Source organism: Rathayibacter sp. AY1G1, assembly GCF_002932095.1.
Lineage (GTDB): Bacteria > Actinomycetota > Actinomycetes > Actinomycetales > Microbacteriaceae > Rathayibacter.
This window is the reverse complement of sequence record NZ_PSUZ01000015.1, coordinates 1-55,607: the sequence shown is the minus strand read 5'-3', so window position 1 is coordinate 55,607 and position 55,607 is coordinate 1. Positions and strand designations below refer to the sequence as shown.

Genomic DNA, 55,607 nt, shown 5'->3' with positions numbered 1-55,607 from the left:
GTGCCGGCCAGGACCGGGGCGTCCTGCTCGACGTAGCCGATCTGCGCGCGGAGCGCGTCGCGGTCGATGGCCGTGATGTCGACACCGCCGAGTCGGACGACGCCGGCCTCCGGGTCGTAGAACCGCTCGATGAGGGCGAGGATCGTGCTCTTGCCCGCTCCCGACGGCCCGACCAGGGCGGTGCGCTTGCCGCGCGGCACGGTGAAGGAGACGCCGCGCAGGACGGTGCGGTCGCGCTCGTCCGCCACGGCCGCCGCGTCAGGCACGGCGCCCTCCTCGTAGGAGAACACCACGTCCTCGAAGGAGATGGCCTCCTCCGCCACGCCGGCGCCGAGGCCGCCCGCGGAGGCGTCGCCGTCGCCCTCGATCGGCAGGTCGATGATCTCCTGGATGCGGCCGAGGGCGCCCAGCGCCGAGTTCACCGAGGTGATGGCGCCGATGAAGTTGCCGAGCGGCATCACCATCATGAAGAGGAAGAGGATGAACGAGACCAGCTGGGCGATGTCGATCGCGCCGGACGCGACGCGGTAGCCGCCGACGCCGAGGACGGCGAGGAAGGCGACCTGCATGGCGATCCCCGCCACCGGCACCACGAGGGCCGAGACGTGCGCGACGCGGATCCCGAGGCGGTACGCCTCCGTCGCGTGCTGGTCGACGACCGCGATCTCGCGATCGGTGGCTCCGGCGGCACGGATCGTCCGGACGGCGCTGATGGCGCGCTCGACGGCCGCGGCTAGATCGCCGACCTTCTCCTGCGCCTTGCGGCTGGCGGTGCGGATGCCGCGGCCGAGGGTCAGCGCGAGCCCGAGGGCCACCGCCACCACCGCCACGATGATCAGCAGCAGCACCCAGTCGATGACGGCCATCGCGATGATCGCGCCGACGAAGACGAGGGAGCCCGCGATCGAGTCGACGAGCCCCTGGGTCAGCACCGCGCGCAGGAGCGTGGAGTCGGAGCCGACGCGCGAGACGAGGTCGCCGGTGCGGCGCGCGTCGAACTCCCGGATGGGGAGGCGCAGCAGCCGTGCGACGAGGCGGCGGCGGCTCGAGAGCACGATTCCCTCGCCGGTGCGCTGGAGCAGGTAGTGCGCGAAGCCCGAGATGAGCCCGGAGGCCACGACCAGGCCGACGAGGGCCCACACCAGCGGGCCGAGATCGAGACCGGACTGGACCCGGGTGATGACCTGGCCGACGAGCAGGGGCTGGCCGAGGCTCGCCGCCGCTCCGAACAGGCTGAGGACCACGACGACCGAGAGGATGCCGCGGTGCTCGAGCAGGTAGGGCACGAGCTGCGAGAAGGAGGCGCGGGGTCCGTCGTCGCGGGAGGGTCGTCGTCCGCCGCGCCGGGAGGTGGTGGTGCTCATCGCGGTCCATTCTGCCCCGTCGTCGCTGCGAGCAGGCCGCCAGAGGGCGGGCCCGGTGCTCAGGGAGGCAGCGGAGACGCGGACGGCCCGCCGGGGGATCCCGTCGGGCCGTCCTCTGCAGGGAGTCCTACGAGACGTTGTCGTGGTACGACGCGTTCTTCGTCTCCTTGGAGAGCAGGAGCGCGATCAGCGTCAGCACGGCCGCGGCGCTGAGGTAGAGGCCGACCAGCACGGTGCTGCCGCCCGCCGCCCTCCAGAGCGCGACCGCGATGATCGGCGCGAGGGCCGCTCCGAGGATCGATGCGAGGTTGTACGCCATCGCCGAGCCGGTGTAGCGGACGTTGGTCGGGAACAGCTCGGGGAGGACGGCGCCCATCGGGCCGAAGGTCAGGCCCATCAGCGTGAAGCCGAGGATCAGGACGGCCATGACGCCCGCGAAGCCGGCGCTGAACAGGGGCACGAAGAGCAGGCCGAACACGAGGATCGCCGCGGTCACCACGAGCAGCGTCCGCCGGCGGCCGAAGCGCTCTGCGAGCGGGCCGGAGACGAGCGTGAAGATCCCGAAGAACACCACGCCGACGATCAGCATGACGAGGAAGTCGTTGCGCGTGTAGCCGAGGCCCGGAACCGCGCCGTCGACGGGTGAGGTGCCGTAGGTCAGCGTGAACGTGGTCATCAGGTAGAAGAGCACGTAGGTCGCCAGCATGATGAAGGTGCCCAGGATGAGCGGGCGCCAGCTGGTGACGAAGACGCGGGCGAGGGGCAGCTTGGCGACCTCGCCCTTCTCGACGACCTTCTGGAACGCGGGCGTCTCGACGAGCTTGAACCGCACGTAGAGCCCGATGATCACGAGCACGGCGCTCGCCAGGAACGGCACGCGCCAGCCCCAGGCCGCGAACGTCTCGTCGCTCATCGTGCTCGCGAGCACCAGGAACAGGACGTTGGCGACGATGAAGCCGATCGGTGCGCCCAGCTGCGGGAAGGTGCCGTAGATGGCGCGCTTGCCGGCCGGTGCGTTCTCGGTCGCGAGCAGCGCGGCTCCGGACCACTCGCCGCCGAGGCCGAGGCCCTGGCAGAAGCGCATCACCACGAGCAGGAACGGAGCGAGGAACTCCCAGCCGGGCGTGAGCGCGGTGGGCAGGCAGCCGATCAGGAAGGTCGCGACGCCCATGGTGAGCAGTGAGGCGACGAGGGTGCCCTTGCGGCCGACGCGGTCGCCGAAGTGGCCGAAGATGATCGACCCGATCGGGCGCGCGATGAACGCGACGCCGAAGACGGCGAAGGAGGCGAGGAGGGCCGTGGCCGGGTCCTCGTTGACGAAGAAGAGCGACGGGAAGACCAGGACGGCGGCGGTCGCGTAGGCGTAGAAGTCGTAGAACTCGATCGAGGTGCCGATGAGGCTGGCGAGGATGACGCGGCCGCGGGAGTTCTGCGGGGCGGCTGCTGGCGCGTCGGAGACGGCGGGAGAAGACATGAGGGAGGGGCTCCGTGTGGACGGCGACTCCCCCTGAGCCGGCGGGGCGGGGCGTCGATCGGGCGTCGCGGACCGCTGGGGCGAGGGGGAGGAGAGAGGGGTCGCTCGTGACGACCCGACCACTTTACTCCGTGTTCTCCCAGGTTCGTGTGCTGGCGGCCCCAGGACGGGGGCCGCCCGCAGTGGTTCAGCTGCGCAGCGAGCGGAGGAGCAGAGCGGTCGAGACCGCCGCCTCGGCCGCCTCGCGCCCCTTGTCCTCCTTCGAGCCGGGAAGGCCCGCGCGATCGATGCCCTGCTGCTCGGTGTCGAGGGTGAGCACGCCGAAGCCGACCGGCTTGCCCGTCAGGATCGAGACGGTGGTGAGCCCGGAGGTGGCGGCGTCCGAGACGTACTCGAAGTGCGGGGTGCCGCCGCGGATGATCACGCCGAGGGCGACGACCGCGTCGGCCCCCGCCTCCAGGGCCGCCTTCGAGGCGACGGGCAGCTCGAACGAGCCGGGCACGCGCACGAGCGACCAGGATGCTCCGGCCTCGTCGAGGGCTCGGCCCGCTCCGGCGATCAGGCCGTCGCTGATCTGCTCGTGCCAGGTGCCCGCGATGACGACGACGCGCAGTCCCGCGCCGTCGAGAGGGGAGGTGGTGGGGGCGCCGCTACCGGCCATTGCTACTCCTTCGTGGTGGCGCCGGCGATCCCGGCGTCGAGGGCGAGGCCGGAGATCCCGGCGTCGAGGGGGTCGTGGTCGAGGACGCTGTCGAGGGTGTGGCCCATGCGGTCGCGCTTGGTCTCGAGGTAGCCCTCGTTGAAGGCGCCGACTCCGACGACGAGCGGCACGCGCTCGGCGACGACGATGCCGCGGTCGGTGAGCTGGCGGACCTTCTCGGGGTTGTTGGTGAGCAGGCGCACCTCGGTGAGGCCGAGGTCCTCGAGGATCCCGACCGCCGCTCCGTAGTCCCGCGCGTCGGCGGGGAGCCCGAGGGCGAGGTTCGCGTCGAGGGTGTCGAGGCCGTCCTCCTGCAGGCGGTAGGCGCGCAGCTTGTTGATCAGGCCGATGCCCCGGCCCTCGTGCCCGCGGAGGTAGACGACGACGCCGCCGTCCCGCTGGATCGTGTCGAGGGCGGCGTCGAGCTGGGGCCCGCACTCGCACTTCAGCGAGCCGAACGCCTCGCCGGTCAGGCACTCGGAGTGCACGCGCACCAGGGCGGGCCGCCCCGCGGCGACCTCTCCCGCGAGGATCGCGACGTGATCCGCTCCGGTCTGCCGGTCGCGGTAGGCGCGGATGCGGAACGGGCCGTGGGTGGTCGGCACCGTGGTCTCGACCTCGAAGCTCACGCGCGCGCTCTCCGGGACCGCGACCGTGACGGGCACCTCCGCGTCGCAGTGGAACTCCTGCAGGTACGCGATGAGGGCCGCGACCGTGGTCACCGGCACGCCCTCGCGCTCGCCGAGAGCGATCAGCCCGGGCAGGCGCATCATCTCGCCGTCCTCGGCGACGATCTCGGAGATCGCGCCCACGGGGTACAGGCCGGCGAGCTTCATCAGGTCGACCGCCGCCTCCGTGTGCCCGTCGCGCTCGCGCACGCCGCCGTCGACGGCGCGCAGCGGCAGGATGTGGCCGGGGCGGTTCAGGCGGGAGGGGGTCGCCTCGGGGTCGGCCAGCACGCGGAGGGTGTGCGCGCGGTCGGAGGCGCTGATGCCGGTGGAGAGCCGGTCGGCCGCGTCGACGGACAGCGTGTAGGCGGTGCCGCGCGGGTCCTCGTTCTCGACCACCATCAGCGGCAGGGCGAGGCGGTCGGCGATCTCGTTGGTCATCGGCGCGCAGATGAACCCGGAGGAGTGGCGGACCATCCAGGCGATCGTCTCCTGGCTGGCGAGCTGGGCCGAGACGATGACGTCGCCCTCGTTCTCGCGGCCCTCGTCGTCCGCGACGATGATCGGGCGCCCGGCGCGCAGCGCCTCGACGGCCTCGGGGATGGTGGCGAGGCTCATGAGCGGGCCTCCGCGATCGAGCGCAGTGCGAGCATCCGCTCGACGTGGCGGGCCAGGACGTCGGTCTCGATGTTGACCTGATCGCCGATCGCGCGCGCGCCCAGCGTGGTGACGGCGAGCGTCTCGGGGATCAGCGAGACCTCGAACCACTGCTCCGGCTCGGCGGCGGGGCTGATCGCCGAGACGGTCAGCGAGACGCCGTCCACCGCGATCGAGCCCTTGTCGACGACGAGCGGAGCGATGCCGGTCGGCAGCGAGAACCGCAGCACCCGCCAGGCCTCCCCCGGTGCGATCGCGAGCAGCGTCGCCGTGCCGTCGATGTGGCCCTGGACGATGTGGCCGCCGAGCCGGTCGCCGACCAGCGCGGCGCGCTCGAGGTTCACGGGGTCGCCGACGCCCACGGTGTCGAGGGTCGACATCCGCAGGGTCTGCGCCATGACGTCGGCGGTGAAGCCCTGGTCGGTGTGCTCGACCACGGTGAGGCAGACGCCCGAGACCGCGATCGAGTCGCCGTGCCGCACGCCCTCGACGGCGAGGGGCCCGCGGATGCTGAGGCGGATCGCGTCGGCGCCCGCCTCGACGGCGGTCACGACGCCCTTCTCCTCGATGATTCCGGTGAACATCAGTGGGTCTCCATCTGCAGGGCGAGGGGGAGGCGGGCCGGGGTGCCGGCACCGCCCGCGGGGAGGACGTCGGGGCGCGCGGTCACGAGGAGGTCGTCGCCGAGGATCTCGACCGAGCGGAGGGAGAGGCGCCGGGCCCCGCCGATGCTCTCCACGCCGAGGTCGCCGAGCGCGAGGCGGGGGCCGCCGAGGAGCGCGGGCGCGAGGAACACGAGGTACTCGTCGACCAGTCCGTCGGCGACGAGCGCGGAGGCGAGGGTCGGTCCGGCCTCGACGTAGACGCTGCGGATCTCGGCGGAGTAGAGGTGCGCGAGGACCGCGGCGAGGTCGCGGGTGCGCTCGACCACGACGGCGCGGGGGTGCTCGTGCAGGCGGGCGCCCGGCGGCACGGGGCGCGTGCCGACGACGACGGGTACCGGCTGGTGGGCGAGGAGCTCGCCTCCGTCGCCGCGGGCGGTGAGCGCGGGATCGTCGGCGAGGACGGTCCCGGTGCCGACGAGGATCGCGTCGTGCGCGGCACGCTGCTCGTGCACGCGCTGCCGGGCCGCCGCTCCGGTGATCCAGCGGCTGCTGCCGTCCGCCGCCGCGGTGCGGCCGTCGAGGGTCGAGGCCCACTTGAGCGTGACGAAGGGGCGGTGCAGGCGGGTCGCGGTGAGCCACGGGTGGAGGAACTGCTCTCCCTCCTCGGCGAGCACGCCCTCGATCACCTCGACGCCGGCCTCGCGGAGGGTGCGACCGCCGCCGGCCGAGCGCTCGCCCGGGTCCGGCACGGCGTAGACGACGCGGGAGACGCCCGCCTCGATCAGGGCGCGGCTGCAGGGACCCGTGCGCCCTGTGTGGTCGCACGGCTCGAGCGAGACGACGGCCGTCGCGCCCTCGGCGGCGCCCGCCGCGACGTGCGACAGGGCGTCGACCTCGGCGTGCGCGGTGCCGGCTCCGTGGTGCCAGCCCTCGCCGAGGACGGTGCCGTCGGGCGCGAGGATCACGCAGCCCACGCGCGGGTTGGGTCCGCGGGCGGGCCCGCGCTCGGCGAGCGCCAGCGCCCGGCGCATCGCGTGCTCGTAGTCGATCGTCATTCCCGGTTCTTCCGTTCGTCGCCGAACTCCGGGGTCTCGATCGACGGTGCGCGGGCACCGTCGCTCAGCATCGCGCGGTGATGCGCGACGCTCGTGCTGCCTCTCCTCCGGACTTTCACCGTCGGTCCTGGAGTTCCACCAGGTCAACCGCCGCCCCTCTCGAGGGGCTGCGGCTCGCGGACTGTGACCGCCGGTTCGGAATTCCCACCGACCCCGGAGCACGTGCTGTCCGGTCAGCCTACCCACCCGCCGCCCGGCGGGAGCCTCCGCGCGTCACACTCCCGGCGCACGGTCGGCTGGCGCGGGGCGGGCGGCGCTCGGACGCAGGGGCCGGGTCGCGCTCGTCGAGTCCCGCGCGACGGAGGGCGCTCGGTTCAGTTCCGGTGCTCGTCCACCCAGCGCGGGAAGGGGTCCGCGTACTCCGCCCAGGCGGCGGGGCCGGCCAGCAGCTCCTCGGGGGTGAGCAGGCAGCTCTGCAGGACGGCGGTCAGCCTCCCGGTGTCCAGGCCCGTCCCGAAGAAGGCGAGCTCCTGGCCGAGAGGCGCGTCCTCGTCCCAGCTGAGCAGGCTGGTCGGGTCCAGCGTCAGCACGTCGCCGGCGACCGACCACGAGCCGACCCGGTCGGCGCGCGTCGCCAGGCGCACCAGGCCGCGGGAGCGGAGGATGCGGCCCACCTTCTCCGCCACCAGCTCCCCGTGGACCGCCGTGCTCAGGCGGCCGGGGTGGAAGGGCAGCGGATCGCGGAACACGAACTCCTCGACGGTCGTGCCCGAGGCGCGGCGCCGCGAGGTCCCGTTGAGGGCGCACTGCCAGCCCATCGAGGAGGCGATCGCGTGCGCGCGCCGGGGGTGGAGCCTCCGTGGCGCCGCCGGGAGCTCACCGGCGGGGAGGAGATCGGCGGTGGGGGCGAGTGCTCGCAGGAGGTCGCGGACGAGTGCGGTCCGCTCGGGGTCGCTCTCGGAGAGGGGCTCGGCGAGGGCGACGAGGCTCGAGAACTCCAGGCGGGCGGCGAGGCGCTCCGCCGAGTCGAAGGAGGGGCCCGCGCCGCCGCAGAGCACGCGCAGGATCTCCTCCGTCGACGTCACGGCGACCACGTCGAGGATCGCGATGCGGGTGTCGGCGGGATGCCGCTGCGCGCAGAGGTGCTCGAGCACGAGTCCGATCTCGAGCGGGTCGGCCTGGCCATCGAGGGCGACGACCGTGTGACCGCGGTGGCCGTCGTCGGCGTCGGCCGCGAGGCGCCGGTGGAGCTCCTCGGCGAGAGCGGGACCGTCGGCGCCGGGCGGATCGACCTCGAAGGCGATCCGGGACTCGGGCCTGCCGGCGAGGAGCGCGGCGGTCCGCCCGGCGTCCTGGGGGTCGGTCGCGCTGACGAGGGTGACGGCGAGGACGGGGGGTGCGGGGTGGTGGGGCTCCATGGACCGCTACTCTATCGATAACAGTTCTCATTAACGACAGGAGCATCCGTGAAGGTCCGCAACTCCCTCAGGTCGATGAAGGCGCAGCCCGGCTCGCAGGTGGTCCGCCGCCGGGGCCGCGTCTTCGTGATCAACAAGCTGAACCCGCGCTTCAAGGCCCGTCAGGGCTGAGTGCCGACGGGAGGGTGCGAGCCCTCCCGTCGCGCACGGCCTCAGTGCTCGTCGTAGTGGCCGGCGTGAGCGGCGTGCTTGTGGCCGTCGTGGACGAAGTCCACGTGGTCGTCGTGCTGCACGGTCTCGTGGCCGCAGGCGTCGCCGTGCTCGTGGTCGGCGGTCGAGTGCTCGGCCTCCGACTCGTGCTCATCGTAGTGGTCGCCGTGCAGGGCGTGGTGGTGCGTGCCGTGGACGTAGTCGACGTGGTCCTCGTGCTGCACGGCCGGATGGCCGCAGCCCTCGCCGTGCTCGTGCTCGGTGACGGGGTGCTCGGCGTGGAGATCGGTGGTGCTCATGGTGCTGCCTTTCCGGATGCGGGGGCCGCGGACGCGACGGGCTCCAGTCGACCAGATCCATAAACGCATTGCAATGGATGCGCCTAATCGAGAGCGATCATCGTTCCCGACAAGGACGGAGGTCACCCCTCCAGGGCGTGCCGGACAGCGTCGTCGACGATGTGCGTGACGTGGGTGTCGGCGACGGAGTAGTGCGCCTCGCGGCCCACGCGCTCGACCGCGACCAGCCCGGCGGTGCGGAGCATCCGCAGGTGCTGCGAGACCAGCGGCTGCGAGAGCCCGGTCACCTCGGCCAGCCGCCCGACCGTCGACGTCTCCTCGGCGAGGGCCCGGAGCAGGCGCAGCCGGGAGGAGGAGGACAGCACCTTGAAGAGCTCGGCGGCGGGTTCGAGGTCCTCGGTCATCTGCTCATGTAAGCAGAGGTGCATGCGCCGTGTCCGCGCGGCGCCCCGCGCGCCTCCGGCTACCCTCGGTGCGATGGACGAGGACAGGTACGGGCAGGACGTGCTCGCCGGCGACTGGCGCGCCCGCGGCAGGGTCGAGGTGGCGGTGGTCGAGGCCGAGCGCGATCTGGTGGTCGAGGAGGTCGCCTCCGGCTTCGTGGGTGCCGTGCTCGGCGTGGAGCTGCGGATGGTGCGGCTGGAGGACCGGTTCGGCAAGGTCCGCGTGTTCCCGCTGGGGCCCGGGTTCCTCCTCGAGGGGAAGCCCGTGTCGCTGAAGGCGCCCGGGCTGAAGCGCGACGCCGGCCTCGGTCGCGCGCGCTCCGCCTCCGGCTCCTTCCACGTCGCCGACGCGAAGGCGCGGGTCGCCCTGCCCAGCCGCATCTACGTCGAGGGACGGCACGACGCCGAGCTGGTCGAGAAGGTCTGGGGCCACGACCTGCGGGTCGAGGGCGTCGTCGTCGAGTACATCGAGGGCGTCGACAACCTCGACGAGCTGGTGCGCGAGTTCCGGCCCGGTCCGGGGCGCCGCATCGGCGTGCTCGTCGACCACCTGGTGCGCGGCTCGAAGGAGTCGCGGATCGCCGAGCAGGTCGCCGCCGGTCCGCACGGCGCCCACGTCCTCGTCGTCGGCCACCCCTACATCGACGTCTGGCAGGCCGTGAAGCCCGGCCGGATCGGCCTGGAGCGCTGGCCCGAGATCCCTCGCGGAACCGAGTGGAAGCACGGGATCTGCGAGGCGCTCGGCTGGCCGCACGAGGAGCAGGCCGACATCGCGCGCGCCTGGCAGCGCATCCTCGGCCGGGTGCGCACCTTCCAGGACCTGGAGCCGGCGCTGCTGGGCCGGGTCGAGCAGCTCATCGACTTCGTGACGGAGCCCGCATGACCCGGCACGCGGGCCTCGGCCTCGCCCTCGACGCCGTGCTCGTCCTGGTCTTCGTGCTGATCGGCCGCGGGAGCCACGACGAGGGGTCGGCGCTGATCGGCCTGCTCACCACGCTCTGGCCGTTCCTGGCGGCGCTCCTGCTCGGCTGGGTCGTCACGCGCTCGTGGCGCTCCCCGGACCGGATCGTGCCCGCCGGGCTCGTCGTCTGGGCGGTGACCGTCGCGGGCGGGATGCTCCTGCGGATCGCCTCCGGGCAGGGCGTGCAGTGGAGCTTCGTGATCGTGACGGCCGTCGTGCTGGCCGTGTTCCTCCTCGGCCGCCGCGCTCTGACGCGGCTGATCGCCCGCCGGCGCTAGGCGGACCGGCGGCTCAGCCCACCCGCACCCCGAAGTGCTCCGCGAACAGCGGCAGCAGCAGGCTGAGCTGCAGCTCGGAGAGGGTGGCGCCGCGGAGGCCGTCCAGCCCGGTGAGCACGTGCAGCTCGGCGCCGCGCAGATCGAGGTGCTCGATCCGGGCCCGGGAGAGATCGAGGGAGCGGACGTCGCAGTCGACCAGGCGCAGCCGCGTGCCGGTCGCACCCGCCAGGTCGAGCTCGTCGATCGTGCAGCGCTCGACCAGCACGTCGCGCACCGCGGCTCCGCGGAGGTTCAGGTAGCCGAGCTTGCAGTCGGCCACGCGCACCTGCTCCCAGGTGCTCTCGTAGAGCTCGGCCGAGCCCAGCCGCGAGGCGAGCAGCTCGACGGATCGGAGCCGGCTCCGCGGCGCCGAGAGCCCGGGGACGTCCAGCCGCTCGAGCCGCGACTCCGCGATCGACGCGGCCCGCAGCTGGGCGCCGTCCAGGACCACTCCCTCCAGCGCGCACTCGCTGAAGGAGGCCGCGGTGAGATCGGCGCCGGTGAGGTCGGTGCCGGCGAAGCGCAGCCCTTCGGCGTGCTCCCGGGCGCCCGTGTCCCCGGCGTACCCCTCGGCGAGGCCGTCGAGGAGGAGGGGGTCGAGCCGGGGAGGAGCGGTCGCGTCGCGCACGCGGCGAGCCTAGTGCTGGCACCATGGCGGCATGCCCCGCCTGCTCGCTGTGTGCCGCGTCGCCCGCCTCCTGCCCGACTCCGGCACGGTCGGCGTGACCGCGATCGACAAGCGGCCGGTCGAGGGTCCCATCGGAGTGCGCGACTTGGGCCTCTACGGCGACGTGCAGGCCGATCGCGCGCACCACGGCGGCCTCGACAAGGCGCTCTACGCCTACTCCGACGAGGACGCGGTCTGGTGGGCGGAGCGCCTGGGGCGGCCGGTGGCCGCGGGGGTGTTCGGCGAGAACCTGCGGATCGCGGGCCTCGACGTGAGCGGAGCCGTGATCGGCGAGCGCTGGCGGATCGGCGAGGCGGTCGAGGTCGAGGTGACGATGCCGCGGACGCCGTGCGCGACGTTCCAACGGGCCCTCGGAGAGCCCCAGTGGGTGAAGCGCTTCGCCGACGAGGGGCGCACCGGCGCGTACCTGCGGGTGCTGCACCGCGGATCGGTGGAGGCGGGCGACGCCGTCGAGGTGCTGAGCCGGCCCGGGCACGGCGTCCCGGTCGACCGCTGGTACCGCGAGCACAGCCCGGCGGACGCGCAGGCGCTCCTCGAAGCGGAGGAGGCGGGTGCGCTCCGGCCGGCTCCGGCGCTGCGGGCGTCGATCGAGCGGGCGCTCGCCTGACCCGGTCTACTCCCCGCGCGCCTCGCGCTTGAGGCGGCGCTTGACCGCTCGCTCCGTCAGCACCGTCAGGTAGTCCTGCACGGGCCGGTCCTGCAGGTCCGCGAGCTCCTCGCGCACGAGCGGCGCGACCTGCTCCTCGGAGTGGTCGGGGAACTTCTTGCGCACGTTCGCGGTCACGTCGCGCACCACCTGGTCGAGATCGAAGTCGGTCGTCATGCGGAGATCCTGGCCCCTCCAGGTGAACAGGAGGGGCGCGGAGCCCACGGCCCCGCGCCCCTCCTCCGTGCCGATGGTCAGCTCGCGGCGACGGCGATCTCGTTCGGCGTGACGTCGAGCTCGCCCGTGGCGACGACCTCTCCCGTGGTGAGGTCGACGGCGTGGATGCTGTCGGCGGCCGGGTCGGTCACGTAGGCGATGTCCCCGGCGACCGTGATCGCGGGGTGCGGGTCCTGCCACTCGACCGGGCTCTCCCACGCGTCGACGACGGGGTAGGAGGCGGTCAGCTCGCCGGTCTCGGGGTCGAGGACGTGGATCGCGCCGTCCGAGGCGATCATGTACGCCAGGTCGTCGGGGCCGCGGGCGACGCCGCGGAAGGTGTACTCGACGCCCTCGGGCAGGTCGACGACGTCGAGGGTCTTCGCCTCGGTGTCGATCAGCGCCACGCGGTGCAGGAGGTAGCCCTCGGCGTCGCGGTCGTCCTTGTAGTCGCCGACGATGATCGGGCTGGTCTCGCTGACCCAGGCGTTGCCCATGCGGCCGTACGGCTGGTCCGGAGCCTCGAGCTTCGTGATCTCGCCGCCGTCGTAGACCAGGGCGCCGTTCTCGCAGCCGAAGACGACGACCTCGTTCTCGGCCGTGCCCTCTCCGTGGACTCCGGGGCACTGGTCGTTCGTGGCCGTCACGGCGCCGGAGGCGTCGCGCACCTCGATGCCGGTGCGCCCGTCGGCGTCACCGACCGTGGTGAGGAAGGTGCCGTCCTCGAGGACGATCGAGACGCCGTGGTGCGCCTCGACGCCCGGGATGGTCTCGGTCTCGGGCATCCCGTCCGAGGACGCCAGGTCGGCGGTCTCGAGGACGGTCGTGTCGCTCGTGCCGTCGGCGTAGAGGACGGTCTTCCCGGCGTGCCGGACGACGTGGCCCGGGGTGTCCGCGGGGAAGACGATGTCCGTCAGCTCCGGCTCGCCGCTGGTGCCGGCGGCGGTGTCGAGGAGCTGGAACCCCTCGCTCATGGTGACTATGACGTGGCGGTCGTCGCCGGCGGGGTTGAGGCGGGTGAACTCCTCGGAGTCCAGGTCCGCGACGGTCTCGAGGGTCTCGCCGTCGAGGACGAGGATGCCGCCCTCGTAGGCGACGGCGACGCGGGCGCCGGCGGCCGCCGCGGCCTCGGTGGCCGGCGCGGTGGACGCGGAGGACTCGGCGGCCGGGGTCGAGCTCGACGAGCAGGCCGCGAGGACCGTGATCGAGCAGGCGGCGATCAGGCCGAGGCCCGCCCGCCGGACGTGGGGATTCTGCATGGGTGCTTCTTCTTCCTGGTGGTGGATCGGAGGGCTCACGGGGAGAGCCCGGTGGCGATGCGCTGCGTGTTGACGCGCATCATGGCGAGGTAGTCGGGAGCGCCGCCCTCGGGCCCCGTCAGGGACTCCGTGAACAGCTCGACCACCTCCACGCGGATGTCGGCCTCGCTCGCGAGCGCCTGGACCAGGCGGTCGGGAGACGAGGACTCCGCGAAGATCGTGGGGACGCCGGTCTGCTCGACCGCGTCGACGAGATCGGCGAGGTCGGAGGCGGACGGCGCCGCGAGGGTCGTGCCTCCCGGGATGACGGCGCCGACGACGTCGAAGTCGAAGCGGTCGGCGAGGTACCCGAAGACGTGGTGGTTGGTGACGAGGGCGCGGCGCTCGGCGGGGATCGCGGCGAACGCCGCGGCCATCTCGGAGTCGAGCCGCTCGAGCTCGGCGCGGTAGCCGGCCGTCCGGTCCCGGACGGCGGCCGGATCGACGCCGTCGAGCGCGGCGAGCACGGGCCCGAGGGAGTCGACGACGTCGATCATCCGGCCGGGGTCCGTCCAGAAGTGCGAGTCCGGGCTCCCCTCCGCGTCGCCCTCGCTGTAGTCGAGGACGTCGACGGCGTCGCCGGCGACGAACGCGGGGACGTCCTCACCGGAGGCCTCGTCGAGGTGCTGCTGCAGGCCCTCTTCGAGTCCGAGCCCGTTCGAGACGACGAGGTCGGCGGAGCGCAGGCGCGCCGCCTCCTGCGCCGAGATCTCGAAGGAGTGCGGGTCGGCGTCGGGCTTCATCAGCGTGACGACCTGCGCCTCGTCGCCGACGAGCTCGCCCACGACGTCGCCGAGGATGTTGGTGGAGACGATGACGAGGGGCCTCTCGTCCTCCTCCGCGGACGTGCAGCCCGACAGGAGCAGGACCGCCGCGGCGGACGCGAGGGCCCAGCGGCGCCTCATCGGCCCGTCTCCGCCGTGAAGGCCGGCTCGGTGGCGGTCTCGAAGGTGCGGGCGAGGCGCGCGCCGTCCGCGTAGTCGATCTCGTGCAGCTTCCGCTCGGCGGGTGCGCTGAGGTAGGCCCGCTGCTGGTCGGCGATCAGGACGGGCCGCGAGCCGTCCGCGGTCGTGTCGGCGACGAGGGGCGCGGTCTCGGCGAGGACCGCGCCGTCGGAGCCGTCGAGCACCAGCACGCGGCCGTCGGCGGCGAGGGCGAGGACGGTCTCGTCCGCGTCGTCCACCGCGGTGACCTGCGCCAGCGGGGCGGGAGAGGGGAGGAGGCTCCAGGAGCGCTCCCGGGTGTCGAGGAGCCAGATGCCCGCGTCCCCGGCGAGGCCGGCGACCGTGGGGCGGCCCTCGCGGTTGTCGAAGGAGGCGGCGGGTGGCGCGGTGGTGCCGGCGGGGTAGGGGATCCGCTCGACGATGAGCTCCTCGTCCTCGATCGACGCCAGGAGTGCGCCGTCGGAGCAGCCGATGACGGCGCCGACGCGGGTGGTGATCGTCCCGGCGGGGTCGGGGCAGGCCTCGCGGAGGCCCGTCGGCTCGCCGTCCGAGTCGTAGCCGGCGACGGCCGCTCCGGATCCGGACCCCTCGGTCACCAGTGCGGACGAGCCGACGGGCACGACCATCCCGGGTCCGGGCTCGACGTCCTTCCGGAACCGCTCGACGATCGCGCCCTTCGACAGCGCCTCGGTGTCGAGGAGGACCGCCTCGCCGGAGTCGGGGAAGAAGAGTCCGGTTCCGCCGGTGGTCGAGAGGTTCGTCGTGGCGACGACGGCCGTCCCGGAGCCCTCGACCGTGCCGATCAGGCGGGGGTCCGCGCGGTAGTAGTGGAAGTGGTCGACGTGGTCCCAGGTCCACACGCCGCTGTCGACGATCTCGACGCCCGCATCGGTCTGGGCGAAGAGGTAGCGGCCGTCGGTCGTCATCGCGCTCGGTGCGCCGATGGTGCCGAGGCCGGTGACCGTCTCGTCGAGGAGGTCGAGGTGCGACACGGCGCCCGACGGGTCGATCGTCGTCAGCCCCAGGCGCGGCTCGGCGAGCTCGGCGGCGTTCGCGACGGCGCCGTGGCCGGAGCCCGTGTCGTCCGCGGCCGGCGCGGAGGCATCGGTCGAGCAGGCGGCCAGGCCCAGCGCGAGAGCGCCCAGGAGGACGGTGGAGGCGGTGGTTCGGGAGTGCACGGAGTCCTTTCGAGGGTGAGCGGGGGAGGGGCGGTGCCGGCAGGGCCTCATGCGGCGACCGGCTGAGGGCCCGACCGGGACGCGAGGGCCGACGCGGCCGAGCGGACCGCCCAGGACACCGCGGCGACCGCGATGGCCGTGCCGGCGACCGAGGCGCCCGCGGCCGTGGCCGCGTGCCAGGAGACGAGCAGGCCGACGAGCACGGAGGCCGCGCCGAGGATCGACGCGAGCAGCATCCGGGTCGGGATGCGGGTGGTCCAGTGCCCGGCGGCCACCGCGGGAGCCAGAAGGAGCCCGACGACGAGGAGCGAGCCGACCGCCTGGTAGGAGGCGACGACGGCGAGGGTCACCAGGCCGACCAGCGCGGCCTGAGCCGAGCGCGGACCGAGCCCGAGCACCGCGGCGATGCGCGGATCCAGCGCCAGGGCGACGAGCGGGCGGTGGAAGGCCGCCGCGACGAGGAGGCCGGCTCCGGCGGCGGCGGCGAGCACCCCGATGTCGACGGGGGTGATCGCGAGGATGTCGCCGAAGAGGATCGAGGTCGCGTCCGTGGCGAAGCTGCCCGAGTGCGAGATCACGATGACCCCCAGCGCCAGCATGGCGACGAAGAGCAGGCCGATGCTGGTGTCGTAGGACAGTCGTCCGCGCCGCTGCAGGGCCGCGATGCCGAGGCTCATCAGCACCGCGCTGGCTGCGCCGCCCACGAGGACGGGCGCGCCGAGCACCGTCGCGAGGGCGACGCCGGGGAGCATCCCGTGGGCGAGCGCCTCGCCGAGGAAGGCCATCCCGCGGAGCACCACCCAGGTGCCGACGACGCCGCAGAGGACCGCGACGAGGACGCCGCCGAGGAGGGCGCGCTGGAGGAAGTCGAGAGCGAACGGCTCGAGGATTCCGGCGAGGAGGCTGGGCATGGTGCCCGACCGTACACGATAATGAGAACAGTTATCACTCCTGTACGCTCGTCGGGATGGACGTCTCACCCCTGCCCGAGCCCCCGGTCCGCCTCCGAGGCGCTCACGTCGACTTCGGCTCCCGCCGCGCTCTCACGGGGGTCGATCTCGACGTCGCCGCGCGCTCGCTGACCGTGATCGCCGGGCCGAACGGCGCCGGCAAGTCGACGCTTCTGGAGGTGATCGCGGGAGTGCGTCCACTGACGTCCGGCACGCGGGACGTCACCGGAGCGATCGCCTTCGTGCCGCAGCGGGCGTCGATCCCGGACCTCCTCCCGGTGACGGTGCGCGACGTGGTCGCGGTGGGCACCTGGGGTCGGCTCGGCCGCCTCCGCCGCAGCGACGCGCGCGCGGCGGACGCGATCGCCACCGCGCTCGAGCGGATGGAGATCGCCGCGCTCGCCCGGGAGCCCTTCGCGGTGCTCTCCGGCGGTCAGCGGCAGCGGGCGCTCCTCGCCCAGGGGCTCGCCCGCGGGGCCGGCCTGCTGCTCCTGGACGAGCCCACCACCGGTCTCGATTCAGCGAGTGCGGAGCGGATCCGGTCGGTCCTGCGCGCGGAGGCGGACCGCGGCGCGACCGTGGTCTGCGTCTCGCACGACCCCGCCGTGCTGGCCGACGCGGACCGCGTCGTCGGACTCGTCGACGGGGCCCTCGCTCCAGCGGACCGATCCGTCACCCGCGGCCCGTGAGGCGAGGGCGCACGGGCCGTCCGTGACGGATCGCACCCGAGCGACGGCCCGCGGGCTGGGAGGATGGGGGGATGACCTCGACGCTGCTCGACCGGATGCCGACGCCCGACGCGGACGGGCGCGTCGACGACGACGCGGTCTACCTGGCCTTCACCGAGTGGGCGGAGTCGCGCGGCCTCCCGCTCTACCCGGCGCAGGACGAGTCCATGCTCGAGATCGCCTCCGGCTCCAACCTGATCCTCTCGACGCCCACCGGCACCGGGAAGTCGCTCGTCGCGATCGGCGCGCACGCCGCGGCGCTCGCCTCCGGACGCCGCAGCTTCTACACGGCGCCGATCAAGGCGCTCGTCTCCGAGAAGTTCTTCGCGCTGGTCGACGTCTTCGGCGCCTCCAACGTCGGGATGGTCACCGGCGACTCCTCGGTGAACGCCGACGCGCCGATCATCTGCTGCACGGCCGAGATCCTCGCGAACCTCGCGCTCCGGCACGGCGAGGACACCCCGGTCGACCAGGTCGTGATGGACGAGTTCCACTTCTACGCGGACCCGGCGCGCGGCTGGGCGTGGCAGGTGCCGCTGCTCACCCTCCCGCACGTGCAGTTCGTGCTGATGTCGGCCACCCTCGGCGACGTGACGGCGCTCGCCGCCGACCTCAGCCGCCGTACGGGCCGGGAGACCGCCCGGGTCACCGGCGTGGAGCGCCCGGTGCCGCTGCACTACTTCTACGAGATCGCGCCGATCCACGACTCCATCGAGGAGCTGCTCTCGACGAACCAGTCGCCGGTCTACGTCGTGCACTTCTCGCAGGCGGCCGCTCTCGAGCGTGCGCAGGCGCTCACCAGCGCGAACATCGCCACCCGCGAGCACCGCGACCGCATCGCCGAGGTGATCGGCGGCTTCCGCTTCACCACCGCGTTCGGCAAGACCCTCTCCCGGCTGCTCCGGCTGGGGATCGGCGTGCACCACGCGGGCATGCTGCCGAAGTACCGCCGCCTGGTCGAGCAGCTCGCCCAGCAGGGCATGCTGCGCGTGATCTGCGGCACGGACACCCTCGGCGTCGGCATCAACGTCCCGATCCGCACCGTGCTGCTCACCGCGCTGACCAAGTACGACGGCACCCGGACCCGCCAGCTCTCGGCCCGCGAGTTCCACCAGATCGCCGGCCGCGCCGGTCGCGCGGGGTACGACACCGCCGGGACCGTGGTCGTGCAGGCCCCCGAGCACGAGTCCGAGAACCGGAAGGCTCTCGACAAGATGGGCGACGACCCGAAGAAGCGGAGGAAGTGGGTCGCCAAGCGCGCGCCGCAGGGCTTCGTCAGCTGGGGCGAGCCGAGCTTCCGCAAGCTCGTCGACGCCGAGCCCGAGACGCTGACCTCGCACATGACGATCACGTCGGCGATGCTGCTGAACGTGATCGCCCGCGGCGGCGACGCCTACGCGAACGTGCACGCCCTGATCTTCGACAACCACGAGCCGTGGAAGCGGCAGCTGCAGCTCGCCCGCCGGGCGCTCGGCATCTACCGGACGCTGCGGGAGGCGGGCGTGGTCGAGCAGAGCGTCGGAGCCGACGGCGTGACCCGTATCCGCCTGACCGTCGACCTGCAGCCGAACTTCGCGCTCAACCAGCCGCTCTCGCCGTTCGCGCTGGCCGTGTTCGACGTTCTCGACCCGGAGTCGCCGAGCTTCGCGCTCGACGTGATCTCGGTGCTCGAGGCGACCCTCGACGACCCGCGCCCGATCCTGGGGGCCCAGCAGTTCCAGGCCCGCGGCGAGGCCGTCGCCGCGATGAAGGCCGAGGGGATCGAGTACGAGGAGCGGATGGAGCTGCTCGAGTCCGTCACGCACCCCAAGCCGCTCGAGGAGCTCCTCGAGGCGACCTTCGAGACCTACACCGCGGCGCAGCCGTGGGTGAAGGACTTCGAGCTCTCGCCGAAGTCGGTCGTGCGCGACATGTACGAGCGGGCGATGTCCTTCGGCGAGTACACCGCCTTCTACAAGCTCTCCCGCTCGGAGGGACTGGTGCTGCGCTACCTGTCCGACGCGTTCCGCGCGGCCCGGCAGACCATCCCCGACGAGCTGAAGAACGAGGAGCTGCACGACCTGATCGAGTGGCTGGGCGAGCTCGTGCGCCAGGTCGACTCCTCGCTGGTCGACGAGTGGGAGGAGCTGGTCAATCCGGCGCTCCACGCGGCGGACCAGGCGATCGTGCCGCCCGCTCCGCGCCGCCTCACCGCGAACCACCGCGCCTTCCGCGTGCTGGTGCGCAACGAGATGTTCCGCCGGGTGACCCTCGCCGCCCTCGACGACCACGAGGCGCTCGGCGAGCTCGACGCCGCCGCCGGCTTCGACGCCGACGCGTGGGGCGCCGCGCTGGACGACTACTACGACGAGCACGACAGCATCGGCATCGGGCCCGACGCCCGGGGGCCGAAGATGCTGCTCGTCACGGAGGAGCCGACGCAGTGGCTCGTGCGGCAGATCCTCGACGATCCGGCCGGCGACCACGACTGGGGGATCTCGGCGACCGTCGACCTCGCCGAGTCGGACGAGCAGGGTGCGGCCGTCGTCCGCGTCACCTCGGTCGGCCGCCTGGACTGATCAGCGGCCGCGCTTCTCCCGGCGCTGCATCTCGGCGGCGATGTCCGCCTCGGTGATCTCCTTGCGGGCGGGTCCCCAGATCGACGCGGCCTGGCCGACGACGCCGATCCCGATCCCGATCATCGGCCAGATCGGCCAGAAGTAGCCGTCGGCCCCTGTGCCGACCCAGACGGCGGTCGTGATCGCCGAGACGCTCGCCCATCCGCCGAGCGATCCCAGGAAGTCGCGGCGCCGCTTGACCTCGCGCACAGCGAGCGCGCGCTCGGCGTCCTCGACGCGGGCGGTCTCCACCTCCTCGCCGGAGGCGGCCGCCGGGACGACCTCCGCGGACCGGTCTCGCCGGGCGGACGGATCCGGAGTTCCCCACTCGTTCGTCATGCGGCCAGCCTACGCACGGGCCGTCGGCAGCGGTACGCGGGCTTCAGGCGGCGGTACGCGGGCTCAGGGGGCGGCCGCCTGCTCCGGCTGGCAGTGCGGGCACCACCAGGTGCGGCGCTGCTCGGGGTCGTCGCGGACCTCGTCGCGGACGAGCACAGTCGTGCCGCAGCGCAGGCACGGGCGCCCGGCGCGCCCCGCGACCCAGTGCCGCTCGCCGCGGCGGGTGTCACCGGTGGTGGTCTGGAACATCCCCGGGATCGTGACGGAGGCGCGGAGGCCTCTCGCCGCGGTCGCCACGAGGGCGCGGACGTCGAGGGAGCCGATCGGCCGCCAGGGCCAGACCCCGCGGAGGAAGCAGACCTCGTTGGCCCAGAGGTTGCCGAGACCCGCGAGGCAGCGCTGGTCGAGGAGTGCGGCGACGACGGGCCGGTCCGGGAGGCGGGAGAGGCGCCGGACGGCCTCGTCGGCGTCCCAGTCCGCGCGGAGCGGGTCGGGCCCGAGGTGCCCGACGGCGCGCGGCTCGTCGCGGGTGGCGAGGAGCTCGACGACCGGGAGGTCGATGCCCCACACGGTCGAGTCGTCGTCGAGGCGGAGGCGGACGCGGACGTCCTTCTGCACCGAGCGGGGGACCGCTCGGCCGGGAGCGGTCACGGTCCAGGAGCCCTGCATCCGCAGGTGGGTGTGCAGGGTCGTTCCGCCGGAGAAGCGGGTGAGGAGGTGCTTGCCGTGGGTGTCGTGCTCGAGGATCCTCAGCCCGGCGAGGGAGGTGCCGGCCGCGTCCCCGGAGCGCAGCTCGCCCTCGAGGACGGTGCGACCGTCCGCCGCCCGCCTGAGGCGGGCGGCGAGACGGTGCACACTGTCTCCCTCGGGCATCCCCGAACTCTAGGAGCCGGAGCTCGTCGAGGTCAGGGGTCGCGCGGGATCAGGCGCCGCGGTACGCCTGCTTGTAGACGCGCTCGGTGCCGTCGGGCGCGGTGACCTCGATGGTCGCCGTGCCGGCCTTGATGGGCGTGAAGACGGTCACGGTCTTGACCGTGAACGACTGGCCGGGCTTGACCGTCTTCTTCGTCTTGCTGCCGTACGCCGTCGTGATCTCGATCGAGACCGTCTCGTCGCCGTTGTTCACCGCCGACACCGTCAGCGTCCGCACGACGGCGAGGCGCTTGGTGGAGGCGGTGGTCGCGACGTCGATGACCGTGACGGGCTCGGGCTCCGGGTCCGTCTGGGTCTCGGGCAGGTCGAGGCCGACGACGACCGGGTCGTGGTCGCTGGAGCGGTACGCCGAGGTGTCGTAGAAGATCGTCGCGTTGTAGTCGTAGCGGCTGTACTCCAGTGCCACGGACTCGCCGCTGTTGATGTTCCAGGTGTCGACCCCGGTGACCGTCCTGTCGGCCGCGGGCGAGGCGAAGACGTGGTCCAGCGAGCCGACCGCGCCGTCGAACGAGTACGAGTACTTGCCGTCCTTCGCACCCTGGTCGATGTAGCCGGCGTCGGTGATCACCTTCACCGGGTCCTCCTTCGAGTAGGCGTTGAAGTCGCCCAGCAGGTAGACGAGCTCGGTGGCCTTCTCGGTGCGGAGGCGGTCGGCGAAGGCGACGAGGGCGGTCGCCTGCTTCACGCGCGAGGCGTTCGAGGCGCCCTGGCCGTCGCCCTGGTCGGCGTCGGCGCCGGATCCGGAGCCCTTCGACTTGAAGTGGTTCACGATCGCGACGAACTCGCTGGCGCTGTCGCCGAGGAGGCGGAACTCCTGGGCGAGGGGCTTGCGGGCGTTCGAGAAGTTCACCGTGTCGTTGAGCACGACGGACTCGCCGACCGGCTCGATGACGGCCTTCTTGTAGATGAAGGCGGTGCGGATGACGTCCTCGTCCGCGAGCGCGGGGAGCGCTGCGGGGGAGGGGACGTAGGCCCAGACCTCGGAGCCGGCCGCCGTGTTCAGCGCGGCGGTCAGGGTGGCGAGGGCCTCGTCGCGCGGCTTGCCGAACTTGGCCGAGTTCTCGATCTCCTCGAGCGAGACGACGCCCGCGCCGAGGGTGTTGATCGCGGTCACGATCTTGGCCTGCTGGCGCTCGAGGTCGTCGGCGTTCGCCGCTCCGCGGGCGTCGCAGCCGCTGTTGACCGTGACGGGGTCGCCGTCGCGGTCGGTGTAGAAGGTGCAGCCGGTGATCGAGTCGCCGGTGGTGGAGAAGTAGTTGAGCACGTTGAAGGACGCGATCGAGAGGTCGCCGCCGACGGCCTCGGGCTTCGCGGTCCGGGTGTTCGCGAAGGTCGCGGGCTGCACGTCGCCGGCGTTCTCGACGGTCAGCTGCGTGGTGGGCTGGAAGGCCCAGCCGCCGTTGCGGTAGTCGAGGACGACGGGGCGGGTGAAGGTCGCCGGAGCACCCACGCGGATCGGCGCGGTGGTGGTGAGGTAGGGCAGCGGGATCGCCTTGTTCGCGGCGGCGCCGAGGAAGTTGATCGAGGCGCCGTCGTCGAGGGTGATCGCGCGGGCGGCGTTGTCGGCGACGACGGCCGCGAGCTCCGGCGAGCCGGGGCGGGCGACCTCGGTCGGCGTGAGCAGCGGGGACGTGCCGGCGGCGAGGCCGACCGAGCCGAAGCTGTTCAGGTCGAAGGTGTCGGTGACCGTGTAGGCGCCCTGCGGAGCGATCAGCATGCTCTCGAGCACCTCGCGCTCGGCGGCGGTGCGGGGGAGCGCGACAGCGGCCGGGACCGGCGCTGCGGCGGCGTCGTCGAGCTTCACGACGGTCGCGGCCGAGGTCGGGGTGAGCTCGGTCAGGCCGTTGTACTCGCTCACCTCGCCGGTGATGCGCAGGTGGTCGCCGATCGCGACCGACCCGACGGAGGCGGAGGAGAAGACGAAGACGGCGTCGGAGGCCGTGCGCGAGCTCTCGCCGCCGGTGCCGGGGGTCTGGATGACGTAGCCGTTGTAGCCGCCGGACGGGTAGCGCGCGGTGACGACGCCGGAGGTGGTGACGGTGCTGCCGACGAGCGGCGACGCGTCGCCGGTGCCCTGGATCTCCGCGATGGAGACGGCCGGGATCTCGGCCGGCGGGGTGGTCGGGGGAGTGGTCGGCGGGGTGGTCGTCGGCGGCGTCGTGGGCTCGGGCTCGGATCCTCCGCCCGCGGCCTGCGGGGTCGGTGCGCCGAGCGCGAAGTCGGCCGAGTTGACGTCGGTGTCGCCGGTGGCGGTGTCTGCGCGGGCGATCGTCTGGGTGAGCGAGGGGACCGTGGCGACGGACGACTCGAAGGTGTTCGAGGTGCCGTAGCCGACGAGGTCGATCACCGCGTCCGGCTGGGCGGCGGCGCCGGTGGGCGGCGCCACGAGCGCCGAGGTCCCGTCGACGAGGAAGAGGGTGCCGCCCGCGGCGGCCATGTTGAGGCCGTTCGCGCTCTGGTCGGGCGTCGGCAGGGCCGCGCCGTTGGTGCCGTTGCTGGCGCCGGCGAGCAGGAAGTGGCCGCCGGCGGGCACCGAGCCGGTGAGCGGCACGGTCGTGGTGGGGTTCGCGGTGCCGGTCGCCGAGCGGTACTGGATCGAGAGGCCGCCGAGGGCGATCTCGGCGGCGGTGGGGTTGTAGAGCTCCACGTAGCGGTTGCTGAACGCGGCGCCGGCGGAGCCTCCGCGGGCGAAGACCTCGCTGATGACGAGCTCGTCGCCCGAGGGCGCGGCCGCGGCGGAGGTCGCGACCAGCGGAGCGGCCGCCAGGGCCAGTCCGGTCAGGGCCGCCAGGCCGAGCCCGCGCCTCCGGCGGCGGTCGGGCGGAGTGGGAGAGTCGGGCATGGTGGTCCTCTCGATCGCCGCTCGGAAGAGCGGTCGCAGCGTCGTCGCCGCGCGGCGCGGCCGGCGCACCCCCGAAAGGGGCACGCATGGTCACGCTATGCAGTGCGGGTGCCCGGCCTGTGAACCGGACGTTTCATGAACGTAAACTCATCCACCGACATCGGGGCGCGCGGGTGCCGCTCGCGGCGCGTTCGCGGCTTCGCGGGCCACACTCGTCGGATGATCTCCTTCGAGCTGGCCCGTGCCCTGCGCACGGCGGGCGTGCGCTGGACGCCCCGCACCGGTGACCGCTTCCGCATCGAGCGGGAGGGCTTCGACGGCGACGTCTTCACCGTCAGCGACATGACCATCGAGGCGCACGAGTACCCGAGCGGGACCGTCCTCGGCTTCAACGGCACCACGGAATGGGCGCTCGACTCCGTCTCCCTGGAGGACTCGCTCTGGCTGCCGCGGGAGGACCAGCTGCGCGAGCTCCTCCGCGGGACCTTCCGCTCCCTCCGTCGCCTCGCCGAGCCGGAGACGCGGTTCGCCGTCGAGGTCGAGCTCGGCGGCCGGGCGCGGACCTTCGAGGACGCGGCGGCCGAGAACGCCTACGCGGAGGCGCTGCTCGCGCTGGTCAGCTCGGTCGCGGTCGACCTCGACGACGTGGACGAGCTGGACGCGGCCGACGAGCCCGACCGGGCGGCCGAGCGGGCCTGAGGCTCCGTCCGACCCCGACCCTCCGCATCCGGCGGGGCTAGGACGCCGCCTTCTCCGCCGCCGCGGTCTTCTTCGGGGTCCGCTTCTTCGCAGGCGCGTCGGCGCCCTTCTCCGGGTCGGCTCTCTTCGCCGCGGGCTTCTTCTTCGCGGCGGTCGTCGCCGGAGCCTTCGCCGCCGCCTTCTTCGGGGCAGGCTTCTTCGCGGCCTTCTTCTCGGCAGAGGCCTCCTCCGCCGGCGTCCCCTTCGCCCCGCGGCTGCGCTCGACCGAGCGCTTCAGCGCCTCCATCAGGTCGAGCACCTCGCCGCCGCCCTCCTCCTCCGGCGCCTCGCCGAAGGTCGCGGCGGTGTCGAGGGCGTCGCCCTGCTCGATCTTGGCGTCGATCAGCGTGCGCAGCTCCTCCTGGTACGCGTCGTGGAACTTCGCGGCGTCGAAGTCCTCGGAGTAGGAGTCGACCAGGTGCGCCGACATCTCGAGCTCGCGCGCCGCGATCCGAGTGGTGCCCTCCAGCGACGGGAACTCGACCTCCCGCACCTCGTCCGCCCAGAGCAGGGTCTGCAGCATCAGGAGCTTGCCGCGCACGCGCAGCGCGGCGAGGCGGGTCTTCTGCCGCAGCGCGAACTCGACGATCGCGGTGCGGTCCGTCTGCTCGAGGGTGCGGCGCAGCAGGACGTAGGCCTTGGGGGAGGAGGAGTCGGGCTCCAGGATGTAGGCGCGGTCGAACATGATCGGGTCGACCTGCTCGCTGGGCACGAACTGCACGACGTCGATCTCGCGGTCGCGCTCCTCCGGCAGCGCCTTGAGCTCGTCCTTGGACAGGACCACGGTGCGCTCGCCGTCGTCGTAGGCCTTGTCGATGTGGTCGAAGGTGACGACCTCGCCGCAGATCTCGCACTTGCGCTGATACCGGATCCGCCCGCCGTCCTTGTCGTGGACCTGGTGCAGCGGGATGTCGTGGTCCTCGGTCGCGCTGTAGATCTTCACCGGCACGTTGACCAGGCCGAAGGTGATCGCGCCCTTCCAGATGGCTCGCATGCGCCCAGTGAACACCGTGTCCCCCGGCCGCCGGAAGCCCTGTCGGACGCGAGGGAGCCCCCGACCGTCGAAGGGACCCGCCGCAGCTCGACGGTCCGGGGTCCCCTCAGGGCGGAACGACGGAGCCGCCCGGTCGTCGCGGAGCGACGGCCGGACGGCTCCGGGGCGGTGGCGGCTAGCCGCGCTCGGCGCTCCGGCGGCGCAGCGCGGCGAGCAGGAGCCCGCCGACGCCGCCCGCGATCAGCAGTCCGCCGAGGCCCAGCGGCAGGCCGACGTCGGCTCCCGTCGAGGCCAGGGGCGGGCGGCCGCCGGGGTGCGGCGCCACGGCGGTCGGCGTGCTGCTCGGGGTGGGAGCGGCCGTCGGCGCGGTGGTGGGCGCGGTCGTCGGGGCGACGGTCGGCTGCGCGGTCGGAGCGACGGTCGGCTCGGCGGTCGGGGCCACGGTGGGCTCCGGCGTCGGGGTCGGCGTGGTCGGGTCCTTCTCGGCGTCGATCGCGGAGGTGTCCGCGGCGAACGAGGCGGTCACGAAGGCGATGGCCTTCGACGTGATGCCGAGCGCCTCCTGGTTGATGTTGTCGATGTCGTCGGCGGCGGAGTGGTAGTTCGGGTCGTGCGTGATGCCGGCGGTGCCGCCGAACAGCGCGACCTCCTCCTCCGTCTTGACGTCGTCGGCACCGGTGAAGACGCCCGAGGACGGGATGCCGACCGAGATGAAGCCGTCGTAGTCGCTGCGGCCGTCGAACGCGGTGTCGATCCAGGGCTGGTCGATCGAGTCGAAGTAGTCGGTGAACGCCTTCTCGGTCGCGATCGAGCCGGCGGGCACGTCCACGGGGGCCTCGTAGGTGGACTGGTCCGCGTCGTAGACGGAGATCACGTAGTTCGGCGAGGCGACCATGTCGAAGTTCATGTAGGTCGCGATCTTCGAGGCGTCCTCCTCCGTCAGGGAGTTGACGTAGGTGTAGGAGCCGACCAGGCCCACCTCCTCGGCGCCCCACCAGGCGAAGCGGACCGCGTTGGTCGTGTCGCCCGCGGCGGCCAGCTGCACGGCCGTCTCGAGCAGCGTCGCGGACCCGGAGCCGTTGTCGTTGATGCCGGGGCCGGCGGGCACGCTGTCGAGGTGCGCGCCGAGCATGACCACGTTGTCGTGGTCGCCGCCCGGCGTCTCCGTGACGATGTTGAAGGTCTCCACCTCGGTCGTCGTCTGGTCGATGAGGACCGAGACGCTCGCGGGGAGCGACGCCAGCAGCGCCTGCCCCTCGGCCTGCGTGACGCCGACGCCGGGGACGGCGGCCTCGTCCTGTCCGCCGAACGTCCCGTTGAGGGCGTCGCTCGGCGCGTTGTCGTAGATGATGATCGCGGCGGCGCCGGCGGCACCGGCGGCGACCGACTTCTCGAGGAAGCTGCAGGAGCCGCGGCTGACGAGCGCGATCTTCCCGGTGGCGTCGAGGCCGGTCCAGGCGTCCGTGGTGCAGCCGAGCGGATCGACGGGGGCGATGAGCTCGCCGGTCGCGCCGCCCTCGGGCGTCGACGGAGTGAACTCCATCGGCGTGCCGACGGCGCCGGTGCCGGTGGTCAGCGTGAACGCGTCGATCGTCTGCGTCGCGGTGGTGAAGTCCTGGCGCTGCGTCGTGTAGCCGGCGTCCGCGAGGACCTTCTCGACGTACGCGCCGCTCAGCTCGTAGCCCGGAGTGCCGATCGCGCGGGTGCCGCCGTTGGCGTCCGCGATCGCCTGAAGCGCCTCCAGGTGGGTCATGATGCCGTCGACCGTGACGGTGTCGGCGAAGTCGACCGGCTCGACGGCGCTCGCCGTCGGCGCGAAGGCGAAGCCGGCGACGAGGGCGCCCGCTCCGATCATCGCGCTCGAGCCGATCAGCGAGCGGCGTCGGCGGCCGCTCGGGGTGTTCGTGGTGGTTCGCGCCACTGGGGCTCCCTCTCCTCGAGAACGGGCCACCGCGTCGGCGGCCCCGACGCGCACCTCCCGAAGACTGGGAGGGGATCGCGTCCTCTGCGAGGGTATTCACAGGAAACGGTGCGGCCCAGTCCCCCCTGCCAGATTTCATCCGGACGAAACACGGACCGGGCCGGCGGGTCGGTCAGGCCGTCGCCGGGCTCTCGGCCCACTCGCGGAGCATCGCGAGCGTCTCCTCCGGACGGTCGCGGTGGGGGCTGTGACCTGCGCCCGCCACGACCGCGTACCGGATGCGCGGATTCGCGCGCAGCACCAGGGCGGCGAGGGAGGGAGGGAGCAGCGTCTCGACCTGCGGGTCGCCGGCCAGCACGAGGACCGGCGGGCGGAGGCCCGGCAGGTCCGCCAGCAGGTCCCACGGGTCGTTGTCGTCGATCGTCGCGGCGACCGCGGCCGGATCGGCGGCCCGCACCGCGGCGAGCTTCTCGGCCCGGTCCCGCTCGTCCCAGAGCGGCTGCGCGACAGCGAGCTCCTCGGCCGAGACCGCGAGACCGGCGAGCTCGCCCGCGCGGACGGCGGCCCGCTGCTCCGGGGCGAGCCGGAGCACCGGGTCCAGGAGCGCCAGGCGCCCCGCCCAGCCGGAGTCGCGGGCGGCGGCGCGCACCGCGACCGCTCCGCCGAGCGAGTGCCCGACGACGAGGTCGAACGGTCCCCGCGCGAGGGCGTCGTCGGCGTAGGCGTCGTGGCGGGAGGAGCCGCCGCGCGGCCCGTCGCCGTGTCCGCGCAGGTCGGGAGCGGAGACGCTCCAGCCCGCCGCGGTCAGCTCGCGGCTCAGCCGCCACCAGGTGCGGCCCGAACCGCCCAGGCCGTGCAGGAGCAGGACCCTGCCCGCCGTCATCGCCGGAGCCTCAGTCGAAGCGCGGGTCGCGCCCGGTGCGCTCACCGGTCGCGAGCCCGGCGATCGCGGCGAGGTCCTCGTCGTCGAGGGCGAAGCCGAAGACGTCCAGGTTCTCGCGGATCCGCTCCGGCGTCACCGACTTCGGGATCACGACGACGCCGAGCTGCACGTGCCAGCGCAGCACCGCCTGCGCCGGCGAGACGCCGTGCTTCGCGGCGACGCGGGCCAGGGCCGGCTCGTCGAGGAGGCGCCCGCGGGCCAGCGGCGACCACGCCTCGGTGACGATCTCGTGGGCGGCGTCGAAGGTGCGCAGCTCCTCCTGGGGCAGCCGCGGGTGCAGCTCGACCTGGTTGATCGCCGGCACCACTCCCGTCTCGTCGAGCAGGCGCTGCACGTGCTCCTCGGCGAAGTTCGAGACGCCGATCGAGCGGGCCCGCCCCTCGCTCTGCAGGCGCTCGAGGGCGCGGTAGGTGTCGACGTAGCGGTCGCGCGAGGGGATCGGCCAGTGCACGAGGTAGAGGTCGACGTAGTCGGTGCCGAGCAGCTCGAGGCTCCGGTCGAAGGCGGCGAGCGTCTCGTCGAAGCCGTGGTCGTCGTTCCAGACCTTGGTCGTCACGAAGACCTGCTCGCGGGGGAGGCCGCTCGCGCGGATCCCCTCGCCGACTCCGCGCTCGTTGCCGTAGAGGGTGGCGGTGTCGACGTGCCGGTAGCCGGCCTCCAGGGCGACGGCGACCGTGCGGGCCGCCTCCTCGTCGCCGATCTTGTAGACGCCGAGCCCGAGCTGGGGGATCGCGCGGCCGTCGTTGAGGGGGATCAGGGGGACGCTCATGCCTCCCATGCTGGCACGCGCCTCAGACGCTCCAGTCGAGCTCGCCGTGTGGTCCCACGTGCACGTCGTCCTCGATCAGCGCCGCGAGACCGGCCACCCCGAAGAGGAGGCGCCGCTCGGCGCGCTCCGCGTCGCTGCGCTCGTCGATGCCGCGCGCGGCGAAGTGCACGTCGTGGCCCGCCTGCAGGCCCTCGACGCCGAGCCGGCCGCGGAGCGCGCGCACGGGGCGCCGGCCGATGCCGAGTCCGCGCCAGAGGGAGCCCGTCTCGAGGACCACCGCCGTCTCGGAGGCGACGACCCCGTGCTGCTCGCGGTGCGCGGTGAGCTGCCACCCGTAGCCGAGGTGGTGCAGGCGGGTCGAGTGCGGGCCGCGCCAGGCGTGCGAGGACTCCTCGCGGCGGAAGTAGACGGGACTCGGGCGGAAGGACCCCTGCCAGAGAGCGGCGGCGAGCTCCGTGCACCACTCCGGGGTCTCCGGATCGGACCAGGGGTCGAGGAGGTCGGTCCGGGCGGCGGCGCGCCGGTGCTCGCGCACCAGCTCCTCCGCGTCCTCCCGCAGTCCCATGCCGTCCCCTCGTCGTCGTGGGCCTTCACCCTAGGGTGTCCGACAGGCGCCGGACAACCGGGGTGGCGGCCTAGGAGGGCAGCGTGACCGGCTCGGTGTCGGGCAGCGGGCTGGCGTCGCGCCCGCGGAGATCCGGGTGGTACCGGCGGCCGAGCAGGGGCACCAGGAAGCCGACCAGGGCGAAGGCAGCGGCGACGACGATGGCGGCGGTCGGCCCGGCCTGGTCGATCTGCACGCCGGCGATCGCGGAGCCCAGCGCCGCGCCGATCAGCTGACCGGTGCCGACCCAGCCGTAGGCCTCCGCCGTGTCCGAGAAGCGCACGCTCGAGGCGGTGATCGCGAACAGAGCCGCGAGAGCGGGGGCGATGCCGATGCCGGCGAGGAACAGCGTGACGCACAGCCACCAGAAGTCGGTCGAGACCGCCGCCAGACCCATGCCGACCGTGACGATCAGCATCCGCCGCGCGGTCGCCCACCGGCTGATCGGGATGTGGCCGAGGGCGAGGCCGCCGACCAGGGAGCCCGCCGCGAACACGGCGAGCACGACGCCCGACTCGACTCCGCCCTCGCCGAACACCGCGACGACGCCCGCCTCGACCGCCGAGCAGGCGCCGATCAGGAGGAAGCCGACGACCGTGGCCAGCAGCACCGGGGGCTTCGTGAGCACCACGCCGAGGCGGCGCTTCGAGCGCGGGATGCGGACGCGGCCCACCTCGGGCGAGGCGATGAACCAGATCCCGCCGCCGATCAGGAACGCGGCGGCGGTCAGGATGCCCGCGACCGTCGACACCTGGATCGACACGAGCGTCGCCAGCACCGGGCCGAGCACCCAGATGATCTCCTGCGCGGAGGCGTCGAGCGAGAAGAGCGGGGTCAGCTGCGAGCTGGTGACCATCTTGGGGTAGATGGTCCGCACGGCCGGCTGCACCGGCGGCATGCTCAGGCCGGCGACGAACCCGATCACGACGAACTGCCACACCTCGAGCGGGAGCACGGCCATCGCGATGATCGCGCCCGCGCAGACCACGAGGGTGATCGTCAGCACGCGGCGCATCCCGAGCCGCCCCATCAGGCGGCTGGTCAGCGGCCCGGCGATGGCCTGCCCGATCGACATCGAGCCGAGCACCAGGCCGGCGGCGGCGTAGGAGTGGTGCACCCGCTCCACGTGCAGGAGGAACGCCAGCGAGAGCATCCCGAACGGGAAGCGCGCGGTCAGCTGCGCGAGGATGATGCGCCCCACCCCGGGGGTCTTCAGGAGATCGGTGTAGCTGCCCACCGGACGACACTAGCGCTCCGGAGGGGACTGCGGTTCGTCGAGGGAGACCGCTGCCCGAGGGTCCCTCGACGGGTCGCGGTTCCCTCGGCGGAGGGGCGCGTCAGCCGGCCAGCACCTTGCGGATCCGCTGCAGCGACACGCTCTCGGCGGTGCCGAGCGACTGCGCGAAGAAGCTCACCCGCAGCTCCTCGATCATCCAGCGGGCGCGCGCGATCCGCTCCGGGGCGTGCGCGGGCAGCGGCACGACGCCGCCTGCCGAGCGGTAGAGCTCCTGGGCCGCCTGCACCTCGTTCAGCCAGACGCGGTCGCGCCCGACGTTCTCGGCGATCTTTCCGAAGCGCTCGGTGATCCCGCCGAGGTAGCGCGGGAGGTGCCGCAGCCGCTCCACTCCGGTCGCCGAGACGAAGCCCGGGTAGACCAGGCCCGAGAGCTGCTCCCGCGCATCCGTGAGGGCGGGCAGGAGCGCCATGCTCGTCGAGGCCTTGAGCGCCTTCTCGACGCCCCGGGCGGTGGTGAGGATCGTCGTGACCGTCTTCACGGTCTCGAACATCGCGTCCATGACGCTCGCCGAGACCCGGTCGCGCACGGCGTCGAACTCGGCGCGGAGGAAGAGCATCCCGTCGGGCTTCATCCGCCAGAGGACCGCGTCGACGCAGGCGAGCAGGCAGTCGGTGAAGAGCGCGGTCGTGTTCTGGTACGGGCTCTGCGCGAGCACGAGCTTCTCGTTCGAGGTGAGGTGCTGCTGCACGTAGGCGACGGGGCTCGGCGTCGCGAGCAGGAGGAGGCGGCGCACGCCGCGCGGGTGCTCGCGCGCCTGGTCCTCGGCCGTGGCGAGCAGGCGGACCGAGACCGAGTCGCCGTCGTCGATCAGGGCGGGGTAGGCGCGGATGGTGTTCCCGCCCTGCCGGGTGTCGGTGACGCGGGGCAGCTCCGGCATGTCCCAGGTCTTCAGGCCCCGGCGCTCGAGCGCGTCGGGGACCCGGGCCTCGACCACGCGGGCGACCTCGTCGCGGACCCGGCCGCGCAGGCGCTCGGCCAGCGGGGCGAGCTCCTTGCCGGCGGCGACCGTGCGCCCCCGCTCGTCGGCGACGGCGAAGGTGACCCGCAGGTGCGAGGGGATGCGCTCGAGGTCGAAGTCCTCGGGCTGCACCACCACGCCGGCCTCGCGGCGGATCGCTCCGGCCAGGGTCGCCGCGAACGACTCCGTCGGCGGGTTCGGCACGTCGTGCGGCAGGGACGCGGTGAGCTTGCGCGCCCAGTCGTTCGCGGGCACCACGTTCCGGCGCAGGTGCTTGGGCAGCGCCTTGATCATCGCGGTGACCAGCTCGGCCCGGAGTCCCGGCACCAGCCAGTCGAAGCCGAGGGGCGTCACGCGGGGCAGGAGCGCGAGCGGCACGTGCACCGTCACTCCGTCCTCCTCCGTCCCCGGCTCGAACCGGTACGAGAGGCGGAAGCGCTGGTCGGCCTGGCGCCACTGCGTGGGGAACGCGGTCTCGTCGATCTGCTCCGCGTCCTCGGGGAGGAGCGTCTCCTGCGTCATCGTCAGCAGGTCGGGCTCGTCGTGCTGGGTCGTCCGCCACCAGGAGTCGAACGAGCGCACCGAGGTGATGTCGCGGGGGAGCCGGCGGTCGTAGAAGTCGAACACGGCCTCGTCGTCGACGAGCAGGTCGCGACGGCGCGTGCGCTCCTCCAGCCGCTCGAGCTCGGCCCGCAGGGCCCGGTTCTTGCGGTCGAAGGCGTGGCGCGACTCCCACTCGCCCTCGACGAGGGCGTGCCGGATGAACAGCTCGCGGGCGTACGAGGCGTCGATCCGCGAGAACTGGACGCGGCGGCGGGCGATGATCGGCACGCCGTAGAGCGTGACCTTCTCGTAGGCGACGGCCGCGCCCTGCGACTTCTCCCAGTGCGGCTCGCTGAACTGCCGCTTGACGAGGTCGCCCGCGATCGCCTCGGCCCAGGCCGGATCGATCGCGGCGTTCGAGCGGGCGAAGAGGCGGCTGGTCTCGACCAGCTCGGCGCTCATCACCGCGTCGGGGAGCTTCTTGGCCAGGGCGCTGCCGGGGAAGATCGAGAACTTCGCGTTGCGGGCGCCGATGTACTGCACGTTCTGGCGCTCGCGGCTCTTCGCCGCGCGCTGCGCCTGCTGCGAGGTGGTGTCCTTGATGCCCAGGTGCGAGAGCAGGCCGGCCAGGAGGCTCCGGTGGATCCCGTCGGGGTCGACCTTCGGCTCGCCCAGCTCGAGCTTGAGGGGGCGCGCGAGCTGGCGCAGCTGGCGGAACACGTCCTGCCACTCGCGCACGCGCAGGTAGTTGAGGTACTCGGCCTTGCACAGGCGCCGGAAGGCGCTGGAGGAGAGCTCCTCCTGCTTCTCCTCCACGTAGTTCCAGAGGTTCAGCAGGGTGAGGAAGTCGCTGGTGGGATCGACGAAGCGCGCGTGCTGCTGGTCGGCCTGCGCGCGGCGCTCGAGAGGGCGCTCGCGGACGTCCTGGATCGTGAGGCCCGCGACGATCGCCATCACCTCGCGGCTGACGCCGTGGCGGCGCGACTCGATCACCATCCGGCCGAAGCGCGGATCGATGGGGAGCCGCGCGAGGTCGCGCCCGATGCGCGTGAGCTGCGGCGCGGCCTCCGCCCCCTTGCGCGGGACGCCGCTCGAGTGCGCGCTCGGCGGCGTGCCGCGCACCGGAGCGGCGTCTCGCGGCGCGGCGGAGGCGGAGCCGGGGACGCGGAGGGCGCCGAGCTCCGTGAGCAGGTCGAGGCCGTCCTTGATGCCGCGGGAGTCGGGCGGAGTGAGGAACGGGAACGAGGCGATGTCGCCCAGTCCGAGCGAGATCATCTGCAGGATGACCGCGGCCAGGCCCGTGCGCAGGATCTCGGGATCGGTGTACTCGGGGCGGCGGAGGTAGTCCTCCTCGGAGTAGAGGCGGATCGCGATGCCCGCGCTGGTGCGGCCCGAGCGGCCGGAGCGCTGGTTCGCGGAGGCCTGCGACACCGCCTCGATCGGCAGCCGCTGCACCTTCGAGCGCGCGCTGTAGCGCGAGATGCGGGCCGTGCCGCCGTCGATCACGTAGCGGATCCCGGGGACGGTGAGGCTCGTCTCCGCCACGTTGGTCGCGAGCACGACGCGGCGGCGGACGCCGGGGGTGCGCCCCTTCTCGAAGACGCGGTGCTGATCGGCCGGCGACAAGCGCCCGTAGAGGGGGAGCACCTCGGTGCCCGGCAGGTTCCGACCGCGGATGGCGTCCTCGGCGTCGCGGATCTCGTTCTCGCCCGAGAGGAACACCAGGACGTCGCCCGGATCCTCGCGCGCCAGCTCGGCCAGGGCGTCGGCGATGCCGGTCATCAGGTCGCGGCTGCCGCTCGTCGCGTCGGGGACGTCGGTGTCGTCGTCCTCCTCCGGCTCCTCGGCGACCAGCGGGCGGTAGCGGATCTCGACCGGGTAGGTGCGGCCGGAGACCTCGATGATCGGCGCGGGCTCGCCGGCGGCGTCGGCGAAGTGGGCCGCGAAGCTCTGCGGGTCGATCGTCGCCGAGGTGATGATCACCTTCAGGTCGGGGCGCTGCGGCAGCAGGCGGTGCAGGTAGCCCAGGAGGAAGTCGATGTTGAGGCTGCGCTCGTGCGCCTCGTCGATGATGATCGTGTCGTACCGGCTGAGCATCCGGTCGTGGTTCATCTCGTTGAGCAGGATGCCGTCGGTCATCAGCTTGATCCGCGTCGAGGCGGACGCCTTGTCGGTGAACCGGACCTGGTAGCCGACCAGCCCGCCGACCTCGTCGTCGAGCTCCTCCGCGATGCGCTCGGCGATGGTGCGCGCGGCGATGCGCCGGGGCTGCGTGTGCGCGATGCTCTCGCGGCCGAGCTCCAGGCAGATCTTCGGCAGCTGGGTCGTCTTGCCCGATCCGGTCGCGCCGGCGACGATGACCACCTGGTGGTCGCGGATCGCGGCGGCGATGTCCTCGCGCCGCGCCGACACGGGGAGTTCGGGCGGGTAGCGGATGCTGAGCACGTCTGACATGAGCCCTCCATCCTACGCCGCGTGCGACAATGCCCTGTCTCGTGAAACATCGCGGGCCACCCTGCCCGGTCGGGCGCTCCGGCGCCGGTCGACCGCGGCGCACGATCCCGTGGAGCACCCCGATGAATCCGCAGTCCCTGCTGGTCGTGCTGAACATCGTGCTGCTGCTCTTCGCGATCCGGGGCGTGCTGTCGAACCCGAGGCTCTCGAAGGTCGCGAAGGTCTCCTGGGTGGCGTTCATCGTGATCGCGCCGTTCATCGGCAGCCTCGCCTACCTGGCGGTGGGCCGTCGCGGCGGGAGCGGCGGAAGCGGCACGGTCGTGCGCGGCACGGAGCGGCCGTCGGGCTGGTTCTTCGAGCGCTGAGCGGTCGGGTGGCCCTACGGCGGGGGAGACCCGCGGACGTCGGCGCCCCGCGGACCTCCTGACCCTCCGTCCCGCGGCAACCCCCTGACCGCAGGCTCCGCCCGCGTCTAGCGTGGAGCGCATGGCCGATCGTCTGCGCTCCAGTGTCAGCCCCTACCTCCGCTCGCACGCGGACAATCCGGTCGACTGGTTCCCCTGGGGCGAGGAGGCGTTCGCCGAGGCGGTGCGCCGCGACGTCCCGGTGATGGTGTCGATCGGCTACTCCACCTGCCACTGGTGCCACGTGATGGCGCGGGAGTCGTTCTCGGATCCGGTGCTCGCCGCTCGGATGAACGCGGACTTCGTCGCGGTGAAGGTCGACCGCGAGGAGCACCCGGACGTCGACACGGCCTACCTGACGGCCGCGAGCGCGTTCACCCGGCAGCTCGGCTGGCCGCTGACGGCCTTCGCCACCCCCGCCGGCGAGACCTTCTTCGCCGGCACCTACTTCCCGCCGCGCGCCGTCGGTGGCGTGCCCGCCTTCTCCGACGTCCTCGACGCGGTCTCGGAGGCGTGGCGGCTGCGGCGCGACGAGGTGCAGGCGACGGCGGGCGGCCTCGCCGCGGCCCTGCGCGAGGCGACCGCGGCGCTGCCCGCCGATGCCGCACTGCCCGGCGACGCCGAGCTCGACGGCGCCGTCCGCGCACTCGCGGACGAGGAGGACCGGGTGCACGGCGGCTTCGGCGGCGCCCCGAAGTTCCCGGTGGCCCCCGTGCTCGGGTTCCTGGCCTCGCGGCCCTCGGGAGCGGCGCTCGCCGAGCGCACGCTGCTCGCGCTGGCCGCGTCCCCTCTCCGCGACCGCGACGGGGGCTTCTTCCGCTACGCGACGCAGGCCGACTGGAGCGATCCGCACTACGAGCGGATGCTGTACGACAACGCGCAGCTGCTGGACGTCGCGGCCGTCCTGCTCGGGCACGACGGCGCCCGGGTGGAGGAGCTGACCGGGATCGCGGAGGGCGTCGCCGCGTTCCTCCTGACCACTCTCGAGCGGCCGGGCGGCGGCTTCGCGTCGGCGCAGGACTCGGAGAGCATCGTCGACGGTCAGCGCTCGGAGGGCGGCTACTACCTCGCCGAGGACCGGTCCCGCCTCGCGCCACCCGCTCTCGACGAGAAGGTCGTCACCGGCTGGAACGGCCTGGCGATCCGCGCGCTCGCCCGCGCCGGACGCGTGCTCGGACGGGAGGAGTGGATCGACGCCGCCCGGCGCGCGGCGGACGCGGTGCTGCAGCGGCACCTCGTCGACGGCTGCGTCGCGGTGCGCGCCTCCCTCGACGGTGCCGTCTCCGCGGCCCGCCCGGCGCTGGAGGACCTCGGGATGCTGGCCGGCGGGCTCCTCGAGCTCGCCCTGGCGGAGGGCCGCCCGCGCTACGCGGTCGCGGCGCGCACCCTGATCGACGGCGCGCTCGACGCGGCCGACGGCCCGCTGCCGTTCGCGCTGCCCGGGGGAGGGGACCCGGCGCTGACCGCGCGGGGACTCCTGCTCGCGGCCGACCCCTCCGAGGGCGCCTACCCCTCGGGCCTGTCGGCGACGGCGGACGCGGCGCACGAGCTGTACCTGCTCACCGGATCGCAGCGCTACCGGGAGGCGGCCGAGGCGGTCGTCGCCTCGATCGCTCCGGGCGCGATCCGGCAGCCGATGGGCTTCGGCGCCGTGCTCGGGCTCGCCTCGCGGCTGGCTCGCCCGGTGCGGCAGCTGGTCGTCGTGGGCCCCGGAGCGGCGGAGGCGGTGCAGGGCGCGCGGTCCGCCGGGATCGGCGTGCTGGTCGGCGTCTCCGACCAGGGCGCCCGGGACTGGGCGGACGCGGGCTTCGAGCTGTTCGAGGGGCGGATCTCGCGGGAGGGGCTGCCGACCGCCTACTCCTGCGAGGCCTTCGTCTGCGCCCTGCCGACGACCCGCCTCCCGGAGGAGCTGCTCACGCGGCCGTGACCACCAGCGGCGCCTCGGGGTCGGCGGCCCACTCGTTGAGCGAGCCGTCGTAGACGACCGCCGTGTCGACTCCGAGCACCGCCAGTGCGAGCGCATCGGCCGTCGCGGCGATCCCGCCGCCGCAGTAGAGGACGATTCGCTCGGCCTGGAGAGCGTCTCCGAACAGAGACCGCAGCCGCTCCGGCGGCAGGAGCGTGTTGTCGGCCCGGTCGACGAGCCGCCCGGCGGGGACGCTCCGCGAGCCCGGCAGGTGTCCGAGGCGGGGTCGGCGCCCCTCCTCCCCGGTGAACTCCTTCGGCGGGACCGCGCAGACCAGCGCCCCGGGAGCCTCGCCGCGCACGACGCTCTCGACGCCGGCCTTGTCGATCCAGAGCGGCCGCTCCTCGCGCACGCTGATGCCGCCGCTCACGGCGGGCTCGACGTGCCCCGTCTCGATCGGGCGCTCCTCCCGCCGCCAGGCCGGGAGCCCGCCGTCGAGCACCGCGACGGCGTCGTGCCCGGCCGAGCGCAGCAGCCACCACAGGCGCGAGGCCCACTGGCCGACCGCGGAGTCGTACACGACGACCACCGAGTCGTCGTCGATGCCGAGCGCGGCCGTCGCGGCGGCGAAGCGCTCCGGGTCGAGCCGGGTGAAGGGCAGGGGAGCCGCCGGATCGGACAGCTGCTCGAGCAGGTCGCCGAACACGGCGCCGGGGACATGCCCCTCGAGGAGGTACTGCTCGTCGCCGCTCAGGTAGCCGGGCCGCCCGTCGAAGCCGGGCACGAGCAGCACGCTGGCGTCGACGACGACGAGGTGCTCGCGGCCGAGCTGGTCGGCGAGCCACTGGGTCGAGACGATCGGCCGGGCGAGGTACGGGACGGAGGAGGTGCTCACCCGCCCCACGCTAGGCGCGACCGCCGACATGTGCGCCCCCGTGCGTCACGCACGGTCACGGACGCCACGGGCGCTCAGCACTCGATGACGTTGACCGCGAGGCCGCCCTCGCTCGTCTCCTTGTACTTCGACGACATGTCGATGCCGGTCTGGCGCATCGTCTCGATGACCGCGTCGAGCGAGACGCGGTGGTCGCCGTCGCCGTGCAGCGCGAGGCGGGCTGCGCTCACCGCGGTGGAGGAGGCGATCGCGTTCCGCTCGATGCACGGGATCTGCACGAGGCCGCCGACCGGGTCGCAGGTCAGTCCGAGGTGGTGCTCCATCGCGATCTCGGCCGCGTTCTCGACCTGGCGCGGAGTGCCGCCGAGCACCGCGCAGAGCGCTCCGGCGGCCATCGCGCAGGCCGAGCCGACCTCGCCCTGGCAGCCCGCCTCCGCACCGGAGATCGAGGCGTTCGTCTTGCAGAGCGAGCCGATCGCGGTGGCGGTGAGGAGGAAGCGGCGCAGCCCCGCGCGGTCGGCGCCCGGGACGAAGCGGAGGTAGTAGTGCCCGACGGCGGGGATGATGCCCGCCGCTCCGTTCGTCGGAGCCGTCACGACGCGCCCGCCCGCGGCGTTCTCCTCGTTCACCGCGAGGGCGAAGGCGTGGAGCCACTCCACCGAGGTCGCGCGGGCGCGGTCGAGAGGGTCCTCCTCGAAGGCCTCGAGGCGCTCGCGCAGCACCGAGGCGCGGCGGCGGACGCCCAGGCCGCCCGGCAGCACGCCGTCGGTCGCCAGGCCGTGTTCGACGCAGGCGGCCATGGCGTCCCAGATCGCGTCGAGGCGGGCGTCGATGTCGACCCCGGGGTGCAGAGCGCGCTCGTTCGCGGCGGCGATCTCGGCGATGCCGGAGCGGGTCCGGTCGCAGGTCGCCAGCAGGTCGAGCCCGGAGACGAAGGGGTAGGGGTGCGGGGCCAGCGCAGCCAGCTCGGCGCGCTCGCCCGCGCGCCGGATGAAGCCGCCGCCGATCGAGTAGTAGGTCTCCTCCCACACCGGCAGCGGGTCGTCTCCGACCCAGACGCTGAAGGTGAGGGCGTTCGGGTGCTCCGGCAGCCTCGTGCGCGGCTCGAAGACGACGTCGTCGCGCGTCATCGCGAGGCGCTGCTCGCCGGCCAGGAGGATCGTCCCCTCCGCGTCGAGGCGCTGCCAGGCCCCGCGCACCAGCGCCGGGTCGCACGTCTCGGGGTCCAGGCCGGCGAGACCGGCGACCACCGCGTCGGGGGTGCCGTGGCCGATCCCGGTGGAGCCGAGCGAGCCGTAGAGGGTGCATCCCACCCGGCTCACGCGGCCGAGGAGCCCGGCGTCGCGGATCCGCTCGGCGAGGGCGAGGGCGGCGCGCATCGGTCCGACGGTGTGCGAGCTGGACGGGCCGATCCCCACGCTGAACAGGTCGAGGACGGAGACGTAGGCGCTCATCCACCGAGACTACGCCGGGGCCGGCGGAGTGCGCCGCCCGAGCCGCGCCCGCGACGAAGAGCCACGGAGATCCGGCGTCGACGAGGGTCGGCGGCGGATCAGCGCAGCGTCTTGCGCGCCGAGATCTGGCCGGTGTCGAAGCCGAGCAGGTGCAGGCCGCCGTGGAAGCGGGCGTGCTCGACCTTGATGCAGCGGTCCATCACGACGGTCAGGCCCTTCGACTCGCCGTACTCGGCCGCCTCCTGGTTCCAGATCCCCAGCTGCACCCAGACCGTGGGCGCGCCGACGGCGAGGACGTCGTCGATCACGGCGGGGATGTCGCTCGCCTTGCGGAACACGTCCACGATGTCGGGCACGACCGGGAGCTCGGCGAGGCTGCGGTAGACCGGCTGCCCCAGGATCTCGGTGGCGTTCGGGTTCACGAAGTAGAGCTCGTAGTCGCTCGACTGCTGCAGGTAGGTGGCGACGAAGTAGGAGGAGCGGGCCGGGTTCGGCGAGGCGCCGACGATCGCCACGGTCCTCGCGCGGCGGAGGATGTCGAGTCGCCTGCGGGCGTCGGGGCCCACCCAGGTGCGCTGCGAGCGCAGCATCCTCGCCAGCGGCGAGTTCGCCGGGACCGAGCAGCTCAGCCCGTTGGACAGCTGGACGACCGTGTCGGCGGTGTCGGTGGTGCTCATGCTCAGACCTCCACGGCCGGGGTGTGCAGGGTGGTGGTCGTGTCCTCGGGGAGCTCGGTCGGAGCGTCGGGGGTGCCGTGCTCCTCGACCGCGCGGGCGAGCGCCTGGTCGAGATCGTAGATGATGTCGTCCGCGTCCTCGATGCCGACGGAGAGGCGGACGAGTCCGGGGAGGACGCCCGCGTGGAGGAGCTGGTCCTCGGTGAGCTGGGCGTGGGTGGTCGAGGCGGGGTGGATCACCAGCGTCTTGGCGTCGCCGATGTTGGCGAGGTGGCTGGCGAGGTCGACCGATTCGATGAAGGTCTGGCCGACGGCGCGGCCGCCCTTGACCACGAAGCTGAAGACCGAGCCCGGTCCCTTCGGCAGGTACTTCTGCGCGCGGTCGTGGTGCGGGTGCGCGGGCAGCCCGGCCCAGTAGACCGCCTCGATGCGGGGGTCGGCGTCGAGCCACTCGGCGACGCGGCGCGCGTTGTCGACGTGCGCCTGGATCCGGTACGGCAGCGTCTCGACGCCCTGGGCGAGCAGGAACGCGGAGTGCGGAGCGAGGACCGGCCCGATGTCGCGCAGCTGCTCCGCGCGCAGGCGCGTGAGGAAGCCGTACTCCCCGAAGTTGCCGTCCCACGACAGGTCTCCGTAGGAGGCGACCGGGTCGTGCAGCAGCGGGAACTTCTCGGGGGAGTAGTGGAAGCGCCCCGACTCGACGACGACGCCGCCGAGCGTGGTGCCGTGTCCGCCGAGGAACTTGGTGGCCGAGTGGATGACGATGTCGGCGCCCCACTCGATCGGGCGGACGAGGTAGGGCGTGGCGACCGTGGAGTCGATGATCAGCGGGATGCCGGCGGCGTGCGCGACCGCGGCGAGGCCCTCGATGTCGGCGATCTCGCCGGAGGGGTTCGCGATCGTCTCGGCGTAGAGCACCTTGGTCTTCTCGGTGATCGCCGCCGCGTAGTCGGCGGGGTCGCTCGAGCGGACGAAGGTGGTGTCCACTCCGAAACGGCGGAGCGTGACGTCGAGCTGGGTGATCGATCCGCCGTAGAGGTTGGCGGAGGACACCACGTGGTCGCCCGCGCCGACGAGCGCCGCGAAGGTGATGAACTGCGCCGAGAGCCCGGAGGCCGTGGCGACGGCGCCGAGGCCGCCCTCGAGGCTCGCGACGCGCTCCTCGAAGGAGGCGACCGTGGGGTTCGACAGGCGCGAGTAGACGTTGCCGTACTTCTGCAGCGCGAAGCGGGCCGCGGCGTCGGAGGTGTCGTCGAAGACGAAGGCGCTGGTCTGGTAGATCGGCAGAGCGCGGGCGCCCGTCACCGCGTCGGGGATGTTGCCCGCGTGGATCGCACGCGTCTTGAAGCCGTACTCACGATCTGCCATGCGATCGACGCTAGCGGGAGCCGCCGACACAGCCGCGCCGGAGCGACGCATCGCGTAACAGAGCGGCCCCGCAGTGCAGAGCGACCGTGCGCGACAGAGCGGTCGAGCGGATCGGAGCGCCGATCAGAGCGCCAGCTGCACCGCGGCCAGTCCCATCGCCGCGATCGCCGCCCACGACACCAGGGCGACGAGGAGAGCACGCCACCCCGTCGTCACGAGCGCGCGCACCCGGACGGCGCTGCCGAGCGCGAAGAGGGCCGCGGCGAGGAGCCAGGTCTGCGCGGTGTCGGCGGCGGCGAGCAGTCCCTCCGGCAGGGGGAGGAGCGTGCGCAGCAGCACCGCGGCGAGGAACCCGACCACGAACAGCGGCACGATCGCCGGGCGCGTCCCGCCGGTCCCGCCTCGGCGCCTCGTGACCGCCGCCGCCACCGCGACCATCGGCGCCAGCATGACCACTCGGGTGAGCTTCACCACGACCGCGACGGCCAGCGCCGACGCTCCCGCCACCTGGGCCGTCGCCACGACCTGGCCCACGTCGTGGACCGAGGCGCCGACCCAGTGCCCGAACTGCACGTCGGAGAGCCCGAGCGGCTGCTGCAGTGCGGGGAGCACTGCGATCGCGAGCGTGCCGCAGAGCGTCACCAGCGCGACCGGCGTCGCCTGCTCCTGCTCCTTCGCCCGGGTCGCTCCGGCCATCGCGCCGATCGCCGAGGCCCCGCAGATCGAGAAGCCCGCCGCGAGCAGCAGCGGCTCCTGCCCGGGCAGCCGGAGCGCCCGGCCCAGCGCCCAGGTCAGGCCGAAGGTGGCCAGGACGATCCCGACGACGACCAGGATCGCGCCCCAGCCCAGCGCAGCGATGTCGATCAGAGAGAGCTTCAGCCCGAGCAGGACGATGCCGGCGCGCATCAGCGAGCGGGACGAGAACTTCAGGCCCGGCGCCAGCGCCCCGCTCAGCAGGGGGCGCGCCGCGGGCAGCTGCGCCACGAGGATCCCGAGCGCGACCGCCGCGGTCAGCATCGGCACTGCCGGCACCGTCGCGTGCAGCAGGGCCGCGATCACCGCCGCGACGGCGCAGGCCGCGACTCCCGGGCCCAGCCGCCGGATCATACCCACGAGGGCAGCCACATGTGGGCCTGCCAGAAGGTGAAGGACGTCTGCGCGCCGATCCAGAGCGGCAGGAAGTAGGCCGTCAGCGCGGCCGCCGCCACCGCGAAGACGAGCACCACGAGGACGCCGCGGGTGCGCCGCCTCCGCTCGTCGCCCGGACTCCCGATCACGATCCCGGCCGTCAGCGCCAGTGCCAGCATCATGTAGGGCTCGAAGACGACGCAGTAGAACTGGAACACCGTGCGGTCGAGGTAGAGGAGCCACGGCAGGTAGCCCGCGACGATCCCCATCAGCACGTAGCCGGCGCGCCACTCCCGGTACCGCGCGAGCCGGTAGAGGAGGTACACCAGCGCCAGGACCCCGGCGTACCAGATGAGCGGATTGGCGACCGAGGTGATCGCCTCGTCGCAGCGTGCGGCGGTGCAGCCGTCGACGCCCGTCGCCTGGTCGACGAAGTACATGCTGGTCGGTCGGAGCATGAGCAGCCAGGTGAGCGGGTTCGCCTCGTAGGGGTGCGAGGCCCGCAGGTTGATCGAGTAGTCGTACATCTGCACGTGGTAGTGCCAGAGGCTCTGCGCCCAGTCCGGCACCCAGGCCAGAGCCCCGGTCCAGGCGTTGCCGGGGGCCTCCGACGCCCACTGCCGGGCCCATCCGCCGGAGGTGCGCAGCCAGCCCGTCCAGGTCACGAGGTAGGCGATCAGGGCGATCGGCACGACCAGGAGGAAGGTGACCGGACCCTGCTTGAGGATCGCGCCGCTGCCCCAGAACGGCACGCCCGCGCGGCGCCGCATCAGCGCGTCGACGACCACCGCGTACACGCCGTACGCCGCGAGGAAGTAGACGCCCGTCCACTTCACGCCCGCGGCCAGGCCGAAGAGCACGCCGGCCGCGAGCAGCCAGGGCCGCCACCACAGGACCGGCCCCCAGCTCGGCAGCGCTCCCGCCGCCACCTTCCGCGCCAGCTGCAGGTCGGCCCAGCGCCGGTCCAGCAGCACCGCCGCGACCCCGCAGAGCGCGACGAACATCAGGATCCCGTCCAGGAGCGACACCCGCGACATCACGATCGCGTGGCCGTCGAGCGCGAGCATCAGCCCCGCGAAGGAGGAGAGGAGGGTGGAGCGGAACAGGAGGCGGCCGATCACGATCACCAGCGCGACGGCGAGGATACCCACGACGGCGGTCGCGACGCGCCAGCCGACGCTGTCGTCCGCGCCGAACACGCCCATCCCGAGCCCGATGATCCACTTGCCCAGCGGCGGATGCACCACGAAGGACGGCGCCCCCGTGAAGGTGTCCACGTCGCCGGCCGCGAAGCCGGGGTCCGGGTTCTCGGGCCAGGCGCCCTCGAACCCGAGGTTCCAGAGGGTCCAGGCGTCCTTCACGTAGAAGGTCTCGTCGAACACGAGCGAGCGCGGGTGGCCGAGGTTCCACAGCCGCAGCACCGCGGCCAGGGCGACCACCAGCAGCGGCAGTCCGAGCTCGTACAGCCGGCGGCGCGCGGGGGAGGCGACGAGCCGGGCGTGCAGGTCGTCGAACCAGGAGCCGCGCGGCACGTCCGGGAGCGGGGTGCGCTCCCGCGGTGCGGACGCCTCGGCGGGCTCCACCGGGACCGAGCGCACCGATCCCGCCGCGTCCAGGAGCAGGTCGTCGAAGTCGCGCTGCGGTCGGTCCGTCACCCGGCCATGCTAACGGGGCGCGTCCTCCCGGGACGGCGGCGATCCGCGGCGGGAGGCCCCGGACCCGGCCTGGGAGACTGGCGGCATGATCATCCTCGCCGGCACTCCCATCGGAAACCTCGGCGACGCCTCTCGCCGGCTCGTGGAGGCGCTGGGCTCCGCCCGCCACGTCGCCGCCGAGGACACGCGCGTGACCATCCAGCTGATGCGCGCCCTGGGCGTCGAGAACCGGCCCGCCCTCTACGCCCTGCACGACCACAACGAGCGCGAGCGCGCCGCCGAGCTGGTGGAGCTGGCCCGCGAGGAGGACCTGCTCGTGCTGAGCGATGCTGGCATGCCCACGGTCTCGGACCCGGGCTACCACCTGGTCGAGGCGGCGGTGGCGGCGGGAGTCGCGGTCACCGCGCTGCCCGGTCCCTCGGCGGTGCTGATGGCGCTCGCCGTGTCCGGGCTCCCGACGGACCGCTTCAGTTTCGAGGGGTTCCTGCCCCGCCGGCACGGCGAGCGGGTCTCGACCTTCCGGGCGCTCGTCGACGAGCGGCGCACCATGGTCTTCTTCGAGTCCCCGCACCGGATCGGCGACGCGCTCGCCGACCTGGTCGAGGCGATGGGCCCGGAGCGGCGCGTCGTCGTCTGCCGCGAGCTCACCAAGATGTTCGAGGAGGTCCGGCGCGGCACGGCGGCCGAGCTGGCCGAGTGGGCGGCCGACGGCCTGCGCGGCGAGATCTGCCTGGTCGTCGAGGGAGCCCCCGCGAGGGAGGCGTCGCTCGAGGACGCGCTGGCCGACGTGCTGGCCCGCGTCGAGGCCGGATCGCGGCTCAAGGAGGCGTCGGCCGAGGTCGCCGAGATCACCGGGCTCTCGCGCCGCGCGCTCTACGAGGCGGCGCTCGCCTCCCGCCGCGGCTGAGGACTCCCTCCCCGGCGGCGATCGCGGCCGGTCGTCCACGGCGTCCGTCACACGCCGGGAGCGGTGCCGCGCGGTGAATAGGATGGTCGCCATGTCCGACGGCGCCTCCTTCTACCTCACGACCCCGATCTTCTACGTGAACGACGTCCCGCACATCGGGCACGCGTACACCGAGGTCGCCGCCGACGTGCTCACCCGCTGGCACCGCCAGGCGGGCGACGACACCTGGCTGCTGACCGGCACCGACGAGCACGGCCAGAAGATCCTCCGCACCGCCACCGCCAACGGCACGACCCCCCAGGAGTGGGCCGACCGCCTCGTGAGGACCGCCTGGCAGCCGCTGCTCGAGACCATCGACATCGCCAACGACGACTTCATCCGCACCACGGACGCGCGGCACGAGGTCAACGTCCAGAAGTTCCTGCAGAAGCTGTACGACGAGGACGCGATCTACACCGGCGAGTACGAGGGCTACTACTGCGTCGGCTGCGAGGAGTACAAGCAGCTGTCCGACCTCGAGGAGGGCACCGGCGACTACGCCGGCCAGTACGTCTGCAAGATCCACTCGAAGCCGGTCGAGCTGCTGAAGGAGAAGAACTACTTCTTCAAGATGAGCGAGTACACCGAGCGGCTGCTCGCGCTCTACGAGGAGCGTCCCGACTTCGTCCAGCCCGAGTCGGCGCGCAACGAGGTCGTGAGCTTCGTCCGCCAGGGCCTGGCCGACCTGTCGATCTCCCGCTCCAGCTTCGACTGGGGCGTGAAGGTCCCGTGGGACGACTCCCACGTGGTCTACGTCTGGTTCGACGCGCTGCTCAACTACATCACCGCGGTCGGCTACGGCCAGGACGAGGCGGAGTTCGAGCGCCGCTGGCCCGCGACCCACATCGTCGGCAAGGACATCCTGCGCTTCCACGCGGTGATCTGGCCCGCCATGCTCATGGCCGCTGGCCTCGAGGTCCCCCGGCAGGTGTTCGGCCACGGCTGGCTGCTGGTCGGCGGCGAGAAGATGTCGAAGTCGAAGCTCACCGGCATCGCGCCCGAGCAGATCACCGACACCTTCGGCTCCGACGCCTTCCGCTACTACTTCCTCCGGGCCATCACCTTCGGCCAGGACGGCTCGTTCTCGTGGGAGGACCTGTCGGCGCGCTACCAGTCCGAGCTCGCGAACGGCTTCGGCAACCTCGCCTCGCGGGTCGTCGCGATGCTGCACCGCTACTACGACGGCGTCGTGCCCGCGCCGGGGGAGCCGACCGAGGCGGAGGAGCGCGTGCAGCGCATCGTCGCCGAGGCCGCCGCGTCGGCCGACCGGTCGATCGACGCGCTCGCGATCCACGATGCGATCACCGCCGTGTGGAGCATCGTCGAGGAGCTCAACGGCTACATCACCGAGCAGGAGCCGTGGGCGCTGGCCAAGCGCGAGGAGCGCGAGCGCCTCGGCACGGTGCTCTACACCGCGACGGAGGGGCTCCGCGCCCTGGCCGTGCTGCTCTCGCCGGTCGTGCCGCGCGCGACGGCGTCCCTCTGGGACGCGCTCGGCGTGACGGAGTCGCTGGGCGCCCTCACCGCACAGCCGATCCGCGAGGCGGGCCGGTGGGGAGTCCTCCCCGTCGGCACCACCGTCGGCACGCTCGCCGCGCTCTTCCCGCGCATCGAGGCTCCCGCGTCCTGACGGCCGCGCCTCGACCCGTGGACCGAGCAGCCGAGCGGCGCGGAGTCGCCGGCGGAGGATCCGCAGGAGAGTGCCCGATGACTGCGATCCGAACGCGAGGGGCCGGGTGCGAGCGGCCCTCCGCTCCGTTGGTGCGCTGATGACGCGCGAGGTCCTCGACGCTCTCGAGCAGGCGGCCGAGCTCACCCGGCGCCACGTCGGGCACCCCGAGCGTGCCGCCGCGCTCGCCCTGCGCCTGCACCGGGTGACCGCTCCGACCGAGCTCGTCTACACCCGGTTCCCGCCGACCCTCAGCCTGGTGCTGGCCGGCCGGAAGCGCTCGGTGGTCGGCGACTCCGACGAGCGGTGGGGCGCCGGCCGCTTCCTGATCACCCCCGTCGATCTGCCTGTGGTCGCGGCCGTCGTGGAGACCGGCGACCGCGGCGACTTCCTGTCGGCCAACTGGCATCTCGACCCGCTCGTGGTGGCCGAGATCGCGGCGCTCGCCCCCCGGACGGCCCCGCGGGCTCCCGCCCCGCGGATCGGCACGGTCACGGAGGAGATGGCCGACTCGCTGCGCCGACTCTTCCGTCTGCTCGACGCCCCCGCCGACATCCCGGTGCTCGCCCCCGCGATCACGCGCGAGCTCGTGCTGCGCTGCGCTCCACCCCGGGCCGCTCGTCCAGATCCACTGAGCGGCGGGCGCTGTCGCGGGGACTCCGAGCGGCGCGTACCGCGGCGTCAGACGCGGGCGCCGACGATGCCTCCGTCGACGTCGAGCGTCGTGCCGTGGACGTACGAGGCCTCGTCCGAGACGAGCCAGCGCACGGCCAGGGCGATCTCGTCCGGACGTCCGGGCCGGCCGGCGGGGGCGGACGCGGTCATCTGCTCCAGGATCGCCGCGGCGTGCTCGTTGCCGGGCGTGAGAGTCGCGCCGGGCGCGACGGCGACCACGCGCACGCCGCTCGGGCCGTACTCGGCCGCCCACGCCCGCGTGAGGTGCTCCAGCGCCGCCTTGGTCGCGGGGTAGAGCGCGGTCCCGGGCGTTCCCACCCGTCCCATCCACGAGGTGATGTTGACGACCACTCCGCTCCCGCGCTCGGCCATGGCCGGGGCGATCGCCGCGACGAGCTGGTGCGGCACGCGGATGTTCGTGGTGAGGAGGGACTCGACATCGGCGTCGCTGAGGTCGGCGGTCGGCCCCACCGGGAACACTCCGGCGTTGTTGACGAGGACGTCGATCCGCCCGTCGAGGAGGGTCAGCGCCCGGGCGGCGACGGCGCGGGTCTCCTCCGGCGTGCCCGCGAGGTCGGCGACGAGCGCGGAGGCGGTGCCCCCGTCGGCGCGGATGCCGCGGACGACGGACCCGACCCGCTCGGGGTCGCGTCCGTGCACGAGGACGTGAGCGCCGGCCCCGGCGAGGCGGCGGGCGATGGCCGCGCCGATCCCGCTCGAGGATCCGGTGACGAGGGCGTGGCGCCCGGCGAGGGAGCCGGGTGCGGAGTGGGCGAGGAGCTCGGTGTCTGTCATGGCTCCAGCCTCCCGGCGGCGCGGGAGGCGGGCTGTCCCGATCCGATCGGGTGCTGACCCGATCCGCTCAGGGCGCCTCAGCGGCCGCCTCTCGGCCCTCGTCCACCCGGGACTCCGGCCCGCGCGAGCCCTCCCGGTAGCCTGGAGCGCATGACCGACAGCCAGCACGTCCGCTCCCGCGAGGCCTCGTCCGGCCGCGACCTGACGTACCCGCCGCTGCCCGAGGCGCTCGTCGTCCCCGTCTACGACAACCACACGCACCTCGAGATCGCCGACGGCCTCGAGCCGCTCGACCACCGCGAGCAGCTCGACCGGGCCTCCACCGTCGGGGTCCGCGGCGTCGTCCAGGTCGGCACCGACGTCGAGACGAGCCGCTGGTCGGCCGAGCAGGCGGCGAGCGAGCCGCGGATGCTGGCCGCCGTCGCGATCCACCCCAACGAGGCGCCCGAGCTGGAGCAGCGCGGCGAGCTCGACGCCGCCCTCGCCGTGATCGCCGAGCTGGCGGAGCAGCCGCGGGTGCGCGCCATCGGCGAGACCGGGCTCGACTTCTTCCGCACCGGCGAGAGCGGCCGCGCCGCGCAGTTCCGCTCCTTCGAGGAGCACATCCGCATCGCGAAGGAGCACGACCTCGCGCTGCAGATCCACGACCGCGACGCGCACCGCGAGGTCATCGAGACCCTGCGCCGCGTCGGCGCCCCCGAGCGCACCGTCTTCCACTGCTTCTCCGGGGACGCGGAGATGGCGCGGATGTGCACGGACGAGGGCTGGTACCTCTCCTTCGCCGGCACCGTGACGTTCAAGAACGCCGAGCCGCTGCGGGAGGCGCTCGTCGCGACCCCGCGGCACCTCATCCTGGTCGAGACCGACGCGCCGTACCTCACTCCGTCGCCCTTCCGCGGCCGCCCGAACGCGCCCTACCTCCTCCCGCACACCCTGCGCTCGATGGCCGCGACCCTCGAGACCGACGTCGGCCACCTGGCCGCGACGATCGCCTCGAACACGGAGGCCGTGTACGGCGAGTGGGGCGGCGAGGTCGGCTCCGAGCCGACGGAGCCGGTCGGACCCCTCGCATGAGCGGCCGCCACGCCGCCGAGCCGACGGCCGCCGCGATCCCGCGCCTGCTGGGCCCGGCCGAGATCCGCGACCTCGCCGGCCTCCTCGACGTCACGCCGACCAAGAAGCTCGGCCAGAACTTCGTGCACGACGCCAACACGGTCCGCCGCATCGTCAAGCTCGCTCGGGTGCGCCCGGGGGAGACCGTCGTCGAGATCGGCCCCGGCCTCGGATCGCTGACCCTCGGCCTGCTCGAGGCGGGCGCACAGGTCGTGGCCGTCGAGATCGACGGGCGCCTCGCCGAGCAGCTGCCGCGCACCGTCGAGCTGATGGCGCCAGGCGCCGATCTCGCGGTCGTGCACGCCGACGCGATGAAGGTGCTCGACCTGCCGGGGGAGCCGGTCCGGCTCGTCGCCAACCTCCCGTACAACATCTCGGTGCCGGTGCTCCTGCACTTCCTCGAGCACTTCGCCAGCATCCGGTCCGGAGTGGTGATGGTGCAGTCCGAGGTCGGGCACCGGCTCGCCGCCGGTCCCGGCTCCAAGGTCTACGGCGGCCCGAGCGTCAAGGCGGCGTGGTTCGGCTCCTGGACGACGGGCGGCGCGGTCTCGCGTCAGATCTTCTGGCCGGTGCCGAACGTCGACAGCGTGCTCGTCGCGTTCGACCGCGGCGAGGAGCCGGGCGACGAGACCCTGCGCCGCGCCGTCTTCGCGGTCGTCGACGCGGCGTTCGCGCAGCGGAGGAAGATGCTCCGCCAGTCGCTCGCGACCCTCTTCGGCGACAGCGCCGCAGCGATCGTCGCGCTCGAGCGGGCCGGCGTCCCGCAGACCGCGCGCGGCGAGGAGCTGGACGTCGCCGCCTTCGTCCGCCTGGGCCGCGAGCTCGATCCGGCGCGGGTCCCCGTGCGCGGCGCGGCGGTGCCCGACGGGTCGCTGGCGGAGACCGACGGGGACGACGCGGACGGCGACGGGGAGCCCGCCCCGGGTGCGGACGAGGGCGCCTCCGCCACCCTGTAGCGTGGATGCATGGCCCACCGCGCGACGTCGAACCGGGTCCACGCGCGGGCGCCCGGCAAGATCAACGTGTTCCTCAAGGTCGGCGCCGTGCGCGACGACGGGTACCACGAGCTGGCCACCGCGTTCCAGTCGCTCTCCCTCTACGAGGACGTGTTCGCGGAGGAGGCGGCCGACTTCTCGGTCTCCTTCTCGGGCTCGATCGACACCTCCCGCCTGGCCGTCGACGGCTCCAACCTCGCGATCAAGGCGGCTCGGGCGCTCGCCCGGGCGACCGGCTACCGCGGCGGCGTGCACCTCGAGATCGAGAAGAACGTCCCCATCGCCGGCGGCATGGGCGGCGGCTCGGCCGACGCAGCCGCGACCCTGCTCGCCTGCGACGCGCTCTGGGGCACGGCCTGCACGAGGGAGCAGCTGCTCGGCATCGCCGCGAGCCTCGGCGCCGACGTCCCCTTCTCCTTCACCGGCGGCACCGCGATCGGGGTCGGCCGCGGCGACGAGCTGAGCCCGGCGCTCGCCAAGGGCCGCTTCGAGTGGGTGCTGGTCCTCTCGGAGGAGGGCCTGTCGACCCCCGAGGTCTACAGCGAGCTCGACCGGCACCGCGAGCGCCACCTGCACGACTTCCGCCCGATCTCGGCGACCCCCGCCATCGATCCCAACGTGCTGCAGGCCCTCCGCGCCGGGGACGCCGCCATGCTCGCCGACGCGATGCACAACGACCTCCAGGCGCCGGCGCTGCACCTGCAGCCAGGGCTCGCCCGCATCCTCGAGCTCGGCGAGGGCCGCGGAGCGCTCGGCGGCCTCGTCTCGGGGTCCGGACCGACCGTCGCGTTCCTCGCTCCGGACGCCGATGCGGCGGCCGACCTGCAGCGCGAGCTGAGCTCCGCGCGGCTGAGTGCCGTGCGGGTCTCCGGCCCGGTCCACGGGGCGCGCCTGCTGTCGACCTAGTCGCGGGGGCGGTGCCTCCGGAGCGGGGCGCGGGAGCCCCGCGCCCGGCGCCCTCCACAGACGGTCCGCAGAGAAGTTCCGACCTCGTGGCTTAGAGTGCCGCTCATGTCCCGCCGAGCCACCCTCTTCGCGATCCTCTCCGGGATCGTGGCCGCCGTCGTCGCCCTCGCGGCCGCCGAGGTCGTCGCGGTCTTCACCGGAGCGGGCGGCAGTCCGCTGGTCGCGGTCGGCGGCTTCGTCATCGACATCGTGCCCCCGGGCGTGAAGGACACGGTCATCGCGCTCTTCGGCACCGGCGACAAGCTCGTGCTGCTGGTCTCGATCGGCCTCGCGATCGCGCTGCTGGCCGTCGGCGCGGGAGTCCTCGAGTACCGCCGCCCGCCGTTCGGCGTGCTGCTGCTGGCCGTCGTCGCGGGCGCCGGTGCGCTCGCCGCCGTCAGCCGCGAGGGCGCCTCCGGGATCGACGCGGCGCCGAGCATCGTGGGCATGGTGGCCGGTGCCGCGGTGCTCCGCTCGGCCTCCGTCCGCCTCCGCGGCTGGCAGGAGGAGCGCGAGAGCGACTCCCCGGACCGCCGGTCGTTCCTCCGCCTGGTCGGGATCGCCGGAGTCGCCGCGGTCGCCGCCGGCATCGGCGCCCGCTTCCTCACGTCCGCCTCCGCCGCCGTCACCGCCGTGCGCGAGGCCGTGTCCCTGCCGGCTCCCGCCTCGGCCGCCGCGCCCGTCCCGGCCGGCGCCGTGCTCGACGACATCGACGGCATCAGCTCCTACGTCACTCCCAACGCCTCGTTCTACCGGATCGACACCGCGCTCTCGGTGCCGTCGGTCGAGCCCGCCGACTGGTCGCTGAAGATCACCGGCATGGTGGAGGAGGAGATCGAGATCACCTGGGACGAGCTGCTCGCACTGCCGCTCGAGGAGCACCTGGTCACCCTGTCCTGCGTGTCCAACGAGGTCGGCGGCGACCTGATCGGCACCGCCCTCTGGCTGGGCTACCCGATCCGCGAGCTGCTGGCCCGGGCCCGGCCGACCGCCGGCGCCGACATGGTGCTCTCGCGGAGCATCGACGGCTTCACCGCCTCCAGCCCGCTCGACGTGCTGCAGGACGAGGACCGCGCGAGCCTGCTCGCCGTCGGGATGAACGGCGAGCCGCTCCCGGTCGAGCACGGCTTCCCCGTCCGGATGGTCGTCCCCGGCCTGTACGGCTACGTCTCGGCGACGAAGTGGGTCGTCGAGCTGAAGGTCACGACCTTCGCGGAGGACCTGGCGTACTGGTCGACGCGCGGCTGGACCGAGCGCGGTCCGATCAAGATCGAGTCGCGGATCGATGTGCCGCGCCAGGGCCAGCCCGTCGAGGCGGGGACGGTCGCCGTGGCGGGAGTCGCCTGGGCGCCGCACACCGGCATCGCGAAGGTGGAGGTGCAGATCGACGGCGGCGCCTGGCAGGAGGCGCGCCTCGCCGAGCAGGTCACCGCGGACACGTGGATCCAGTGGGTCCTCGAGTGGGACGCGACGGTCGGCGACCACGTCGTGACCGTGCGCGCCACCGACGCGGACGGCACGGTGCAGACCACGGTCGAGCGCCCGCCCGCTCCCGACGGTGCCACGGGACTGCACCGCCGCTCGGTGTCCGTCTCGGAGCCGGCAGCCGCGGGCTGAGGTCCGGGGGCCGCGACCCGGCCGCACTGTGATCGACCCGCGGCGGACCGCTCAGGCGGCACCGCCTAGGCTGGATCCCTATGGCACATCTGCTGGGCGCCGAGGCGCTGCGACTCGAGTACCCCACACGCGTGATCTTCGACGACGTCTCCCTGGGGATCGAGGAGGGCGACCGCATCGGGATCGTCGGACGCAACGGCGACGGCAAGTCGACCCTCCTGCGCCTGCTCGCGCAGCGCATCGAGCCGGACAGCGGCCGCGTCACGCACCGCCGCGGCGTCACGCTCGGGATGCTCGACCAGGCCGACACGGTCGATGAGGACCTCACCGTCGCCCAGGCCGTCGTCGGCGGGCTCCAGGAGCACGAGTGGGCGGGCGACGCGCGCACCCGAGACGTGATCGCGGGCCTGCTGCGCGACGTCCCCTGGGACGGAGTGGTCGGCTCCCTCTCGGGCGGGCAGCGGCGCCGGGTCGCCCTCGCGAAGCTGCTCGTCGGCGACTGGGACGTCGTCTTCCTCGACGAGCCCACCAACCACCTCGACGTCGAGGGCATCGCCTGGCTCGCCGAGCACCTCAAGCGCCGCTGGGCGGCGTCGTCGGGCGGGCTCGCGGTCGTCACCCACGACCGGTGGTTCCTCGACGAGATCTGCACCGCCACCTGGGAGGTGCACGACCGTCTCGTCGAGCCGTTCGAGGGCGGGTACGCGGCGTACATCCTGCAGCGCGTCGAGCGCGACCGGATGGCCTCGACCATGGAGGCCAAGCGCCAGAACCTGATGAAGAAGGAGCTCGCCTGGCTCCGCCGCGGCGCCCCCGCCCGCACGGCGAAGCCCAAGTTCCGGATCGACGCCGCGAACCAGCTGATCGAGGACGAGCCCCCGGTGCGCGACTCGGTCTCGCTCTCGCAGCTCGCCGTCTCGCGCCTGGGCAAGGACGTCGTCGACCTGCTCGACGTCACCGTCCGCTACGGCGAGCGGACCGTCCTCAACCGCATCGAGTGGCGGATCGCGCCCGGCGAGCGCACCGGCATCCTGGGCGTGAACGGCGCCGGCAAGTCGACCCTCCTCGGCCTGGTCGCGGGCAGCGTGGAGCCGACGAGCGGCCGGGTGAAGCGCGGCACCACCGTGCGCGTCGCGATCCTCGACCAGCAGCTGCGCGAGCTGACCGGGGTCCAGCACCGGCCCGTCCGCGAGATCATCGCGGAGCAGCGCACCAGCTACTCCATCGGCGGCAAGGAGATGACTCCGGGCCAGCTGCTCGAGCGCCTCGGCTTCTCGAGCGCGCAGCTCTCGACGCCGGTGAAGGACCTCTCGGGCGGTCAGCGCCGGAGGCTCCAGCTCCTGCTCATCCTGCTCAGCGAGCCCAACGTGCTGATCCTCGACGAGCCGACCAACGACCTCGACACCGATATGCTCGCCGCGATCGAGGACCTGCTCGACTCCTGGCCGGGCACCCTCCTCGTCGTCTCGCACGACCGGTACCTGCTCGAGCGCGTCACCGACCAGCAGTACGCCGTGATGGACGGCGCGTTCCGCCACCTGCCCGGCGGCGTCGAGCAGTACCTCGACCTGCGCCGCGCGCTCGAGAAGGGTGCGCCCGCGGCGGCGTCGTCGGGCTCCTCCTCCGCCGCGCCGGCGTCGAGCGGACTCGCGGGGGCCGAGCGCCGCACCGCGGAGAAGGAGGTGTCGGCGATCGACCGGCGCCTGCACAAGCTCACGCAGCTGACGAAGACCGTGCACGAGAAGATGGCGACGCACGACCAGGACGACTACGACGGCATCCTGGCGCTCAACGCCTCGCTCCGAGCCTACGAGGACGAGGCGGCCGAGCTCGAGCTGCGCTGGCTGGAGCTCTCGGAGCAGCTCGAGGGCTGACGCCGCTCTCCTCCGCGGCACCGGCAGCTGTCCCGTACCGCGTGGGCGGGCCGCCGTCGCGGGCCCGGGGCGACCGGCTCAGCCGAAGTCGAGGGAGAGCTTTCTGAGGAGCTGCGCCAGCCGCTCCTGCTGCGCGTGGGTGAGCGCGCCGAGCAGCTCCTGCTCCGCGTCGACCAGGCGGGTGATCGCCGCGTCGACCCGGGCGAGCCCCGACGGCGTCATCTGCACCAGCACGCCGCGCCCGTCGTTCGGGTCGTCGAGGCGCTCGACCAGGTCGCGCTCGACCAGCCGGTCGATGCGGTTGGTCATGGTGCCGCTGGTGACCATGGTCGCCTGGAGGAGCTGCTTGGGGCTCATCCGGTACGGCGCGCCCGCGCGCCGCAGGGCCGAGAGCACGTCGAACTCCCACGTCTCGAGCTCCGACCGGCCGAAGGCGCTGCCGCGCGCGCGCTCGAGCTGCTTGGCCAGCCGGCGCATCCGCGAGAAGACCTGGAGCGGCGTGAAATCGAGATCGGGCCGCTCCCGGACCCAGGCGTCGACGATCCCGTCGACCTCGTCATTCGCACTCACCCGTCCATTGTGGCGGCTGCGCGGCTCGGGCGACGCCGGGAGGCGGACGGGCCCGGGAGGCGGACGGGCCGGGAGGCGGTGCAGGACCTTCGGGGTGCGGGACTTCATGCGGGTGCCCTGGCCTGCCGCCAGGATCACGACGGCGAGCGTGCTGTCTGCCATGTTCTTCGC

At 73.3% G+C, this 55,607-nt stretch carries 49 protein-coding genes, 1 pseudogene and 1 riboswitch (1 of these 51 running past the window's edge); of the genes and pseudogenes, 17 read left to right on the top strand and 33 right to left on the bottom strand.

Translation table 11 applies throughout. The features are described 5' to 3' along the window. From C5C36_RS10085 to C5C36_RS10055, 7 genes are all read right to left on the bottom strand, one after another. A protein-coding gene (locus tag C5C36_RS10085) for an ABC transporter ATP-binding protein (RefSeq protein ID WP_104233721.1) crosses the window boundary here: on the bottom strand, positions 1-1,364 show its 5' portion. Its footprint begins 451 nt before the window's first position; 1,364 of the gene's 1,815 nt are visible here — the first part of the coding sequence; its start codon is at positions 1,362-1,364; its stop codon lies off the left edge, out of view. A gap of 127 nt (positions 1,365-1,491) precedes the next feature. After that, a complete protein-coding gene (locus C5C36_RS10080) occupies positions 1,492-2,838 on the bottom strand; it encodes an MFS transporter (RefSeq protein WP_104222221.1) in 1,347 nt (448 codons plus the stop codon). A 187-nt stretch (positions 2,839-3,025) separates the two neighbouring features. After that, complete coding sequence (gene ribH, locus C5C36_RS10075) at positions 3,026-3,499, bottom strand: 6,7-dimethyl-8-ribityllumazine synthase (protein WP_104222223.1); 474 nt, start codon at positions 3,497-3,499, stop codon at positions 3,026-3,028. Positions 3,500-3,501: 2 nt separating this feature from the next. Next, entirely contained in the window at positions 3,502-4,824 is a 1,323-nt protein-coding gene (gene ribA, locus C5C36_RS10070) for a GTP cyclohydrolase II (RefSeq protein WP_104222225.1), read from the bottom strand. Then, positions 4,821-5,447, bottom strand: a complete 627-nt coding sequence (locus tag C5C36_RS10065) for a riboflavin synthase (RefSeq protein WP_104233719.1) — start codon at positions 5,445-5,447, stop codon at positions 4,821-4,823. Before C5C36_RS10065 ends, ribA begins: the two co-directional genes overlap by 4 nt. Further along, positions 5,447-6,523 carry a bifunctional diaminohydroxyphosphoribosylaminopyrimidine deaminase/5-amino-6-(5-phosphoribosylamino)uracil reductase RibD gene (ribD, locus tag C5C36_RS10060; protein ID WP_258072254.1) on the bottom strand — a complete coding sequence of 359 codons (1,077 nt, stop codon included), beginning with the start codon at positions 6,521-6,523 and terminating at the stop codon, positions 5,447-5,449. Before ribD ends, C5C36_RS10065 begins: the two co-directional genes overlap by 1 nt. A gap of 91 nt (positions 6,524-6,614) precedes the next feature. Continuing rightward, a riboswitch (FMN riboswitch) is annotated at positions 6,615-6,747 on the bottom strand. A 150-nt stretch (positions 6,748-6,897) separates the two neighbouring features. Next, positions 6,898-7,941 carry a GTP-binding protein gene (locus tag C5C36_RS10055; RefSeq protein ID WP_104247338.1) on the bottom strand — a complete coding sequence of 348 codons (1,044 nt, stop codon included), beginning with the start codon at positions 7,939-7,941 and terminating at the stop codon, positions 6,898-6,900. A gap of 48 nt (positions 7,942-7,989) precedes the next feature. Here C5C36_RS10055 and ykgO point away from each other — a divergent pair, with 48 nt between their 5' ends. After that, the gene (gene ykgO, locus C5C36_RS10050) at positions 7,990-8,112 is read left to right on the top strand and encodes a type B 50S ribosomal protein L36 (protein WP_104226896.1); all 123 of its coding nucleotides are present in this window, start codon (positions 7,990-7,992) and stop codon (positions 8,110-8,112) included. A 41-nt stretch (positions 8,113-8,153) separates the two neighbouring features. On the opposite strand, the gene C5C36_RS18045 is transcribed toward ykgO, so the two are convergent. After that, positions 8,154-8,450 carry a hypothetical protein gene (locus C5C36_RS18045; RefSeq protein ID WP_104222233.1) on the bottom strand — a complete coding sequence of 99 codons (297 nt, stop codon included), beginning with the start codon at positions 8,448-8,450 and terminating at the stop codon, positions 8,154-8,156. A gap of 122 nt (positions 8,451-8,572) precedes the next feature. Continuing rightward, positions 8,573-8,854, bottom strand: a complete 282-nt coding sequence (locus C5C36_RS10040; protein WP_104222235.1) for a helix-turn-helix transcriptional regulator — start codon at positions 8,852-8,854, stop codon at positions 8,573-8,575. Between the two features lie 73 nt (positions 8,855-8,927). On the opposite strand from C5C36_RS10040, the gene C5C36_RS10035 reads away from it, so the two are divergent. Continuing rightward, a complete protein-coding gene (locus tag C5C36_RS10035) occupies positions 8,928-9,776 on the top strand; it encodes a DUF3097 domain-containing protein (RefSeq protein WP_104226898.1) in 849 nt (282 codons plus the stop codon). Next, entirely contained in the window at positions 9,773-10,132 is a 360-nt protein-coding gene (locus C5C36_RS10030) for a DUF3054 domain-containing protein (RefSeq protein WP_104233715.1), read from the top strand. Before C5C36_RS10035 ends, C5C36_RS10030 begins: the two co-directional genes overlap by 4 nt. Before the next feature lie 13 nt (positions 10,133-10,145). Here the strand turns inward: C5C36_RS10030 and C5C36_RS10025 are convergent, their stop codons facing one another. After that, entirely contained in the window at positions 10,146-10,799 is a 654-nt protein-coding gene (locus C5C36_RS10025) for a pentapeptide repeat-containing protein (protein ID WP_104288194.1), read from the bottom strand. Positions 10,800-10,830: 31 nt separating this feature from the next. Between C5C36_RS10025 and C5C36_RS10020 the strand changes: the two genes are divergently transcribed. Further along, positions 10,831-11,466: an MOSC domain-containing protein gene (locus C5C36_RS10020; protein WP_104309681.1), complete on the top strand. Its 636-nt coding sequence runs from the start codon at positions 10,831-10,833 to the stop codon at positions 11,464-11,466. 6 nt (positions 11,467-11,472) lie between these two features. Here C5C36_RS10020 and C5C36_RS10015 read toward each other — a convergent pair whose 3' ends face one another. The 5 genes from C5C36_RS10015 to aztB form a co-directional block, all read right to left on the bottom strand. Further along, positions 11,473-11,682 (bottom strand): three-helix bundle dimerization domain-containing protein, encoded by a 210-nt coding sequence (locus C5C36_RS10015; RefSeq protein WP_104262881.1) that lies wholly within the window; start codon positions 11,680-11,682, stop codon positions 11,473-11,475. A gap of 77 nt (positions 11,683-11,759) precedes the next feature. Next, a complete protein-coding gene (gene aztD, locus C5C36_RS10010; RefSeq protein WP_104309680.1) occupies positions 11,760-12,980 on the bottom strand; it encodes a zinc metallochaperone AztD in 1,221 nt (406 codons plus the stop codon). Between the two features lie 35 nt (positions 12,981-13,015). Further along, positions 13,016-13,924, bottom strand: coding sequence for a zinc ABC transporter substrate-binding protein AztC (gene aztC, locus C5C36_RS10005; protein WP_104250617.1), 909 nt, complete (start codon positions 13,922-13,924; stop codon positions 13,016-13,018). Continuing rightward, on the bottom strand, positions 13,921-15,141 hold the full coding sequence (locus C5C36_RS10000) for an ABC transporter (protein ID WP_104226905.1): 1,221 nt from the start codon (positions 15,139-15,141) through the stop codon (positions 13,921-13,923). The genes aztC and C5C36_RS10000 overlap by 4 nt, the downstream gene beginning before the upstream one ends. Positions 15,142-15,188: 47 nt before the next feature. Next, positions 15,189-16,052 (bottom strand): zinc ABC transporter permease AztB, encoded by an 864-nt coding sequence (gene aztB, locus C5C36_RS09995; RefSeq protein ID WP_104272854.1) that lies wholly within the window; start codon positions 16,050-16,052, stop codon positions 15,189-15,191. A gap of 56 nt (positions 16,053-16,108) precedes the next feature. Here aztB and aztA point away from each other — a divergent pair, with 56 nt between their 5' ends. Together aztA and C5C36_RS09985 are read left to right on the top strand one after the other, a co-directional pair. Then, a complete protein-coding gene (gene aztA, locus C5C36_RS09990; protein ID WP_104272853.1) occupies positions 16,109-16,780 on the top strand; it encodes a zinc ABC transporter ATP-binding protein AztA in 672 nt (223 codons plus the stop codon). Positions 16,781-16,851: 71 nt separating this feature from the next. Continuing rightward, on the top strand, positions 16,852-19,377 hold the full coding sequence (locus tag C5C36_RS09985; RefSeq protein ID WP_104247346.1) for an RNA helicase: 2,526 nt from the start codon (positions 16,852-16,854) through the stop codon (positions 19,375-19,377). Here the strand turns inward: C5C36_RS09985 and C5C36_RS09980 are convergent, their stop codons facing one another. The 3 genes from C5C36_RS09980 to C5C36_RS09970 form a co-directional block, all read right to left on the bottom strand. Beyond that, on the bottom strand, positions 19,378-19,755 hold the full coding sequence (locus C5C36_RS09980) for a 2TM domain-containing protein (protein ID WP_104272851.1): 378 nt from the start codon (positions 19,753-19,755) through the stop codon (positions 19,378-19,380). Positions 19,756-19,818: 63 nt separating this feature from the next. After that, positions 19,819-20,628 (bottom strand): DNA-formamidopyrimidine glycosylase family protein, encoded by an 810-nt coding sequence (locus C5C36_RS09975; RefSeq protein ID WP_104222261.1) that lies wholly within the window; start codon positions 20,626-20,628, stop codon positions 19,819-19,821. Between the two features lie 49 nt (positions 20,629-20,677). Further along, positions 20,678-23,530 carry an ExeM/NucH family extracellular endonuclease gene (locus tag C5C36_RS09970; protein ID WP_104309679.1) on the bottom strand — a complete coding sequence of 951 codons (2,853 nt, stop codon included), beginning with the start codon at positions 23,528-23,530 and terminating at the stop codon, positions 20,678-20,680. A gap of 219 nt (positions 23,531-23,749) precedes the next feature. Here C5C36_RS09970 and C5C36_RS09965 point away from each other — a divergent pair, with 219 nt between their 5' ends. Then, the gene (locus C5C36_RS09965; RefSeq protein WP_244229602.1) at positions 23,750-24,229 is read left to right on the top strand and encodes a pilus assembly protein CpaE; all 480 of its coding nucleotides are present in this window, start codon (positions 23,750-23,752) and stop codon (positions 24,227-24,229) included. A gap of 37 nt (positions 24,230-24,266) precedes the next feature. Here C5C36_RS09965 and C5C36_RS09960 read toward each other — a convergent pair whose 3' ends face one another. The 7 genes from C5C36_RS09960 to hrpA all read right to left on the bottom strand — a co-directional run bounded on the left by C5C36_RS09960 (position 24,267) and on the right by hrpA (position 34,751). After that, on the bottom strand, positions 24,267-25,262 hold the full coding sequence (locus C5C36_RS09960; RefSeq protein ID WP_104309678.1) for a Ku protein: 996 nt from the start codon (positions 25,260-25,262) through the stop codon (positions 24,267-24,269). A 175-nt stretch (positions 25,263-25,437) separates the two neighbouring features. After that, positions 25,438-27,183: a M28 family peptidase gene (locus C5C36_RS09955; RefSeq protein WP_104309677.1), complete on the bottom strand. Its 1,746-nt coding sequence runs from the start codon at positions 27,181-27,183 to the stop codon at positions 25,438-25,440. 172 nt (positions 27,184-27,355) lie between these two features. Continuing rightward, positions 27,356-28,066, bottom strand: coding sequence for an alpha/beta fold hydrolase (locus C5C36_RS09950; protein ID WP_104267539.1), 711 nt, complete (start codon positions 28,064-28,066; stop codon positions 27,356-27,358). Positions 28,067-28,076: 10 nt separating this feature from the next. Further along, on the bottom strand, positions 28,077-28,895 hold the full coding sequence (locus tag C5C36_RS09945; RefSeq protein WP_104268910.1) for an aldo/keto reductase: 819 nt from the start codon (positions 28,893-28,895) through the stop codon (positions 28,077-28,079). A gap of 22 nt (positions 28,896-28,917) precedes the next feature. Beyond that, on the bottom strand, positions 28,918-29,460 hold the full coding sequence (locus tag C5C36_RS09940) for a hypothetical protein (RefSeq protein WP_104233702.1): 543 nt from the start codon (positions 29,458-29,460) through the stop codon (positions 28,918-28,920). Positions 29,461-29,530: 70 nt separating this feature from the next. After that, positions 29,531-30,736, bottom strand: a complete 1,206-nt coding sequence (locus tag C5C36_RS09935; protein WP_104222308.1) for an MFS transporter — start codon at positions 30,734-30,736, stop codon at positions 29,531-29,533. Between the two features lie 100 nt (positions 30,737-30,836). Then, positions 30,837-34,751, bottom strand: a complete 3,915-nt coding sequence (gene hrpA / locus C5C36_RS09930; protein ID WP_104309676.1) for an ATP-dependent RNA helicase HrpA — start codon at positions 34,749-34,751, stop codon at positions 30,837-30,839. Positions 34,752-34,873: 122 nt separating this feature from the next. Between hrpA and C5C36_RS09925 the strand changes: the two genes are divergently transcribed. Together C5C36_RS09925 and C5C36_RS09920 are read left to right on the top strand one after the other, a co-directional pair. Further along, positions 34,874-35,116, top strand: a complete 243-nt coding sequence (locus tag C5C36_RS09925; RefSeq protein ID WP_159939582.1) for a PLDc N-terminal domain-containing protein — start codon at positions 34,874-34,876, stop codon at positions 35,114-35,116. A 121-nt stretch (positions 35,117-35,237) separates the two neighbouring features. Continuing rightward, positions 35,238-37,082 (top strand): thioredoxin domain-containing protein, encoded by a 1,845-nt coding sequence (locus C5C36_RS09920; RefSeq protein WP_104262861.1) that lies wholly within the window; start codon positions 35,238-35,240, stop codon positions 37,080-37,082. Here C5C36_RS09920 and C5C36_RS09915 read toward each other — a convergent pair. From C5C36_RS09915 to C5C36_RS09890, 6 genes are all read right to left on the bottom strand, one after another. Continuing rightward, positions 37,069-37,956 (bottom strand): sulfurtransferase, encoded by an 888-nt coding sequence (locus C5C36_RS09915; RefSeq protein WP_181133801.1) that lies wholly within the window; start codon positions 37,954-37,956, stop codon positions 37,069-37,071. The two genes, C5C36_RS09920 and C5C36_RS09915, sit on opposite strands and share 14 nt — an antisense overlap. Before the next feature lie 74 nt (positions 37,957-38,030). Then, entirely contained in the window at positions 38,031-39,410 is a 1,380-nt protein-coding gene (locus tag C5C36_RS09910; RefSeq protein WP_104309675.1) for an L-serine ammonia-lyase, read from the bottom strand. 98 nt (positions 39,411-39,508) lie between these two features. Then, on the bottom strand, positions 39,509-40,087 hold the full coding sequence (locus tag C5C36_RS09905; protein ID WP_104222320.1) for a CoA-binding protein: 579 nt from the start codon (positions 40,085-40,087) through the stop codon (positions 39,509-39,511). A gap of 2 nt (positions 40,088-40,089) precedes the next feature. Then, a complete protein-coding gene (locus C5C36_RS09900; RefSeq protein ID WP_104226921.1) occupies positions 40,090-41,454 on the bottom strand; it encodes an O-acetylhomoserine aminocarboxypropyltransferase/cysteine synthase family protein in 1,365 nt (454 codons plus the stop codon). Between the two features lie 123 nt (positions 41,455-41,577). Beyond that, positions 41,578-42,561 carry a YeiH family protein gene (locus tag C5C36_RS09895; protein WP_104226922.1) on the bottom strand — a complete coding sequence of 328 codons (984 nt, stop codon included), beginning with the start codon at positions 42,559-42,561 and terminating at the stop codon, positions 41,578-41,580. Continuing rightward, the gene (locus C5C36_RS09890; protein WP_258072250.1) at positions 42,558-44,237 is read right to left on the bottom strand and encodes a dolichyl-phosphate-mannose--protein mannosyltransferase; all 1,680 of its coding nucleotides are present in this window, start codon (positions 44,235-44,237) and stop codon (positions 42,558-42,560) included. The genes C5C36_RS09895 and C5C36_RS09890 overlap by 4 nt, the downstream gene beginning before the upstream one ends. Before the next feature lie 85 nt (positions 44,238-44,322). Between C5C36_RS09890 and rsmI the strand changes: the two genes are divergently transcribed. From rsmI to C5C36_RS18265, 3 genes and pseudogenes are all read left to right on the top strand, one after another. Further along, positions 44,323-45,144 carry a 16S rRNA (cytidine(1402)-2'-O)-methyltransferase gene (gene rsmI / locus C5C36_RS09885; protein ID WP_104226923.1) on the top strand — a complete coding sequence of 274 codons (822 nt, stop codon included), beginning with the start codon at positions 44,323-44,325 and terminating at the stop codon, positions 45,142-45,144. Between the two features lie 91 nt (positions 45,145-45,235). Continuing rightward, entirely contained in the window at positions 45,236-46,813 is a 1,578-nt protein-coding gene (metG, locus tag C5C36_RS09880) for a methionine--tRNA ligase (protein WP_104309674.1), read from the top strand. 139 nt (positions 46,814-46,952) lie between these two features. Then, positions 46,953-47,438 (top strand): annotated as a pseudogene (locus C5C36_RS18265) (AraC family transcriptional regulator); the annotation flags it as partial. A 95-nt stretch (positions 47,439-47,533) separates the two neighbouring features. Here C5C36_RS18265 and C5C36_RS09870 read toward each other — a convergent pair. Then, positions 47,534-48,322 (bottom strand): SDR family NAD(P)-dependent oxidoreductase, encoded by a 789-nt coding sequence (locus C5C36_RS09870; RefSeq protein ID WP_104274307.1) that lies wholly within the window; start codon positions 48,320-48,322, stop codon positions 47,534-47,536. A 150-nt stretch (positions 48,323-48,472) separates the two neighbouring features. Here C5C36_RS09870 and C5C36_RS09865 point away from each other — a divergent pair, with 150 nt between their 5' ends. The 5 genes from C5C36_RS09865 (at position 48,473) to C5C36_RS09845 (ending at position 54,866) form a co-directional block, all read left to right on the top strand. Further along, entirely contained in the window at positions 48,473-49,396 is a 924-nt protein-coding gene (locus C5C36_RS09865) for a TatD family hydrolase (protein ID WP_104222332.1), read from the top strand. Continuing rightward, positions 49,393-50,391 (top strand): 16S rRNA (adenine(1518)-N(6)/adenine(1519)-N(6))-dimethyltransferase RsmA, encoded by a 999-nt coding sequence (rsmA, locus tag C5C36_RS09860; protein ID WP_181073461.1) that lies wholly within the window; start codon positions 49,393-49,395, stop codon positions 50,389-50,391. Before C5C36_RS09865 ends, rsmA begins: the two co-directional genes overlap by 4 nt. A 9-nt stretch (positions 50,392-50,400) precedes the next feature. Further along, positions 50,401-51,336: a 4-(cytidine 5'-diphospho)-2-C-methyl-D-erythritol kinase gene (locus tag C5C36_RS09855; RefSeq protein WP_104222334.1), complete on the top strand. Its 936-nt coding sequence runs from the start codon at positions 50,401-50,403 to the stop codon at positions 51,334-51,336. Positions 51,337-51,441: 105 nt separating this feature from the next. Beyond that, a complete protein-coding gene (locus C5C36_RS09850) occupies positions 51,442-52,992 on the top strand; it encodes a molybdopterin-dependent oxidoreductase (protein WP_104309672.1) in 1,551 nt (516 codons plus the stop codon). A gap of 80 nt (positions 52,993-53,072) precedes the next feature. Continuing rightward, entirely contained in the window at positions 53,073-54,866 is a 1,794-nt protein-coding gene (locus tag C5C36_RS09845) for an ABC-F family ATP-binding cassette domain-containing protein (RefSeq protein ID WP_104222338.1), read from the top strand. Between the two features lie 78 nt (positions 54,867-54,944). Here the strand turns inward: C5C36_RS09845 and C5C36_RS09840 are convergent, their stop codons facing one another. Further along, positions 54,945-55,436, bottom strand: coding sequence for a MarR family winged helix-turn-helix transcriptional regulator (locus C5C36_RS09840; RefSeq protein WP_104222340.1), 492 nt, complete (start codon positions 55,434-55,436; stop codon positions 54,945-54,947). Between the last annotated feature and the right edge of the window lie 171 nt (positions 55,437-55,607).

Coding starts and splice junctions, on each gene's coding strand:
- C5C36_RS10080 (WP_104222221.1), bottom strand. CDS start 2,838: ATGTCTTCTCCCGCCGTCTCCGACGCGCCAGCAGCCGCCCCGCAGAAC.
- ribH (WP_104222223.1), bottom strand. CDS start 3,499: ATGGCCGGTAGCGGCGCCCCCACCACCTCCCCTCTCGACGGCGCGGGA.
- ribA (WP_104222225.1), bottom strand. CDS start 4,824: ATGAGCCTCGCCACCATCCCCGAGGCCGTCGAGGCGCTGCGCGCCGGG.
- C5C36_RS10065 (WP_104233719.1), bottom strand. CDS start 5,447: ATGTTCACCGGAATCATCGAGGAGAAGGGCGTCGTGACCGCCGTCGAG.
- ribD (WP_258072254.1), bottom strand. CDS start 6,523: ATGACGATCGACTACGAGCACGCGATGCGCCGGGCGCTGGCGCTCGCC.
- C5C36_RS10055 (WP_104247338.1), bottom strand. CDS start 7,941: ATGGAGCCCCACCACCCCGCACCCCCCGTCCTCGCCGTCACCCTCGTC.
- C5C36_RS18045 (WP_104222233.1), bottom strand. CDS start 8,450: ATGAGCACCACCGATCTCCACGCCGAGCACCCCGTCACCGAGCACGAG.
- C5C36_RS10040 (WP_104222235.1), bottom strand. CDS start 8,854: ATGACCGAGGACCTCGAACCCGCCGCCGAGCTCTTCAAGGTGCTGTCC.
- C5C36_RS10035 (WP_104226898.1), top strand. CDS start 8,928: ATGGACGAGGACAGGTACGGGCAGGACGTGCTCGCCGGCGACTGGCGC.
- C5C36_RS10030 (WP_104233715.1), top strand. CDS start 9,773: ATGACCCGGCACGCGGGCCTCGGCCTCGCCCTCGACGCCGTGCTCGTC.
- C5C36_RS10020 (WP_104309681.1), top strand. CDS start 10,831: ATGCCCCGCCTGCTCGCTGTGTGCCGCGTCGCCCGCCTCCTGCCCGAC.
- C5C36_RS10015 (WP_104262881.1), bottom strand. CDS start 11,682: ATGACGACCGACTTCGATCTCGACCAGGTGGTGCGCGACGTGACCGCG.
- aztD (WP_104309680.1), bottom strand. CDS start 12,980: ATGCAGAATCCCCACGTCCGGCGGGCGGGCCTCGGCCTGATCGCCGCC.
- aztC (WP_104250617.1), bottom strand. CDS start 13,924: ATGAGGCGCCGCTGGGCCCTCGCGTCCGCCGCGGCGGTCCTGCTCCTG.
- aztB (WP_104272854.1), bottom strand. CDS start 16,052: ATGCCCAGCCTCCTCGCCGGAATCCTCGAGCCGTTCGCTCTCGACTTC.
- aztA (WP_104272853.1), top strand. CDS start 16,109: ATGGACGTCTCACCCCTGCCCGAGCCCCCGGTCCGCCTCCGAGGCGCT.
- C5C36_RS09985 (WP_104247346.1), top strand. CDS start 16,852: ATGACCTCGACGCTGCTCGACCGGATGCCGACGCCCGACGCGGACGGG.
- C5C36_RS09980 (WP_104272851.1), bottom strand. CDS start 19,755: ATGACGAACGAGTGGGGAACTCCGGATCCGTCCGCCCGGCGAGACCGG.
- C5C36_RS09975 (WP_104222261.1), bottom strand. CDS start 20,628: ATGCCCGAGGGAGACAGTGTGCACCGTCTCGCCGCCCGCCTCAGGCGG.
- C5C36_RS09970 (WP_104309679.1), bottom strand. CDS start 23,530: ATGCCCGACTCTCCCACTCCGCCCGACCGCCGCCGGAGGCGCGGGCTC.
- C5C36_RS09965 (WP_244229602.1), top strand. CDS start 23,750: ATGATCTCCTTCGAGCTGGCCCGTGCCCTGCGCACGGCGGGCGTGCGC.
- C5C36_RS09960 (WP_104309678.1), bottom strand. CDS start 25,262: ATGCGAGCCATCTGGAAGGGCGCGATCACCTTCGGCCTGGTCAACGTG.
- C5C36_RS09950 (WP_104267539.1), bottom strand. CDS start 28,066: ATGACGGCGGGCAGGGTCCTGCTCCTGCACGGCCTGGGCGGTTCGGGC.
- C5C36_RS09945 (WP_104268910.1), bottom strand. CDS start 28,895: ATGAGCGTCCCCCTGATCCCCCTCAACGACGGCCGCGCGATCCCCCAG.
- C5C36_RS09940 (WP_104233702.1), bottom strand. CDS start 29,460: ATGGGACTGCGGGAGGACGCGGAGGAGCTGGTGCGCGAGCACCGGCGC.
- hrpA (WP_104309676.1), bottom strand. CDS start 34,751: ATGTCAGACGTGCTCAGCATCCGCTACCCGCCCGAACTCCCCGTGTCG.
- C5C36_RS09925 (WP_159939582.1), top strand. CDS start 34,874: ATGAATCCGCAGTCCCTGCTGGTCGTGCTGAACATCGTGCTGCTGCTC.
- C5C36_RS09920 (WP_104262861.1), top strand. CDS start 35,238: ATGGCCGATCGTCTGCGCTCCAGTGTCAGCCCCTACCTCCGCTCGCAC.
- C5C36_RS09910 (WP_104309675.1), bottom strand. CDS start 39,410: ATGAGCGCCTACGTCTCCGTCCTCGACCTGTTCAGCGTGGGGATCGGC.
- C5C36_RS09905 (WP_104222320.1), bottom strand. CDS start 40,087: ATGAGCACCACCGACACCGCCGACACGGTCGTCCAGCTGTCCAACGGG.
- C5C36_RS09900 (WP_104226921.1), bottom strand. CDS start 41,454: ATGGCAGATCGTGAGTACGGCTTCAAGACGCGTGCGATCCACGCGGGC.
- C5C36_RS09895 (WP_104226922.1), bottom strand. CDS start 42,561: ATGATCCGGCGGCTGGGCCCGGGAGTCGCGGCCTGCGCCGTCGCGGCG.
- rsmI (WP_104226923.1), top strand. CDS start 44,323: ATGATCATCCTCGCCGGCACTCCCATCGGAAACCTCGGCGACGCCTCT.
- metG (WP_104309674.1), top strand. CDS start 45,236: ATGTCCGACGGCGCCTCCTTCTACCTCACGACCCCGATCTTCTACGTG.
- C5C36_RS09870 (WP_104274307.1), bottom strand. CDS start 48,322: ATGACAGACACCGAGCTCCTCGCCCACTCCGCACCCGGCTCCCTCGCC.
- C5C36_RS09865 (WP_104222332.1), top strand. CDS start 48,473: ATGACCGACAGCCAGCACGTCCGCTCCCGCGAGGCCTCGTCCGGCCGC.
- rsmA (WP_181073461.1), top strand. CDS start 49,393: ATGAGCGGCCGCCACGCCGCCGAGCCGACGGCCGCCGCGATCCCGCGC.
- C5C36_RS09855 (WP_104222334.1), top strand. CDS start 50,401: ATGGCCCACCGCGCGACGTCGAACCGGGTCCACGCGCGGGCGCCCGGC.
- C5C36_RS09850 (WP_104309672.1), top strand. CDS start 51,442: ATGTCCCGCCGAGCCACCCTCTTCGCGATCCTCTCCGGGATCGTGGCC.
- C5C36_RS09845 (WP_104222338.1), top strand. CDS start 53,073: ATGGCACATCTGCTGGGCGCCGAGGCGCTGCGACTCGAGTACCCCACA.